Annotated in this window: 52 protein-coding genes and 1 pseudogene (1 of these 53 cut by a window edge); 20 read left to right on the plus strand and 33 right to left on the minus strand. The window is 72.1% G+C overall.

What is annotated here, in order from left to right; genetic code table 11:
• Positions 1 to 388 precede the first annotated feature (388 nt).
• The gene (locus ABT296_RS21555) at positions 389 to 1342 is read right to left on the minus strand and encodes a LysR family transcriptional regulator (RefSeq protein ID WP_351929680.1); all 954 of its coding nucleotides are present in this window, start codon (positions 1340 to 1342) and stop codon (positions 389 to 391) included.
• 63 nt (positions 1343 to 1405) lie between these two features.
• On the opposite strand from ABT296_RS21555, the gene ABT296_RS21560 reads away from it, so the two are divergent.
• Complete coding sequence (locus tag ABT296_RS21560; protein WP_351929682.1) at positions 1406 to 2680, plus strand: MFS transporter; 1275 nt, start codon at positions 1406 to 1408, stop codon at positions 2678 to 2680.
• 151 nt (positions 2681 to 2831) lie between these two features.
• On the plus strand, positions 2832 to 3836 hold the full coding sequence (locus ABT296_RS21565) for a sigma-70 family RNA polymerase sigma factor (RefSeq protein ID WP_351929684.1): 1005 nt from the start codon (positions 2832 to 2834) through the stop codon (positions 3834 to 3836).
• Here the strand turns inward: ABT296_RS21565 and ABT296_RS21570 are convergent.
• Positions 3729 to 4115, minus strand: a complete 387-nt coding sequence (locus tag ABT296_RS21570; protein WP_351929686.1) for an STAS domain-containing protein — start codon at positions 4113 to 4115, stop codon at positions 3729 to 3731. The two genes, ABT296_RS21565 and ABT296_RS21570, sit on opposite strands and share 108 nt — an antisense overlap.
• Before the next feature lie 112 nt (positions 4116 to 4227).
• On the opposite strand from ABT296_RS21570, the gene ABT296_RS21575 reads away from it, so the two are divergent.
• The gene (locus ABT296_RS21575; RefSeq protein WP_351929688.1) at positions 4228 to 5148 is read left to right on the plus strand and encodes an AEC family transporter; all 921 of its coding nucleotides are present in this window, start codon (positions 4228 to 4230) and stop codon (positions 5146 to 5148) included.
• Positions 5149 to 5153: 5 nt separating this feature from the next.
• Here the strand turns inward: ABT296_RS21575 and ABT296_RS21580 are convergent, their stop codons facing one another.
• From ABT296_RS21580 to ABT296_RS21630, 11 genes and pseudogenes are all read right to left on the minus strand, one after another.
• A complete protein-coding gene (locus ABT296_RS21580; RefSeq protein WP_351929690.1) occupies positions 5154 to 5747 on the minus strand; it encodes a Uma2 family endonuclease in 594 nt (197 codons plus the stop codon).
• Between the two features lie 95 nt (positions 5748 to 5842).
• Entirely contained in the window at positions 5843 to 7120 is a 1278-nt protein-coding gene (locus ABT296_RS21585) for a thymidine phosphorylase (RefSeq protein ID WP_351929692.1), read from the minus strand.
• 74 nt (positions 7121 to 7194) lie between these two features.
• Entirely contained in the window at positions 7195 to 7590 is a 396-nt protein-coding gene (locus ABT296_RS21590) for a cytidine deaminase (protein WP_351929694.1), read from the minus strand.
• Positions 7587 to 8864, minus strand: coding sequence for an ABC transporter permease (locus tag ABT296_RS21595; RefSeq protein ID WP_351929696.1), 1278 nt, complete (start codon positions 8862 to 8864; stop codon positions 7587 to 7589). The genes ABT296_RS21590 and ABT296_RS21595 overlap by 4 nt, the downstream gene beginning before the upstream one ends.
• Positions 8861 to 9982, minus strand: coding sequence for an ABC transporter permease (locus tag ABT296_RS21600; RefSeq protein ID WP_351929698.1), 1122 nt, complete (start codon positions 9980 to 9982; stop codon positions 8861 to 8863). Before ABT296_RS21600 ends, ABT296_RS21595 begins: the two co-directional genes overlap by 4 nt.
• Positions 9982 to 11529, minus strand: coding sequence for an ABC transporter ATP-binding protein (locus tag ABT296_RS21605; RefSeq protein ID WP_351929700.1), 1548 nt, complete (start codon positions 11527 to 11529; stop codon positions 9982 to 9984). The genes ABT296_RS21600 and ABT296_RS21605 overlap by 1 nt, the downstream gene beginning before the upstream one ends.
• 209 nt (positions 11530 to 11738) lie before the next feature.
• A complete protein-coding gene (locus ABT296_RS21610; RefSeq protein WP_351929702.1) occupies positions 11739 to 12788 on the minus strand; it encodes a BMP family lipoprotein in 1050 nt (349 codons plus the stop codon).
• Positions 12789 to 13169: 381 nt separating this feature from the next.
• Entirely contained in the window at positions 13170 to 14219 is a 1050-nt protein-coding gene (locus ABT296_RS21615; RefSeq protein WP_351929704.1) for a BMP family lipoprotein, read from the minus strand.
• A 438-nt stretch (positions 14220 to 14657) separates the two neighbouring features.
• A complete protein-coding gene (locus ABT296_RS21620; protein WP_351929706.1) occupies positions 14658 to 15872 on the minus strand; it encodes a M20 family metallopeptidase in 1215 nt (404 codons plus the stop codon).
• 219 nt (positions 15873 to 16091) lie between these two features.
• Positions 16092 to 17096, minus strand: coding sequence for a hypothetical protein (locus ABT296_RS21625; protein ID WP_351929869.1), 1005 nt, complete (start codon positions 17094 to 17096; stop codon positions 16092 to 16094).
• Between the two features lie 232 nt (positions 17097 to 17328).
• A pseudogene (locus tag ABT296_RS21630) lies at positions 17329 to 17553 on the minus strand (PH domain-containing protein); the annotation flags it as partial.
• A 26-nt stretch (positions 17554 to 17579) separates the two neighbouring features.
• Here ABT296_RS21630 and ABT296_RS21635 point away from each other — a divergent pair.
• Positions 17580 to 18245 (plus strand): class I SAM-dependent methyltransferase, encoded by a 666-nt coding sequence (locus tag ABT296_RS21635; RefSeq protein WP_351929708.1) that lies wholly within the window; start codon positions 17580 to 17582, stop codon positions 18243 to 18245.
• Positions 18246 to 18252: 7 nt separating this feature from the next.
• Here the strand turns inward: ABT296_RS21635 and ABT296_RS21640 are convergent, their stop codons facing one another.
• The 4 genes from ABT296_RS21640 to ABT296_RS21655 are packed head-to-tail and all read right to left on the minus strand — an operon-like array spanning position 18253 to position 22953.
• Positions 18253 to 19323, minus strand: a complete 1071-nt coding sequence (locus ABT296_RS21640) for a hypothetical protein (protein ID WP_351929710.1) — start codon at positions 19321 to 19323, stop codon at positions 18253 to 18255.
• A 47-nt stretch (positions 19324 to 19370) separates the two neighbouring features.
• Positions 19371 to 20312, minus strand: coding sequence for an N-acetylneuraminate synthase family protein (locus tag ABT296_RS21645; RefSeq protein ID WP_351929712.1), 942 nt, complete (start codon positions 20310 to 20312; stop codon positions 19371 to 19373).
• A 14-nt stretch (positions 20313 to 20326) separates the two neighbouring features.
• Positions 20327 to 21556: a cytidylyltransferase domain-containing protein gene (locus ABT296_RS21650; RefSeq protein ID WP_351929714.1), complete on the minus strand. Its 1230-nt coding sequence runs from the start codon at positions 21554 to 21556 to the stop codon at positions 20327 to 20329.
• A 50-nt stretch (positions 21557 to 21606) separates the two neighbouring features.
• Complete coding sequence (locus ABT296_RS21655; RefSeq protein ID WP_351929716.1) at positions 21607 to 22953, minus strand: DUF6716 putative glycosyltransferase; 1347 nt, start codon at positions 22951 to 22953, stop codon at positions 21607 to 21609.
• A gap of 198 nt (positions 22954 to 23151) precedes the next feature.
• Here ABT296_RS21655 and ABT296_RS21660 point away from each other — a divergent pair, with 198 nt between their 5' ends.
• The 3 genes from ABT296_RS21660 (at position 23152) to ABT296_RS21670 (ending at position 26610) form a co-directional block, all read left to right on the plus strand.
• Positions 23152 to 24138, plus strand: a complete 987-nt coding sequence (locus ABT296_RS21660) for a glycosyltransferase family 2 protein (protein ID WP_351929718.1) — start codon at positions 23152 to 23154, stop codon at positions 24136 to 24138.
• Positions 24138 to 25472 carry an alpha-2,8-polysialyltransferase family protein gene (locus ABT296_RS21665; RefSeq protein ID WP_351929720.1) on the plus strand — a complete coding sequence of 445 codons (1335 nt, stop codon included), beginning with the start codon at positions 24138 to 24140 and terminating at the stop codon, positions 25470 to 25472. The genes ABT296_RS21660 and ABT296_RS21665 overlap by 1 nt, the downstream gene beginning before the upstream one ends.
• A 154-nt stretch (positions 25473 to 25626) precedes the next feature.
• Positions 25627 to 26610 carry an O-methyltransferase gene (locus tag ABT296_RS21670; protein WP_351929722.1) on the plus strand — a complete coding sequence of 328 codons (984 nt, stop codon included), beginning with the start codon at positions 25627 to 25629 and terminating at the stop codon, positions 26608 to 26610.
• A 38-nt stretch (positions 26611 to 26648) separates the two neighbouring features.
• Here ABT296_RS21670 and ABT296_RS21675 read toward each other — a convergent pair whose 3' ends face one another.
• Both ABT296_RS21675 and ABT296_RS21680 read right to left on the minus strand, forming a co-directional pair.
• A complete protein-coding gene (locus tag ABT296_RS21675; RefSeq protein ID WP_351929724.1) occupies positions 26649 to 28967 on the minus strand; it encodes a glycosyltransferase in 2319 nt (772 codons plus the stop codon).
• The gene (locus tag ABT296_RS21680; protein ID WP_351929726.1) at positions 28964 to 30421 is read right to left on the minus strand and encodes a glycosyltransferase family 29 protein; all 1458 of its coding nucleotides are present in this window, start codon (positions 30419 to 30421) and stop codon (positions 28964 to 28966) included. The genes ABT296_RS21675 and ABT296_RS21680 overlap by 4 nt, the downstream gene beginning before the upstream one ends.
• Before the next feature lie 253 nt (positions 30422 to 30674).
• On the opposite strand from ABT296_RS21680, the gene ABT296_RS21685 reads away from it, so the two are divergent.
• Positions 30675 to 31784, plus strand: coding sequence for an acyltransferase family protein (locus ABT296_RS21685; protein WP_351929728.1), 1110 nt, complete (start codon positions 30675 to 30677; stop codon positions 31782 to 31784).
• Between the two features lie 91 nt (positions 31785 to 31875).
• The gene (locus ABT296_RS21690) at positions 31876 to 32778 is read left to right on the plus strand and encodes a class I SAM-dependent methyltransferase (protein ID WP_351929730.1); all 903 of its coding nucleotides are present in this window, start codon (positions 31876 to 31878) and stop codon (positions 32776 to 32778) included.
• Between the two features lie 235 nt (positions 32779 to 33013).
• On the opposite strand, the gene ABT296_RS21695 is transcribed toward ABT296_RS21690, so the two are convergent.
• Entirely contained in the window at positions 33014 to 33664 is a 651-nt protein-coding gene (locus ABT296_RS21695; protein ID WP_351929732.1) for a TetR/AcrR family transcriptional regulator C-terminal domain-containing protein, read from the minus strand.
• A gap of 72 nt (positions 33665 to 33736) precedes the next feature.
• On the opposite strand from ABT296_RS21695, the gene ABT296_RS21700 reads away from it, so the two are divergent.
• Positions 33737 to 35134, plus strand: a complete 1398-nt coding sequence (locus ABT296_RS21700) for an FAD-dependent oxidoreductase (RefSeq protein ID WP_351929734.1) — start codon at positions 33737 to 33739, stop codon at positions 35132 to 35134.
• A gap of 53 nt (positions 35135 to 35187) precedes the next feature.
• On the opposite strand, the gene leuE is transcribed toward ABT296_RS21700, so the two are convergent.
• Positions 35188 to 35838: a leucine efflux protein LeuE gene (gene leuE, locus ABT296_RS21705; protein WP_351929736.1), complete on the minus strand. Its 651-nt coding sequence runs from the start codon at positions 35836 to 35838 to the stop codon at positions 35188 to 35190.
• A gap of 68 nt (positions 35839 to 35906) precedes the next feature.
• Complete coding sequence (locus ABT296_RS21710; protein WP_351929738.1) at positions 35907 to 37487, minus strand: acyl-CoA mutase large subunit family protein; 1581 nt, start codon at positions 37485 to 37487, stop codon at positions 35907 to 35909.
• 227 nt (positions 37488 to 37714) lie between these two features.
• On the opposite strand from ABT296_RS21710, the gene ABT296_RS21715 reads away from it, so the two are divergent.
• A complete protein-coding gene (locus ABT296_RS21715) occupies positions 37715 to 38566 on the plus strand; it encodes a L,D-transpeptidase family protein (RefSeq protein ID WP_351929740.1) in 852 nt (283 codons plus the stop codon).
• 224 nt (positions 38567 to 38790) lie between these two features.
• Here the strand turns inward: ABT296_RS21715 and ABT296_RS21720 are convergent, their stop codons facing one another.
• The 5 genes from ABT296_RS21720 to ABT296_RS21740 all read right to left on the minus strand — a co-directional run bounded on the left by ABT296_RS21720 (position 38791) and on the right by ABT296_RS21740 (position 43283).
• Positions 38791 to 40002: a hypothetical protein gene (locus tag ABT296_RS21720; protein ID WP_351929742.1), complete on the minus strand. Its 1212-nt coding sequence runs from the start codon at positions 40000 to 40002 to the stop codon at positions 38791 to 38793.
• Entirely contained in the window at positions 40002 to 40676 is a 675-nt protein-coding gene (locus ABT296_RS21725) for an RNA polymerase sigma factor (protein WP_351929744.1), read from the minus strand. The genes ABT296_RS21720 and ABT296_RS21725 overlap by 1 nt, the downstream gene beginning before the upstream one ends.
• A 422-nt stretch (positions 40677 to 41098) precedes the next feature.
• On the minus strand, positions 41099 to 41917 hold the full coding sequence (locus tag ABT296_RS21730) for a hypothetical protein (RefSeq protein WP_351929746.1): 819 nt from the start codon (positions 41915 to 41917) through the stop codon (positions 41099 to 41101).
• A 185-nt stretch (positions 41918 to 42102) separates the two neighbouring features.
• Positions 42103 to 42720 (minus strand): RNA polymerase sigma factor, encoded by a 618-nt coding sequence (locus ABT296_RS21735; protein ID WP_351929748.1) that lies wholly within the window; start codon positions 42718 to 42720, stop codon positions 42103 to 42105.
• 131 nt (positions 42721 to 42851) lie between these two features.
• The gene (locus tag ABT296_RS21740; RefSeq protein WP_351929750.1) at positions 42852 to 43283 is read right to left on the minus strand and encodes a hypothetical protein; all 432 of its coding nucleotides are present in this window, start codon (positions 43281 to 43283) and stop codon (positions 42852 to 42854) included.
• Between the two features lie 338 nt (positions 43284 to 43621).
• Between ABT296_RS21740 and ABT296_RS21745 the strand changes: the two genes are divergently transcribed.
• The gene (locus tag ABT296_RS21745) at positions 43622 to 46159 is read left to right on the plus strand and encodes an FG-GAP-like repeat-containing protein (protein WP_351929752.1); all 2538 of its coding nucleotides are present in this window, start codon (positions 43622 to 43624) and stop codon (positions 46157 to 46159) included.
• Between the two features lie 128 nt (positions 46160 to 46287).
• Here the strand turns inward: ABT296_RS21745 and ABT296_RS21750 are convergent, their stop codons facing one another.
• Positions 46288 to 46677, minus strand: coding sequence for a hypothetical protein (locus ABT296_RS21750; protein ID WP_351929754.1), 390 nt, complete (start codon positions 46675 to 46677; stop codon positions 46288 to 46290).
• Positions 46678 to 46797: 120 nt separating this feature from the next.
• Here ABT296_RS21750 and ABT296_RS21755 point away from each other — a divergent pair, with 120 nt between their 5' ends.
• Positions 46798 to 47328 carry a DUF1877 family protein gene (locus ABT296_RS21755; protein WP_351929756.1) on the plus strand — a complete coding sequence of 177 codons (531 nt, stop codon included), beginning with the start codon at positions 46798 to 46800 and terminating at the stop codon, positions 47326 to 47328.
• Between the two features lie 48 nt (positions 47329 to 47376).
• Here the strand turns inward: ABT296_RS21755 and ABT296_RS21760 are convergent, their stop codons facing one another.
• From ABT296_RS21760 to ABT296_RS21770, 3 genes are all read right to left on the minus strand, one after another.
• Positions 47377 to 47943, minus strand: a complete 567-nt coding sequence (locus ABT296_RS21760; protein ID WP_351929757.1) for a hypothetical protein — start codon at positions 47941 to 47943, stop codon at positions 47377 to 47379.
• Between the two features lie 95 nt (positions 47944 to 48038).
• Complete coding sequence (locus tag ABT296_RS21765; protein ID WP_351929758.1) at positions 48039 to 48539, minus strand: hypothetical protein; 501 nt, start codon at positions 48537 to 48539, stop codon at positions 48039 to 48041.
• A gap of 119 nt (positions 48540 to 48658) precedes the next feature.
• On the minus strand, positions 48659 to 50290 hold the full coding sequence (locus tag ABT296_RS21770) for a beta-N-acetylhexosaminidase (RefSeq protein WP_351929760.1): 1632 nt from the start codon (positions 50288 to 50290) through the stop codon (positions 48659 to 48661).
• A gap of 153 nt (positions 50291 to 50443) precedes the next feature.
• Here ABT296_RS21770 and ABT296_RS21775 point away from each other — a divergent pair, with 153 nt between their 5' ends.
• The 5 genes from ABT296_RS21775 to ABT296_RS21795 all read left to right on the plus strand — a co-directional run bounded on the left by ABT296_RS21775 (position 50444) and on the right by ABT296_RS21795 (position 54645).
• Positions 50444 to 51052, plus strand: a complete 609-nt coding sequence (locus tag ABT296_RS21775) for a 2-oxo-4-hydroxy-4-carboxy-5-ureidoimidazoline decarboxylase (RefSeq protein WP_351929762.1) — start codon at positions 50444 to 50446, stop codon at positions 51050 to 51052.
• A gap of 189 nt (positions 51053 to 51241) precedes the next feature.
• A complete protein-coding gene (gene sdhC / locus ABT296_RS21780; protein WP_269661213.1) occupies positions 51242 to 51622 on the plus strand; it encodes a succinate dehydrogenase, cytochrome b556 subunit in 381 nt (126 codons plus the stop codon).
• A 5-nt stretch (positions 51623 to 51627) separates the two neighbouring features.
• Complete coding sequence (locus tag ABT296_RS21785; RefSeq protein WP_351929764.1) at positions 51628 to 52110, plus strand: succinate dehydrogenase hydrophobic membrane anchor subunit; 483 nt, start codon at positions 51628 to 51630, stop codon at positions 52108 to 52110.
• Between the two features lie 19 nt (positions 52111 to 52129).
• Positions 52130 to 53884, plus strand: a complete 1755-nt coding sequence (gene sdhA / locus ABT296_RS21790) for a succinate dehydrogenase flavoprotein subunit (RefSeq protein ID WP_351929766.1) — start codon at positions 52130 to 52132, stop codon at positions 53882 to 53884.
• Positions 53884 to 54645: a succinate dehydrogenase iron-sulfur subunit gene (locus ABT296_RS21795; RefSeq protein ID WP_351929768.1), complete on the plus strand. Its 762-nt coding sequence runs from the start codon at positions 53884 to 53886 to the stop codon at positions 54643 to 54645. Before sdhA ends, ABT296_RS21795 begins: the two co-directional genes overlap by 1 nt.
• Positions 54646 to 54744: 99 nt before the next feature.
• Here the strand turns inward: ABT296_RS21795 and ABT296_RS21800 are convergent, their stop codons facing one another.
• Positions 54745 to 55056: a hypothetical protein gene (locus tag ABT296_RS21800; RefSeq protein ID WP_351929770.1), complete on the minus strand. Its 312-nt coding sequence runs from the start codon at positions 55054 to 55056 to the stop codon at positions 54745 to 54747.
• Between the two features lie 68 nt (positions 55057 to 55124).
• Here ABT296_RS21800 and ABT296_RS21805 point away from each other — a divergent pair, with 68 nt between their 5' ends.
• A complete protein-coding gene (locus ABT296_RS21805) occupies positions 55125 to 55538 on the plus strand; it encodes a VOC family protein (RefSeq protein ID WP_351929772.1) in 414 nt (137 codons plus the stop codon).
• Positions 55539 to 55601: 63 nt separating this feature from the next.
• Positions 55602 to 56357 carry a TetR family transcriptional regulator gene (locus ABT296_RS21810; protein WP_351929774.1) on the plus strand — a complete coding sequence of 252 codons (756 nt, stop codon included), beginning with the start codon at positions 55602 to 55604 and terminating at the stop codon, positions 56355 to 56357.
• Positions 56358 to 56361: 4 nt separating this feature from the next.
• On the opposite strand, the gene ABT296_RS21815 is transcribed toward ABT296_RS21810, so the two are convergent.
• On the minus strand, positions 56362 to 56534 hold the final stretch of the coding sequence (locus ABT296_RS21815; RefSeq protein WP_351929861.1) for an MMPL family transporter. 2233 nt of this gene lie beyond the right edge of the window; the window shows 173 of its 2406 coding nt (coding positions 2234-2406); the start codon falls outside the window, past its right edge — the gene reads right to left on this strand; its stop codon occupies positions 56362 to 56364.

Genomic DNA, 56534 nt, shown 5'->3' on the forward strand with positions numbered 1-56534 from the left:
GGTGCGGCCCGGTGGGGGTTGATCGCGCAGTTCCTCGCGCCCCTGGGGGGCTGGGCGTGCGGGTTCTCGTGCCTGTGAGGTGGTGGCTGGGTGTGCGGGGCCTCGTGCCCTGGGGTGGGGGTGTTGTTCGGGTGTGGCGCCCGTGGCGTCTTGGGAGTGGGGGCCTGTTCATGGGGCGCGGGGAACTGCGCGAACAACCCCCACGGCGCCGCAGTCACAGGACAACCGCCACCACCCACCTCTCAGGGGCGCGGGGAACTGCGCGACCAGCCCCCGCCGGGTCGCGGACGGGCAACGCCCCAGGGGCGCGGGGAACTGCGCGAGCAGACCTCGTCGGGTCGCGGATGGGCAGCGGGCCAGGGTGCGATCGGGCGCCGCGGGTGTGGGTCTAGGCGGGTAGGAGGGTGCCTCTTTTGGAGAGGAGGAACTTTTTGAAGGCGGCGACCGGTGGCGTGTCCGGGTGGCCGTCCAACCAGGCCACCCCGATCTCCCGCACCGCCCGCGGCGCCGTGACCGTGAGTTCGACGACCCCCGGCCGAGCCACCGCCGGCGGCGGCAGCAACGCCACCCCCAGCCCCGCCGCGACCAGCCCCCGCAACGTCTCCGCCTCCTCCCCCTCGAACGCGATCCGCGGCTTGAACCCCGCCTCCCGGCAGAGGTCGTCGGTGATCCGCCGCAACCCGTACCCCGGCTCCAGCGTCACGAACGTTTCCTCCGCGGCCTCCGCCAGCCGGATCCGCCGCCGCCCCGACAGCCGGTGATCGGCCGGCACGACCAGCCGCAGCTTCTGCTCGTCGAGCCGCCGGCCGACCAGATCCGGCGCGTCCGGGACGGGCGAGGTCAGACACAGGTCCAGCTCCCCCGCCCGCAGCCGCTCGATCATCGCCTCGCCGTAGTTCTGGACGAGGCTGAACCGGATCCGCGGATGGTCCGCCCGGAACGCGCTGATGAGCCCGGGCACGGTCTCCCACCCCATGGTGTGCAGGAAGCCGAAGGCGACCTTCCCGGTGGCGGGGTCCGCGTCCGCGCGGACCTCGTCGGCGGCCCGCTCCACCTCCGCGAGGGCGCGTTCGACGGAGCCGAGGAAGGACCGCCCGGCCGGGGTGAGCGAGACGGTCCGCCCACGCCGGGCGAACAGTTCGACCCCCAGGTCCTGTTCGAGGCGGACCATGGCCCGCGACAGCGTCGACTGCGGGACCCCCATCTCCTGCGCGGCCCGCGTGACGTGCTCGGTGCGGGCGACCCCGGCGAAGTAGGCGAGCCGAGGGGCCAGCAACATCGCCATGTCTTCTGTGTCACTGGATGGTGACAGCCGCCCCACTGACCTCTGCTGATGCTCCATGGGAACGATTATGACGATTCCATGCATTGGACGGATCAGTGACGCCGTCCGTAACTTCGAAGCATGTCTCCCGCCAGTACCGGGGCGTCCACCACCGTGGGCGCCGCACCTTCCGTCCCTGCCCCCGACTCCCGTCTGACCCCCGGCGGCCCCGGCTACCGCCGGATGAGCTTCGCCCTCTTCCTCGCCGGTGTGGCGACCTTCGCCCTGCTCTACTCCACCCAGGCGCTGCTGCCGCTGATCTCCGGCGACTTCGGGGTGACGGCCGGCGAGGCGAGCTGGACCGTGGCGGCGGCGACCGGCGGTCTGGCCCTGTTCGTGCTGCCGATGAGCGCGCTGTCGGAGCGTTTCGGCCGCCGTACGGTGATGACCGGCTCGCTCGCGGTCGCGGTGACCGTCGGACTGCTGGTCCCCTTCGCGCCGAACCTGACGGCCCTGGTCGTGCTGCGGGCGGTGCAGGGCGCGGCGCTGGCCGGGCTGCCAGCCTCGGCGACGGCGTACCTGGCCGAGGAGGTCCGTCCGAAGGCGCTGATCACCGCGATCGGTCTGTTCGTGGCGGGCAACAGCGTGGGCGGGATGAGCGGCCGGGTCATCACCGGCTGGGTCGCGCAGGAGTGGGGCTGGCGGGTGGCCGTCGGTGTGATCGGCGTACTGGCGGTGGGCTGCGCGGTGGCGTTCCGGCTGCTGCTGCCGGCGCCCCGGCACTTCGAGGCCGGCTCGCTGCGGCCGCGGGTCCTCGTCCGGACCGTCCGCGACCACCTCGCGGACCCGCTGCTGCGGCGTCTGTACGCGATCGGCGCGCTGTTCATGACGGTGTTCGGCGGGGTGTACACGGCGATCGGCTACCGGCTGACGGAGGCGCCGTTCGGACTGGCGCAGGGCGTGATGGGCTCGATCTTCCTGGTGTACCTGGTGGGCACGGTGTCGGCGTCGACGGCGGGCCGTCTGGTGGGCCGCCTCGGCCGCCGGGGCGCCCTGTACGCGGCGGGCGGCACCACGGCGGCCGGTCTGCTGCTGTCGCTGGCCGACTCGCTGCCGCTGGTGCTGCTGGGGCTGGTGCTGATCACCGCCGGGTTCTTCGCGGGCCACGCGGTGGCCTCGTCGGCGGTGAGCAGGACGGCGACGCACGGCCGCGCCCAGGCGGCGGCGCTGTACCAGTCGGCGTACTACATCGGCTCCAGCGTGGGCAGCACGGTCGGGGCGCTGGCCTTCCACGCGAGCGGCTGGGCCGGCACGGTGGGCGTGGGCCTGCTGGCGGTGTCCGGGGTCGTCGCGATCACCGTGGCCGGCAGCCTGGCGGCGCGCGTGCGGCAGGAGCGGCTGGCCGCGGCGGCCTGAGCCGCCGGGCCCCCGCCCGCCGAAGCACCGCCTGTGACCTGCCTGTTCCTCGGCTCCGGGGGCCATTGTCAGTGGGCTGCGGTAGCTTCCGAAGTGCTGGACGCAATGAGGCGTACGACACAGGAACGGCCACAGGGGTGGGTGGACGACGATGAGCGACACGGCGACTACGACGGATCTGGACGCCACGCTGGAGCGGTACCGGGTGGAACTGACCGGGTACTGCTATCGCATGCTCGGCTCCTCCTTCGAGGCCGAGGACGCGGTGCAGGACACGCTGGTCCGGGCGTGGCGCAGCTACGACAAGTTCGAGGGCCGCTCCAGCGTCCGCTCCTGGCTGTACCGCATCGCGACCAACGTGTGCCTGGACATGCTCAACGCGGGCAACAAGCGCGCCCGGCCGATGGACCTGACCGAGTCCACGCCGCTGGCCCGCGCCGCGCTCTCCCCGCGCCCCGACCACACCTGGCTGGAGCCGATGCCGGACGCCAGAGTGCTGCCGACCGTGCAGGACCCGGCGGAGGCGGCCGTCGCCAAGGAGTCGGTGCGGCTGGCGTTCATGGCCGCGCTCCAGCAACTGCCGCCCAAGCAGCGGGCGGTGCTGATCCTGCGTGAGGTGCTGGCGTGGCGGGCCAGCGAGGTCGCCGAACTGCTCGGCACCTCGGTCGCCTCGGTCAACAGCGCCCTCCAGCGGGCCCGCGCCACGCTCGCCGAGCGGGAGCAGCGGGGCGCCGACGCCGCCGTGTCGGATCCGCTGGACGAGGAGCAGCAGAAGCTCCTGGAGCGGTATGTCGCCGCGTTCGAGGGGTACGACATGACCGCGCTGACGGCGCTGCTGCACGAGGACGCCATCATGACGATGCCGCCGTTCGACCTGTGGCTGACGGGACCTTCGGACATCACCGGCTTCATGACGACCCTGGGCGCGGCCTGCGCCAACTCCCGGCTGCTGCCGGTCCGGGCCAACGGTCTGCCTGGCTTCGCCCAGTACAAGCCGGACGAGGAGAACGGCGGCTACACCGCGTGGGCGGTGCAGGTGCTGGAGATCTCAGACGACCGGATCACCGGGTTCCACTGCTTCCTGGACACCCAGCGCTGGTTCCCGCTGTTCGGGCTGCCCCTCCACCTCGAAGCGGAGGCCGACCAGGTCCAGTAGGCCGGGCAGGGCCGGGTCGGGATCGCGCAGGCGTATCCGGCCGCCCGAGCGCCGGGCGGCCAGCTGGAGCCGGGCCAGCAGGTCGACGCCGGCGAGCCCCGGCGGGCCCAGCCCCGCGACGTCGCACACCACGACGCCGGCGCCGGTCGCCTCCAGCAGCGCGCGCACGGCGTCGCACCACCCCGTCAGCTCATCTCTGGTGAAGGGGCCGGTCAGCACGAGTACCGCGGGTGTCATGGCGTCCACGAGCGGTAGACCGGGCGGGCGGGCGGAACTCATCGCAGCCCCGCCGAAGATCACATTGACCTGCCTCCCCCCTTCACCGGAGGGTTGGGTGTATGCCCCATGAATCAGCGCCCGCGCCGTCGCAGTCCGCCGCCGAGGGGGTGCCGTGCAGGGGGTGCTGACGGGCTTCGCCGTCATCGCGGTGGTGATCCTCGTGGGGTACGGCATCGGCCGGCGCGGTCATCTCGGCGAACACGGCCGCGAGGTCCTCACCAAGCTGGCCTTCCACGTCGCCTCCCCCGCCCTGCTCTTCACCACCCTCGCCGGCACCGACCTCTCGGTGATCTTCTCCAGCCGCCTGCTGGTCACGGCCCTGAGCACGGCGGCCGCGGCCGGCGTCTTCGTCGCGGTGGGCGCCGCACGCGGCTGGGGCGTCGGCCGCACCACGATCGGCGCGCTGTGCTCCAGCTACGTCAACTCCGGCAACCTGGGCATCCCGATCGCGGTGTACGTCCTCGGCGACGCCTCGCTCGTGGCGCCGGTGCTGTTGTTCCAGCTGGTGGGGGTCACCCCGGTCGCGCTGACCATCCTCGATCTGTCGGGCGGGGGCGCCAAGGGCCCGTTGTGGCGCCGCCTGATCACCCCGCTGCGCAATCCGATCGCGGCGGGGTCACTGGCCGGGGTGCTGGTCTCGGCGACCGGGGTGCGGGTCCCCGCGCCGGTCCTGGACCCGCTGACGCTGATCGGCGGCATGTCGGTCCCGGCGGTGCTGCTGGCCTTCGGCATCTCCCTGTGCGGCAGCACGCTGCCCGGCCGGGGCCCGGACCGCGGCCCGGTCCTGCTCTCGGTCGCCCTGAAGTCCCTGGGCCAGCCCGCGGCGGCCTGGGCCCTGGCGGCAGGCGTCTTCGGTCTGCGCGGCGCCCCACTCCTGGACGTGGTGGTGACCTCGGCCCTCCCCGCCGCCCAGAACCTCTACACGTACGCGTCGCGCTACGGCGTGGGTGAACGGCTGGCCCGCGACTCGATCCTGCTGTCGACGGTGGTCTCGGTGCCGGTCCTGGTGGCCGTGGCGGCGGTGCTGGGGTGAGCGCCTCAGCTCAGCGGGAAGATGCCGGTGTCGAGGACCAGCTTGAACGGTGCCGGTAGCGTCAGTCCCTCTCCGTACTCCACGGACGCGAGGACTCGGTAGGTGCCGCTCCGGGGTTCTCCGTAGAGCGTCGCAGTCGGGCGCCCCGACTGCCAGGCGTCGAGGAGAAGGTAGAGCGGCACGCCTGCCACGGCGTAACCGTGAGCCTTCTTGATGCGATCGTGGTTCGCATTGCTCCGGGACGTGACCTCGACGACCAGCTCCGCCTCGCCCGCATGCACGCGCGTACCGCGGCGCAACGCAGGCCTCGGCACGACGCAGAGGTCGGGAACGAACAGGCCGCCGGTCTCGGGACATGTGAGCCCAAGGGTCTGGTAGATGCCCCAGTCGCTGCCAGGTGGCCGTGCACCGTACAGGAGTTCGTGAAGCAGCTCGGCAGTGTCGTTGTGTTCCTCTGACGGCGGCGGCGGCACGGTGACGATCCCTTCGATGATCTCCACCTTGCTCCCCTGAGGGGCGTCCGTCTCCTCCCAGACACGGACGATCTCGTCCCAGTCGGCGCCCCCGGAGGCACCGGACTCGGAGGCGAGTGCGCTCATGGCGGTCTCCTATCGGTACGTCACCGATCCCAGCATGCCGAACGGGACCGGCGCAGGTCCACCGATCCCGTTCACCCGAAGGGGGAAACCGCAGGTCAGGCGATTCGTTCCAGCACCACCGGCGAGGCGGTGAAGGCCGTGCCCGGGGCGGCGATGTCGTAGGAACCCTCGACCGACTTCAGGGCGTACTCGAAGCGCTCGGGGGTGTCCGTGTGGAGGGTGAGCAGGGGCTGGCCCTCCGTCACCGTGTCGCCGGGCTTGGCGTGGAGTTCGATGCCGGCGCCCGCCTGGACCGGGTCCTCCTTGCGGGCGCGGCCGGCGCCGAGGCGCCAGGCGCCGACGCCGATGTCGTAGGCGTCGAGGCGGGTCAGGACGCCCGAGGAGGGCGCCTTGATCACATGCTGCTCGCGGGCGACGGGCAGCTCGGCGTCCGGGTCGCCGCCCTGGGCCGCGATCATGCGGCGCCAGACGTCCATCGCGGAGCCGTCGGCGAGGGCCTTCGCCGGGTCGGCGTCGTGGATGCCGGCCGCCGCCAGCATCTCGCGGGCCAGGGCGACCGTCAGCTCCACGACGTCCGCCGGGCCGCCGCCCGCCAGGACCTCCACCGACTCGCGGACCTCCAGCGCGTTGCCCGCGGTGAGGCCGAGGGGGGTGGACATGTCGGTGAGCAGGGCCACCGTCTTCACGCCGTGGTCGGTGCCGAGGCCCACCATCGTCGACGCCAGCTCGCGCGCGTCCTCGATCGTCTTCATGAAGGCGCCGGTGCCGACCTTGACGTCCAGGACCAGGGAACCGGTGCCCTCGGCGATCTTCTTGGACATGATCGAGGAGGCGATCAGCGGGATCGCCTCGACCGTGCCGGTGACGTCCCGCAGGGCGTAGAGCTTCTTGTCGGCGGGGGCGAGGCCGTCGCCGGCCGCGCAGATGACCGCGCCGGTGGTGTCCAGGACGTCCAGCATCTCCTCGTTGGAGAGCAGGGCGCGCCAGCCGGGGATCGACTCCAGCTTGTCCAGGGTGCCGCCGGTGTGGCCGAGGCCGCGGCCGGAGAGCTGCGGGACGGCCGCGCCGCAGGCGGCGACCAGGGGCGCCAGCGGGAGGGTGATCTTGTCGCCGACGCCGCCGGTGGAGTGCTTGTCGGCGGTCGGGCGGGACAGCGAGGAGAAGTCCATGCGCTCGCCGGAGGCGATCATCGCGGCCGTCCAGCGGGCGATCTCGCCCCGGTTCATGCCGTTGAGCAGGATCGCCATGTTGAGGGCGGCCATCTGGTAGTCGGCGACCTCCCCGCGGGTGTACGCGTCGATCACCCAGTCGATCTGCTCGTCGCTGAGCTCACCGCGGTCCCGCTTGGTGCGGATGACGGAGATGGCATCCATGGCGATGGTGTCCTTCCAGAGGTACAGGGAAGTGCACGGCCCCTCCGAACCGACTCGGAGGGGCCGTACGGGAGTTACTGAGAGAGGTGGTCCGGGCCGAAGGCCTGCGGCAGCATCCGCGACAGCGGCACGATCCCCGCCGGGGTCTCCAGCAGGAGTTCCGGGCCGCCGAACTCGTACAGCAGCTGCCGGCAGCGGCCGCACGGGACGAGGATCTCGCCCCGGCCGTCCACGCAGGTGAAGTGCGTCAGACGCCCGCCCCCGGTGCGCTGGAGCTCCGAGACCAGACCGCACTCGGCACACAGGCCGAGCCCGTAGGAGGCGTTCTCCACGTTGCAGCCGGAGACCGTGCGGCCGTCGTCGACCAGGGCGGCGGCGCCGACCGGGAAGCCGGAGTAGGGGGCGTAGGCACGGCCCATCGCCTCCCGCGCCAGCTCCCGCAGCGCGTGCCAGTCGGGCTCGCCCGTCACTTGCCCTGGCCCTTGCGGTAGGGCAGTCCGTCCGCCTTGGGCATCCGCAGCCGCTGCGCGGACAGGGCGAGGACGATCAGCGTGATGACGTACGGCGTGGCCGAGACGACCTGGTTGGGGACCTCGTTGGTGCCGGCGTACCAGGCGTACACCAGGGCGCCGATCACCGCGGTGATCATCGACGAGGCGTACTTCTTCCTGACCACCAGCCAGATCGCGCCGATGATCAGCAGCATCGCGCCGAGCAGCAGCAGCGCGTGGACGTTCTCGGAGCCGCCGCGCAGGTTGAGGCTGTCGGTGTAGCCGAACAGGCCCGCGCCGAGGGCGAGTCCGCCCGGCATCCAGTTGCCGAAGATCATCGCCGCGAGACCGATGTAACCGCGGCCGCTGACCTGGCCCTCCAGGTAGAACGGGTTGGCCACGATGGAGAGGAAGACGCCGCCGAGGCCGGCCAGGCCGCCGGAGATGATCACGGCGATGTACTTGTACTTGTAGACGTTCACGCCGAGGGACTCGGCCGCGACCGGGTTCTCGCCGCAGGAGCGCAGCCGCAGACCGAACGCGGTGCGCCACAGGATCCACCAGGTGGCCGGGATCAGCGCGATGGCGATCAGGGTCAGCCAGGAGACGTTGGTGACCAGGCCGCCGAGCAGGCCGGCGACGTCGGAGACGAAGAACCAGCCCTGGTCGTTGAGGTCGCGCAGCCCGTCGGACAGGCCCGGCACGGTGAAGTGGCCGAGGGATTCGACCGCCGGGGACTGCTTGGCGGAGCCGCCCGCGTGGCCCTCGAAGGCGAGGGGCGCGAGGTAGCGGGTGATGCCGAGGGCGAGGATGTTGATCGCCACACCGGAGACGATGTGGTTGACCCGGAAGGTGACGGTGGCGATGGCGTGCAGGACGCCGCCGACGCAGCCGCCGATGATGCCGACGGCGACACCGGTCCACGGGCCCCACTGGAAGCCGGCCCAGGCGCCGAACCAGGTGCCGAAGATCATCATGCCTTCGAGGCCGATGTTGACGACGCCGGCCCGTTCGGCCCACAGACCGCCGAGACCGGCGAGGCCGATCGGCACGGCGAGCTGGAGCGCGGTGGACATCTGGCTGACGTTGGTGATGCCGTCGGCGCCGGTGATGATGCGGACGACGGAGACCAGCGCCAGGGCTCCGGCGATGATCAGCAGCAGGACGGGCCACGACAGGCGGCGGCCGGTGGGCGCCGTGGGCTGCAGCGTGGGCTGGTTGACGTCGACCGCCGAGGTCTGCGGGCTGGTCATCGGCCGGCCACCTCCTTCGTGTTGTTGTCGGCGCCGAGGACGTGACCGGCGGCCAGTTCGGCGCCGACCCGGCGCTGCTGGCGGCGCAGGCCCCATTCGCGGACGGCCTCGTAGGAGACGACGACCGAGAGGACGATCAGGCCCTGCATGATGACCGCGATCTCCTTGTCGTAGTCGTGGAAGTCCAGCTCGGGCGATGCCTTGTCGAGCCAGGCCCACAGGAGGGCGGCGAACGCGATGCCGACCGGGCTGTTGCGGCCGAGCAGGGCGATGCCGATGCCCAGGAAGCCGATGCCGGTGGGGAAGTTCAGGCTGTACGTGTGGGTGTCGCCCATCAGGATGGGCAGGCCGGCCAGACCGGCGATGGCACCCGAGATCAGCATGGCGGTGAGCACCATGCGCTTGGGGTCGACACCGCTGGCCGCCGCGGCGGACTCCGAGGCGCCGGAGGCGCGCAGGTCGAAGCCGAAGCGGGTGCGGTTGAGGGTGACCCAGTAGCCGATGCCGAGCAGGACGGCGAGCAGGACCAGGCCGTAGATCTCGCCGGCGTCGCCCATGTCGAAGCCGGGGATCCAGCCGGACTCGTGCATCTCGCCGGTGGTGTTGTTGTTGCCGACCTTCACACCGAAGACGTCGGGCAGCCACAGGTAGGCGATGACGGAGGTCGCGATCGCGTTGAGCATGATCGTCGCGACGACCTCGCTGACCCCCCGGGTGACCTTCAGGACGCCGGCGATGCCGGACCAGAAGGCGCCGGTGCACAGCGCGGTCAGGATCAGCAGCGGCACCTGGAGCGCGGCGGGGAGGTCGGCGTGCGCGCCCACGATGGCGGTCATCATGGCGGCGAGCTGGTACTGGCCGTCGACACCGATGTTGAACAGGTTCATCCGGAAGCCGATGGCCACCGCGAGGGCCGCGATGTAGTACATCGAGGCCTGGTTGACGATCAGCACCTGGATGTCGGAGTAGGTGGCCTGCTCGAACATCAGGGTGTACGGCTCGACCGGGTTCTTGCCCGAGGCGATGAGCACGATCGAGCTCAGCGCGAAGGCCACGGCGAGCGCGATGACCGGGCCGGCCACCGCGAGGAGCAGGCGCTCCTTGTCGAACTTCTTCATCAGCGGGCCTCGTCTTCGCCGGGCTCAGGGGTTTCTTCGTGCTCCAGGTGGCCGGTCGCGGCGCCGGTCATCGCCGAACCCAGCTCCTCCGGGGTGACGGTGGCCGGGTCGGCGTCCGCGACCAGCTTGCCGTTGTAGATCACCCGGAGCGTGTCGGACAGGCCGATGAGCTCGTCGAGGTCGGCGGAGATCAGCAGCACGGCCAGGCCCTCGCGGCGGGCCTCGCGGATGTGGTCCCAGATCGCGGCCTGCGCGCCGACGTCGACACCGCGGGTGGGGTGTGCGGCGATCAGGAAGCGCGGCTTGTGGCTCATCTCGCGGCCGACGATCAGCTTCTGCTGGTTGCCGCCGGACAGCGAGGCCGCGGTGACGTCGATGCCCGGGGTGCGGACGTCGTACGTCTCGACGATGCGGCGGGTGTCGGCCTGTGCGGCCTTCGGGTCCAGCCAGACGCCCTTGGCGTTGGGCTTCTCGGTGACGTGACCGAGGATGCGGTTCTCCCAGAGGGGTGCCTCCAGGAGCAGGCCGTGGCGGTGGCGGTCCTCGGGGATGTAGCCGATGCCCTGCTCGCGGCGCTTGCGGGTGGCCCAGGAGGTGATCTCCTCCTCGGCCAGCGTGATGGTGCCGGAGTCGGCGCCCTTGAGGCCGATGAGGGCGTCCACCAGCTCGGTCTGGCCGTTGCCCTCGACGCCGGCGATGCCCAGGATCTCGCCCGCGTGGATGGTGAAGGTGATGTCGTCCAGCAGGGCCTTGCCGCCGGGCGCCGCCAGGCGCAGCTTGTCGACGGTGAGGACCGGGCGGTCGGTGACCGTGGACTCGGCGGTCTGAGGGGTGGGCAGCTCGCTGCCGACCATCATCTCGGCGAGCTGACGGGGCGTCGTCTCGGCCGGGACGGCCGTGCCGACGGTGGTGCCGCGGCGGATGACGGTGATCTCGTCGGCGACGGAGAGCACCTCGCCGAGCTTGTGGGAGATGAAGATGACCGACAGGCCCTCGGACTTCAGCTCGCGCAGGTTGTCGAAGAGCGCGTCGACCTCCTGCGGCACGAGCACGGCCGTGGGCTCGTCGAGGATCAGCGTGGTGGCGCCGCGGTAGAGGACCTTGAGGATCTCCACGCGCTGGCGGGCGGCGACGCCGAGCTCCTCGACCAGGACGTCGGGGCGCACCCCGAGGCCGTAGCGGTCGGAGAGCTCCTTGATCTTGCGGCGGGCCTTGGCGCCGATGCCGTAGAGCTGCTCGCTGCCGAGCGCCACGTTCTCCAGGACCGTGAGGTTGTCGGCGAGCATGAAGTGCTGGTGGACCATGCCGATGCCACGGACGATGGCGTCGGCCGGGGACGAGAAGGTGACCTGCTCGCCGTCGACCGCGATGGTCCCCTCGTCCGGCTTCTGCATGCCGTAGAGGATCTTCATCAGGGTCGACTTGCCGGCGCCGTTCTCGCCGACGAGGGCGTGCACGGTGCCCTTGCGGACGGTGAGGTGGATGTCGTGGTTGGCCACGACGCCCGGGAATCGCTTCGTGATCCCGGCGAGCTCGACGGCGGTCACCTGACCGTTGACCGCCGCGCCGGCCGGAGGGCTGCTGGACGCGTTGATGGCGCACTCTCCTGGGGACGGGGGTCGTCTACGCGCGTAGCGCCCCTACGGCATACAAAGGGGTGACGCATCGCTGACAACGGGGTACGGGGAGACAGCCTCCCCGTACCCCGTTGAGCGGACGTAACCCCGCGGTTACACGCTGCTCAGGGTGTTGCTGTTCAGCTGCTCTTGACCTTGATCTCGCCGTTGATGATCTTCTCCTTGGCCGTGTCGATGGCTTCCTGGAGCTTGGCGTCGTCGGCGAACTTCGGGTTGGAGTTCGCCAGGCTCACCTCGCCGGACTTCAGATCGCCACGAACGATACCGGTCTCGGGCTTTCCGTTCTCGACCGACTTCGCCAGGTTGTAGACCGCCTTGGCGACATCCTTCATCGCCGAGGTCAGGATCGAGTCCTTGTACTTGGCGAGGGCTTCCTGGCTGTACTGGTCGGAGTCGACGCCGATGGCCCACACCTGGTTGGCGGCGGCGGCCTCGATGACACCCTGGCCGGAGAGACCGGCGGCCGCGTAGACGACGTCCGCCTTCTTCTCGATCTGGCCCTCGGCGGCCGTCTTGCCCTTGTCGGGGCTGGAGAAGCCACCCTCCTCCGCGGTCTGCGTGAGGTACTGGGAGAGGACCGTCGCCTTGGGGTTGGTGTCCTTGACGCCCTGCTCGAAGCCCGCCTGGAACTTGTGGATCAGCGGGATGTCCACGCCGCCCACGAAGCCGACCGTGTTGGTCTTGGTGCTCTTGGCGGCGGCGACACCGGCCAGGTAGGACGCCTCCTCCTCGGAGAAGACCAGGTCGGCGACGTTCTCCGCCTCGACCGTGGAGTCGTCCACGATGCCGAAGGTGGTGTCCGGGAACTTCTCCGCGGCGCCCTTCACGGCGGCGGCGTAGGCGTAGCCGACACCCACGACCGGGTTGTAGCCCTGCTTGGCGAGGGACTCCAGGCGCTGCTGCTTGTCCGCGTCGGTCTCGCCCTCGGTGGGCTCGACGTCCTGCGTCTCGTAGCCGAACTCCTTCTTCGCCTGCTCCAGGCCCGCGAACGCCGCGTCGTTGAAGGACTGGTCGCCCTTGCCGCCGACGTCGTACGCGATGGCCAGGCCCTTGTCGCCCTTGGACTCGGACGAGCCGCTCTCGGACGAGGTGCCGCCGCAGGCGGAGAGAGCGAGGGCCAGAGAGGCGGTCGCTGCGCCTGCGACCGTGATCCGGGAAATCCGGCGCATGTGAAGTGCTCCTAGTCGTGCTGACGTGGCCGGAGAAATGCGCGTGGGGGTCTCCCGCACTTCTCCGGGTTCGCCCAGCGCCGGACGGTTCACAGCTTCGACGCTGGCTTCGCCGCAGATTAACGCGCGTAGACCTGCCTGAAAACCCCTTCTGTCCACCTTGTTATGCGGCCGTGCCCAACGCCACTGCCCGGCGGGCCGGGGGCTCGCCGACCGCTAACGGAAGGTGGCGGTGGGTGATCTTCGAGGGCCGTGGGGATCGATCGGCCGGGGGCGCGGCGGGTGTCCCGCGCGGAACGCCGAAGCGGGCGGGTGTCCAGGACACCCGCCCGCCTCATGCGACTTCGGTACTCCGACCGCATTGCGCCGTCGGAGTGGCACTCACTCCGTGTTGACCTTGATGGTCCCCGCGATGATGTCCTCCTTGGCCTTGGCCACGGCGTCGGTCAGACCCGGGATCTCGGCCATCTTCGGGTTGCTCTCGGCCAGGCCCACGCCGTCGACCTTGAGGTCGAAGGTCTGCACACCGGTCAGCGGCTTGTCGTCCTGCACGGACTCGGCGAGGGTGAACACCGCACCGCCGACGTCCTTGAGCGCGGAGGTGAGGATGTAGTCCTTGTACGCCGACAGGGCTTCCTGCTGGTACTGGTCGGAGTCGACACCGATCGCCCAGACCTTCGCCTTGGCGGCGGCCTCGATGACGCCCTGGCCGGACAGACCGGCCGCCTGGTAGACGACGTCGGCGTTCTTCTCGATCTGGCCCTCGGCGGCGGCCTTGCCCTTGTCGGGGCTGGAGAAGCCACCCTCCTCGGCGGTCTGCGTCAGGTACTGCGAGACGACCTTGACCTTCGGGTTGGTGTCCTCGACGCCCTGCTTGTAGCCGGCCTCGAACTTGTGGATCAGCGGGATGTCCACACCGCCCACGAAGCCGACCGTGTTGGTCTTGGTGGCCTTGGCGGCGGCGACACCGGCGAGGTAGGAGGCCTCCTGCTCGGCGAAGACCAGGGAGGCGACGTTGTCGCCCTCGACGACGGAGTCGACGATGCCGAAGGTGGTCTTCGGGTACTTCGCGGCGACGGCCTCCATCGCGGGACCGTAGGCGAAGCCGACGCCGATGACCGGGTTGTAGCCCTGCTTGGCGAGGGAGGACAGACGCTGTTCCTTGTCGGCGTCCGTCTCGCCCTCGGTGGGCTCGATGTCGGCGGTCTTGTAGCCGAACTCCTTCTGGGCCTTCTCCAGACCGGCGTACGCGGCGTCGTTGAAGGACTGGTCGCCCTTGCCGCCGATGTCGTACGCGATCGCCAGGCCCAGCTCCTCCTTGGTGGAGCTGCTGCTGTCGCTGTCGCTGCTGGTGCCACCGCACGCCGTGGCGGCGAGCGCGATCGACGCGACCCCCACCGCGACACGGGCCAGTTTGGATGTCCGACGCATCGTGAAGTTCCCCATTCTCCAAAAGCCCCGCAGTGGGTGCCTCAGTTCGGCGCACATTAACGCGCGTAGACACCCTTGGGAACGGGGTACCGCTTGGCCGTTATCCATTCGTGCCGATGGCCGGTTACGTCCCCGTGAACCACCGTCCCGAAAGGTGTGAATCGGGACGTTGGGGCGTGGGTGTGGGCGCCGCCATGGGGCCAGACTCCACCCGGGGGCGGGGTGGCGCAACCGGAGGGGGTGCGGTGCGTTGCCGGTGCCGGCCGGTGGGGTTGATCGCGCAGTTCCCCGCGCCCCTATCGGGTTGTCGGGGCTGTGCGGGTTCGTCTGGGCTGGTCGCGCAGTTCCTCGCGCCCCTAAGAGGTTGGTGGGGCTGTGCGGGTTTGTTGGGGCTGGGCGCGCAGTTCCCCGCGCCCCTTGCGGGGCGCGGGTCGGCGGTTACAGGTCGATCAGGGCTGCTGCCGTGAAGAGTTCCACGCCGACCGTGATGGCGTGTTCGTCCACGTCGAAGTCGCCCTGGTGGAGGTCGCGGACCGTGCGCTCGCCGGGGGTGCGGACGCCCAGGCGGGCCATGGCGCCGGGGACGCGCTCCAGGTACCAGGAGAAGTCCTCGCCGCCCAGGCTCTGCTCGGTGCCCTCCACGGCGTCGGCGCCGCGGCGGGCGATCATCGCGTCGCGCAGCAGTTCGGTGACGCCGGGGTCGTTGACCACGGGCGGCACCCCGCGGACGTAGTTGATCTCGGACTTGGCCCGGTGCAGGTTGGCGACCTCGTCGATCGCGCCGACCACGATGTCGGGCGCCTGCCGCCAGGCGTCGAGGTCGAGGCAGCGCACGGTGCCGGAGAGCTCGGCGTGCTGCGGGATGACGTTCGGGGCGTGCCCGGACTCGATGCGGCCCCAGGTCACGGCGAGTCCGCTGCGGGTGTCCACCCGGCGGGCGACCAGCGCGGGCACGTCGGTGACCACCCGGGCGACGGCGGTGACCAGGTCGGTGGTCAGGTGGGGGCGCGCGGTGTGGCCGCCGGGGCCGTCCAGCGCGATCTCCAGCCGGTCGCAGGCGGAGGTGATGGCGCCCTCGCGGATGCCGATCCTCCCGGCGTCCACCCGGGGGTCGCAGTGCACGGCGACGATCCGGCCGACGCCCTCCAGCGCCCCGCACCCGATGGCGTCCGCGGCACCGCCGGGCAGCACCTCCTCGGCGGGCTGGAAGATCAGCCGCACCGGGCGCGGCAGCCGGCCCTGCCGGTGCAGTTCGGCGAGGACCAGTCCGGCGCCGAGCACCACGGTGGTGTGGACGTCGTGGCCGCAGGCGTGGGCGCGGTCCGGCACGGTCGAGCGGTAGGCGCAGTCCGTCTTGGCGTCCGGGATGGGCAGCGCGTCGATGTCGGCCCGCAGGGCGAGCGCGGGCAGCCCGTCCTCCCAGTTGCCGATGTCACAGAGGAGGCCGGTGCCGACGGCGAGCACCCGCGGACGGAGCCCCGCCCGCTCCAGGCGCTCCTTGATCGCGGCGGTCGTGCGGAACTCCTGGTTGCCGAGCTCGGGGTGCATGTGCAAGTCGCGACGGAACGCGACGAGTTCGGCGCGCAGCGACTCGGGCAGCGCGCCGGGAAGCAACGCTTCCCCCGGAAGGTCGGCCTCGGACTCTACGGACATCAATTGCTTCACCCTCTGAAGGGTAGGACGCCCGGGTGGCCAACTGACCCACGATCAACAAAAGTTCAGCCCGTTAGGGGAAGAAAATCTGGCCGCCAGACGCATAGGCGTGGTCTGAGACGGGTAAACTCACTCACTTTTCGAGCGAGTCGATCATGACTACCCGTCCGTTCTCCTCCTCAACCCTTACCACGCCCCGCACGGCGGCGTCGGTTCTGTTCACCTTTCGGAACGCGGAGTCGAGGCTTCCTCCAGTGTCCCTTCAGCCCCGAGGGCCCGCAGGATGCGGGGCAGGTCGGCCGGAGCGGCAGCCGGCCGGACCGGGGTGCCGGCGTCGTCGAGGTCGGCGACGTGCCGGCTCCGGGGCACGGTGTCGCCGTCGGAGCCGCGGGCCCGGCGGACCTCGCGCACGGTGAGCCGGCGCGCCGGGACCGTCCGGGCGGCGTACCGGCCGGGGCCGGGGGTGACCGCGGGCGGTTCGCCGCCGCCGATGGCGATGTGGGTGCCGAAGTGGTGGGGGTTGCAGTCGGTGGCGTCCAGGAAGCGGGCGGGGAGGAAGGCCTCGATGTCCTCCGCGGCGGGGGCGCCGGTCGCGGCGGGGCGGCGGACCCGGGTCGCGCGTACGGCCCAGGCGGTCATGGCGAGGGTGGCGGTGGCGCCCGCGAGCCACCAGGGGGCCGCCTCGGCCGAGGCGAGGGTGGTGGGGTGCCGGTGGCAGAGGGGGAGGAGCCAGGCCCCGGTGCCGACGAGGACGGCCGCCCAGGGCAGGGCGGACGGCAGGACCTCCTCGGCGGCGAGCCGTCGGCGGCCGGTCGCGCGGATCAGCATGCGGGCGGCCGGGTATCCGGCGGCGAGCGTCGGCCCGGCCGAGACGACGGCCGGGTCGCCCGGCGGGGCGACGTGCTCCCGCCATACGAAGCGGCTGCCGGAGACCTTCATGACGGCGCCGCGCCACACGGTCAGCTCGCCCCGGTCACCGGGGCGGAACTCCAGCGCTGCCTCGCGCGGGACCAGGGCCCGGTCCACCGGCCGGCCGCCGGTGAAGTGCAGCAGGCCGCGCTGTTTGCGCCGCTGCTCCGTCCGTTCGACCACGGCGGGCAGGACGTCCAGGCACGCCCACCGGTCCGCGGCCGGGCAGGGGACGGCGGCCCGCCAGTCCCGGTAGTGGCCGTCGGCCCGCGGCACCATCCAGGCGGCGAGCCCGGCGCCCAGCAGGAACAGCACGCACAGCACCGGCGGCCAGGCCGAGCCCCGGCCGTCCGCGGTCCCGCTCGGTGAGCACGACGAGGCGGTCGGAGTCGGGGCTGCCGTGGCGGCGGTGCAGGGCGCGCAGGCCCTCCACGGCGGCGTCGAACCCGGGGTCCGGGGCCGCGGGCAGCGGCAGCGTCCAGGGGCGCCCCTCGCGCGGTACGAGGACCAGGCGCCGGGACTGCCCGCCGCGGGGCAGCGCCGTGACCCGCGGGCGCAGGTCGGCGATGTCGGCCCAGGGCACGCTGCGGCGCCGCAGCGGCGTACGGACGTGCAGCCCGGCGGCGTCGGCGCGCACCTCGGACCGGCGCAGGGGCGCCCTGAGTTCGATGTCCGCGGCTCCGCTCACGCCCGCCGTCCTGGCGTGCGCGCCGGGCGCGGTCCCGTCCGGTGTCCGGCAGCTTTCGGGTCGGTGAACCTGCCGACCCGGCACCCGGGCCGTCGGTAGGCTGCGCCCGCGTGACGGAACCGAGCGCAGACACGGACTTCATACGGGCCGCGAGCACGTCGTACGACGCGATCGCTCCCGCCTACTCCGCCCGCCATCCCGACAGCCTGGCCGGGCAGCCGCTGGAGCTGGCCCTCCTCGCGGCCTTCGCCGAGCAGGTCCGCGCCAACAGCGCGGCTCCCGTGGGCGACCTGGGCAGCGGCCCGGGGCACGTGACGGCCCGCCTGCACGAGCTGGGCGTCCCGGTCTTCGGGGTCGACGTCTCCCCGCGCATGGTCGCGCTGGCCCGTGAGGCCCATCCGGGGCTGCGCTTCCACGTCGGCACGATGACGGACCTGGACCTGCCGGACGAGACGCTGGGCGGGGTCGCCGCCCTCTACTCGGTCATCCACGTGCCGACGGAGCATCTGACGGCGGTGTTCGCCGAGTTCCGCCGGGTGCTGGTGCCCGGCGGACAGGTGCTGCTGTCCTTCCAGACCACGGAGACCGAGGAGCTGATGCACCTGACGGAACGGTTCGGCGAGGAGGTCAGCCTGCACTACTGGTTCCGCACGCCGGAGGCGGTCGCGGACCATCTGCGGGAGGCCGGCTTCCGGATCCAGGCCCGGCTGGTGCGCGAACCCGCGGGGGACGAGAAGTACCGCCGCGGGTTCGTCCTGGCCCACCGGCCGGGCTGAGCGGCCGCTACGCCGTCGTCACCGCCGCCAGCCGGTGGACGTCCCGGGCCGAGCCGGTCACGCCGGAGAGGAAGCCCTGGGCGCGGGGGGAGGCGTGGTCGGTCAGCCAGGCCGGGTCGATGTCGCAGACCGCGACCCGGACGTCCGTGCCGGCCAGCGCGAGCGGCAGGGTGTGGACGACCGTGGAGGGGAAGCTGAGGATGGTGCGCCCTATGGGGCCCCGGCGGGCGATGAGTTCCAGGGGGAGGTCCGGGCGGACTATCTCCAGCCCGGTCTCGACCGCGAGGCGGTGGAGTTTCTCGGTGCTCTCGCGGCGGTGCGCGAAGTAGCGGGTCGCGCCGTGGGTCTTGGCCAGGGAGCGGACCGCTTCCAGATAGTGGTCGGCGTCGACCACCCCGGTCTCCACCAGGGAGGTGCCGACCATGTCCGCGCCCTTGCCGATGCGGGGCGGGCCGAAGCGGGCGCGGGTCCAGGAGAAGTCGTTGGCGGTGACCACCACGCCGGGGGGTGTCCGCTCCATCGGCATGGAGGAGAAGATCTCGACGCCGCGGCCGGCGCCCGGGGTCAGCCGGCGGCGGGCCGAGGAGGCCACCGGGGCGAAGACCAGGTCCCGGGGGCCGGGGCGGCCGCCCTTGCGGTGCCAGCGCACCAGGCGCTCGCCGTCGGCCAGCTGGGCGACGAACTCCATGGTGGCGGTGCCGTCGTCGACGACCACCAGGTCCCGGGCCCGGGTGATGGTCAGCAGGAGCTGGACGTAGCGGGAGAAGGGGTCGCCGAGGACGACCCGGGGGGCCCGGCGGAGCATGCCCGCGAGGCCCCCGATCGTGTGGAACGGCGCCGTGGCGCCTCCCCGCGCCTCCTCCCAGCGGACCTCGTGGCCCTCCTCGCGGGCCAGCTCGGCCATGCGGCGCAGCTGGCCCCGGGTCATCGGGTCGATCGGGGACAGGACCACGAGGGTGAGCCCCGCGCCGAGCGCCTGCTCCTGGGCATGCGCCCACTCCAGCACGTTCAGCAGCTGTACCGGACTCTCGACGAACGCGAGAGTGCGGGGGCCGGCGTTCCCGGCGCGGGGGCTCATCTGCGTACGACCGTCCCGTCGTGAGGAGGACCGGGGTGGGGGTGGGGTCAGACCGTGAGGGGCTCGCCCGCGGCGGCGGCGATCTCCGCCTCGGCGACGATGCCGGAGACGCGGCGCAGCTTCTTCATCGGGCCGAGCTCGGAGTCGTAGACCTTCTTGACGCCGTCGCCGAGGGAGGCCTCGATGGTGCGGATGTCGCGGACGAGGCGGGTCAGGCCCTGCGGCTCGACGGAGGCCGCCTGGTCCGAGCCCCACATGGCGCGGTCGAGGGTGATGTGGCGCTCGACGAAGGTGGCGCCGAGGGCGACCGCGGCGAGGGTGGTCTGCAGGCCCGTCTCGTGGCCGGAGTAGCCGATCGGGACGTTCGGGTACTCGGCCTGGAGGGTGTTGATCACCCGGAGGTTGAGCTCCTCCGCCTTCGCCGGATAGGTGGAGGTGGCGTGGCAGAGCAGGATGTTGTCCGAGCCGAGGACCTCCACCGCGTGGCGGATCTGGCGCGGGGTGGACATGCCGGTGGAGAGGATGACGGTGCGGCCGGTGGCGCGCAGCGAGCGGAGCAGCTCGTCGTCGGTGAGCGAGGCGGAGGCGACCTTGTGGGCGGGGACGTCGAACTTCTCCAGGAAGGCGACGGCCTCGGTGTCCCACGGAGAGGCGAACCAGTCGATCTCGCGGGACTTGCAGTACTCGTCGATCTGGCGGTACTCGTCCTCGCCGAACTCCACGCGGTGGCGGTAGTCGATGTAGGTCATCCGGCCCCAGGGGGTGTCGCGCTCGATGTCCCACTGGTCGCGCGGGGTGCAGATCTCGGGGGTGCGCTTCTGGAACTTCACCGCGTCACAACCGGCCTCGGCGGCCACGTCGATCAGCTTGAAGGCGTTCTCCAGCTCGCCGTTGTGGTTGATGCCGATCTCGCCGCAGATGTAGACGGGGCGGCCGGGGCCGGCCTCGCGGGAGGAACCGAACGTACGGAGACGGGAGTTGGTGCTCATGGCAGGAACTGTCCTTACTTGGTGAGGGAGTCGAGAGAGGGGCCGAGGATCCAGCTGGCGATCTCTCGGATCGCGCCGTCGCCACCGGGGACGGTGGTGACCGCGCGTGCGGCGCCGCGCACGACGTCGTGGGCGCTCGCGACCGCCACGGGCCAGCCCACGAGGGCGAAGCACGGGAGGTCGTTGACGTCGTTGCCGACGTAGAGCACGCGCTCGGGCGCGATGCCCTGCTCCTCGCACCACTGCTTCAGTGCGAGGTCCTTGCGGTCGATGCCGTGCAGGACCGGAAGGCGCAGCTTCCGGGCCCGGGCGGCGACCACGGGGTTCTGTTCCGTGGAGAGGATCAGCATCTTCAGGCCGCTGTCGCGCAGGGCGGCGATGCCGAGGCCGTCCCCGCGGTGCACGGAGACGGACTCCTTTCCGTCGGCGTCGATCAGCACCCGGTCGTCGGTCTGGGTGCCGTCGAAGTCCAGGACGACCGCGTCGACGTCCTCGGCGGCGGGCAGCGCGCCGGGGCGGTCCGCGTCGAAGAGGGGCGCCAGGGCGCGGGCGCGGGCGAGGTCGTGCGGGTCGTCGATCTCCAGGACGCGCGCCGGGTCGGTGCGGACCAGTTCGGTGCGGCCGAAGAAGCGGTGGTGGTGCTCGCGGAAGCCGGCGGCGTCCATCGCGTAGGCTGCGCCGGTCTCCAGGTAGTCCTGGGGGCGGTCCTGGCGGCGGGGGCGGTAGGCCTTGTCGTGGTTGACGCCGGCGCCACCGTCGGTGGGCTCCTCGGCGTCGCGCCAGACGAACCCGTGGAAGGGGGCCACGGTGACCGCGGTGTCGGCGCCGTGCTCGACGACCGCGGCGGCGACCGAGTCGATGTCCTCGCGGATCACGAAGGGGCTGGTGCACTGCACGAGCAGCACCGCGTCGACGGACGCGCCGTGCAGGGTCTCGTGGGCGTCCATGGCGTGCCGTACGGCGGCCTCGGAGGTGGCGGTGTCGCCGGCGATCGCGGCGGGCCGCAGGACGACCTCGGCGCCGGCCGAGCGGGCGGCCTCGGCGATGGCGTGGTCGTCGGTGGAGACCACGACGTCGGTGACGAGCCGGGTGGCCAGGCACTCGCGGACGGCGCGGGCGACCAGCGGGACCCCGCCGACGGGCGCGAGGTTCTTGGCGGGCACGCCCTTGGAGCCGCCGCGGGCGGGGATGACGGCGAGCACGCGGCGCACCGGAGCGCCCGTGCCTGCCGGGGAGTCGGACATGGGTTGCACTCCTTGCGCAGGGTTCACGGTGGGAGGGGCGGCGGGGCCGGTCACAGCTCCCCCATCCGGCGGATCACCGGGGCGACGCGCTGCACCCCGTGCCGGTAGGCGCCGCGGGCGGCGCGGCGCACGATCTGCCGTACCGGGCCCGGCTCCTTGTCGGCGGTGGGCGCGCCCGGCAGTACGGAGCCGTCGGGGCCGAGGTGGTGGCGGGCGAGGATGCCGGGCAGGTAGCCGGGCGCCGTCTCGGGTGTGTAGTACGGGGCGAGCGGGGCGAGTCCGCCGGGCCGGCCGAGCAGCTCGGTGATCCGCTCGCGGGCGGCGTCGAAGGCGTTGTCGTAGCCGCCGTCGGCGGCGACGCCCTGGCGGGCCACCCACTCCCGGTCGGGGGTGGGGCGGTGTCCCGCGTCGAGCTGGTCCCAGGAGGCGAGGCAGCCGGAGCCGACGAAGTGGTGGTTGCCGAGCGTCTCGCGCACGCCGAGGTCGGTGAGGACGACGGTGGGGATCCGGCGGTGCAGGGACTCCAGCGCCGCCGTCGAGCTGATCGTCACCAACAGGTCGGTGCGGTCGAGGACTTCACCCATGTGGCCGTAGACCAGGCGGAAGTTGGGCGGCAGGTCCAGCTTCTGCGCCAGCTTCTGGTAGGGCAGTTCCTCGATGTGGGTGGTGTGTTCGCCGGGCTTGGAGCGGAGTTTGAGCAGGACCTCGCGCTCCGGGTGCAGCCGGGCGTGCCGGACCAGCCGGTCGAGCAGGTAGGTGCGGTCCTTGCGGTTCTCGGGCACCGAGGGCTGGGCGGCGAAGACGACGGTGTACGGGTCGTGTCCGCCGGTGTGGGGCGCGCCGCCGAGGAACGGCAGCGCCACCTCGGTCACGGCCGAGGCGTCGGCGCCGACGCCCTCGTAGACCGCGCGGAACCGCTCGGCGTCCTGACGGGAGTTGGCGAGGACGAGGTCGGCTCCGTGGCGGAGCAGGAGGCCGTCGGCGAGCTTCTCGTAGACGACGCCGACATAGCCGGTGACGACCACGGGACGCCGTTCGCGGCCCTGCCAGACGCGGCCGAGTCCGTGCAGCACGGCCTGTACTCCGCCGCCGACGAGGGCCAGTACGACGATGTCGTACTCCTCCTCGGCCATGGCGCGCAGGAACTCCACCGCGGTCACCTCGCGCAGGGAGTCGGCGCGGACGCCGACCTCCTCCAGCTGGCGGGCGGTGGGCGTGGCCCGGCCTCGCAGCAGGAATCCGCCGAGGACGGGGGCGACTTGCGCGCTCCCTTCGGCTGCGGCTTCCATGGACGGTCCCGGGGCGATACGGGCCGCCGTCAGGGCGCCCCATTTCCATCGGGTGTCGGAGTCCGCGAGAACCGCTATGCGGGTCGGCTTCGTTGTACTTGCTGGCACGGAGACGACGCTAGGAAGCAATTCCAAGGTATGGCCCAACCTCGAATCAACGAAAAGTTAACAACACACCACAGCGAACCGAACTGGCCCGTCAAAGCCCGGGAAGCACATGGGATGCACCATTCCGACACATGGAGTTCACCCGTAGTACCGACACCGGCTAGTTTCACCGCCGGGCATCCTTCTAAGATTTCGCGGGTGCCCAAGCTTTCCGTGATCGTGCCGTTCTACAACGTGCAGCAATACGCCCAGGACACGCTTCGAAGTCTTCGCGCGAACGCGCGGAGCGACTTCGAATTCATCCTGGTGGACGACCAATCAAAGGATGAAACGCCCGCCATTCTCGAGCGGGCGGCCGACGAGCTTTCGGATGTCGCACAGGTGCGCTACATCCGTCACGAGGTGAACGGAGGGCTGGCCACCGCCCGCAACACCGGCCTGGACGCGGCGACCGGGGAGTACATCACCTTCCTCGACGGCGACGACTGGTTCGCGCCCGGCCACTGCGCCGAACTGGTCGCCGCCGCCGAGGGGCTGGGCTGCGACTTCGTCCGTACCGACCACGTCCAGACCAACGCCCGCGCCCGGTCCGTGCACCGGGTGCCGGTCGGCCGCCGCGACGAGGTCCTCGACCCGCGCGCGGCGATCCTGCCCGCCGACCGCACGACCTCCGTCGACTACGCCTACGCCTGGGCCGGCGTCTACCACCGCCGGCTGCTGGACAAGGGGCTGCTGCACTTCACCGACGGGCTGCGCACGGCCGAGGACCGGCCCTGGATCTGGCGACTGCACCGCGAGGCGGAGTCGTTCGCCGTGGTGGGCCTGCTCGGCGTCTTCTACCGCCGCGGGGTGGCCGGTTCGCTGACCCAGATCGGTGATGTCCGCCAACTCGACTTCATCCGCGCCTTCGACCAGGTCGTCGAGGAGACGGCCGCCGACCGGGACGCGGAGCGGCTGCTGCCCAAGGCGGTGCGCACCTACTGCGCGATCATCGCCCACCACCTGTCGGACGAGTCCAAGTGGGAACCGGCCGTCGCCAAGCAGCTGCGCGCGAGGAGCGCGGCGGCCATACAGCGGATGCCCCAGGACGCGCTCGGCGACGTCCTCGACACCATGGACCTGCGCCGCGCCGGCAAGCTCCGGCGGCTGCGGCGCCGGGTCACCACTGCGAAGGCGGCCGCGTGATGCCCCTTAGGACCACCCAGATCTTCTGCGTCTCCACGCTCTACGGCGCCGCCACCCTGGCCGCCGCGCTGGACTCGGAGTGCTTCGCCGGGGCGGACCGCCGGCTGCTGCTGGTGTTCAACAACTCCACCACCCCCGAGACCACCCCGGCCGTCGACGAGATGCCGGGGTTCGCGCCCCTGCGCGACCACTTCGACGGGGTGGTCTCCTTCAACGAGGCCATCCGCCCCTTCCACCCCGGCGCCTGGGCGCCGCGCCCGGACGACCTGCCGCTCTTCGAGCGCTATCTGCGGCTGCTGTGGGGGCTCGGCGACGACCGGGTGGAGCTGGTCCTGGAGTCCATCCAGGTCAACCCGGCGCTCGGGCTGGCGCAGATCTTCACCGGCGCCCCCGTCCACGTCTACGCCGACGGCCTGATGAGCTACGGCCCCACCCGCAACAAGCTCGACCCGCTGGTCGGCACCCGGGTGCGGCGCCTGCTCCACCTGGATCTGGTGCCGGGGCTGAGGCCGACGCTGCTCACCGAGTTCGACGTGCCCGCCGAGGTCGTGCCGGTCGAGGCGTTCCTGAAGGTCATGGGCGAACTCGCGGGCGCGGTCGAGGAGTTGCCGCGGCTGCCGGACGACTCGGCGCTGCTGCTCGGCCAGTACCTGTCGGCGCTGAACATCCTCACCCCGCAGGCCGAGGAGGAGCTGCACGTCCGGATGATGCGCGGGGCGGTGGAGCGCGGGCACCGCTCGATCGTGTTCAAGCCGCACCCGACGGCACCGGCCCGCTACAGCCGCGCCCTGGAGACCGAGGCCGACAGGCTCGGTGTGGACCTGACCGTGCTGGACTCGCCCGTGCTGGCCGAGGTGCTGTTCGAGAAGTCGCGGCCCGCGCTGGTCGTCGGCTGCTTCTCGACCGCCCTGTTCACGGCGTCCGCCTTCTACGACCTCCCGGTCGCCCGGATCGGCACCGAGCCGCTGCTGGAGCGGCTGACGCCGTACCAGAACAGCAACCGGCTGCCCGCGGTGCTGGCCGACGCGGTGCTGCCGGACCTGGAGAACCGCGTCGGCGAGGAGCCGGTGCCCGCAGGGACCCTGGGCGCGCTGGTCGCGGCCATAGGGTTCACCATGCAGCCGCAGATCTATCCGGGGCTGCGCGCCGAGGCCGAGGGCTATCTCTCGGCGCACCTCGGGCCGCGCACCCAGCGCTACTTCAAGCGCAAGCGGCTGACCGCGCTGGGCCTGCCGGGCGGTATCCCGGAGCGGCTGTCGTTCCTGCCGCGCAACGCGACCGCCCGCCGGATGGTGCGCCGGGCGAAGGCGCTGCGGAAGTCGGTCCGCCGCTGAGTCGATGCCGCTGAGCCAATACCCGGTGAACCACCGGGAAAGGCCATGGAAACGGTGGGGCATCATCCGGTTAGACCGATGAATCGATGGTGGGGGTGGCGTTCGAATCCCTAGGATCACGGAACGCCGCCCCATCCCACCCCGTGAGGCCCTCATGACGAACCTCGGCCGGCTGTACTCCCTGCTCGACGGCGTCACCCTGCCGGACGACCTGCCCTACTCCCAGGTGAGCTCCTGGGAGCTGCGCTTCCTCTACCTCCTCGGCCGCCACCGCCTGACCGGCGAGGACCGGCTGGTCGAACTGGGCTCGGGCGGCGGCGGATCGACGTACGCGCTCGCCCTCGGGCTGCGGGACAGCCCGGTGTTCGACGAGAGGTCGGGGCGGCTGCACGCCTACGACTTCTTCCACGTCGGCAAGGGCACCTTCGCCACCGAGAAGTTCTTCACCGCCGGGACCAGGCCGAGCGACGGCGACTCCTCGTTCCTGGACGACTTCCGCGACCGGCTCGGTCCGTTCCTGCCGTTCCTGGAGATCCACGCCGGTGACATCTGGCAGACCTCCGACCCGGCGGACACCAGCCCGATCGAGTTCCTGCACATCGACATCGCCAAGACCGCCCGGGTCTTCCGCTGTGTCTCGGAGCGCTTCCTGACCCGGCTGCGGCCCGGATCGGTGGTGCTGCACCAGGACTTCGCCGGCCCCCGGCTGCCGTGGCTGCACTACAGCACGGGCGCGCTGCTGCCGTACATCGAGATCGCGGGGCCGCCGATCCGCTCCACGCTCGCCTTCGAGGTCGTCCGGCCGATCCCCGGGGACGTGCTGAAGACGGTCTCCGAGGACGCCTTCACCCTCGACGAGAAGCTGAGACTGATCTCGGCCGTGCAGGAGCGCGTCGACCGCGACCACACCGGCGGCATCCCCTTCGGGTCGGTGCTGGAGCTGGCGAAGGCGTACGCCGCGCACTACGAGGGCCGGCACCGGCGGGCCTGGTCCATCGCCAGGAAACTGACCGGCGACGAGTACCTCGCCCGGACCCGGGCCGACCACTTCAAGCAGCTCAGGACGGCCTACGAGAAGGACGGCGGCGGCTCGGGCTCGCTGATCACCAGGCTGGCCAGGAAGGCCGCCCGGCGCTGAGGTGAGGCCGGGCCCCGCACCGGGGCCCGGCCTTGCGGTCAACCGCCCAGGAGGACCCGCAGGTCGGCGGCGTTCGCCTCGGTGACCTTCCACAGTTCCTGCTGGCGGCCGTGGACGTCGGCGACGGTCGCCGCGTGGTCGCGCAGCAGGTCCGCCGAGCGCTCCACCAGGCGGTCGGCGAGGTGGCGGTCGTGGACGGAGACGCCCCACTCGGGGCGCTCGATGTCCCGCAGGAAGTACGCCATCTTCGGGTGCGAGATCAGGCTGATGATCGGTGTGCCGCAGCCGAACGGGATCATTCCCGCGTGGCCGCGCATGCCGATGACCAGCTTGGTGCGCGCGTACAGGTCGCGGATCTCGTCGTTCTCGAAGTCGTACATCGGGATGACGGGCAGCGAGATGCCGTGCTCGCGCCGCAGATCGAAGACGATCTTCTCGTCGTCCAGCGAGTGCGCCACGCACCGCACCTCGGCGAGCTTGCCGAGGTCCCGGACCGCCTGTGCCATCTGGGCCAGGAAGTGGCCGTAGTCGTGGCCGAAGCGCAGGCCCGCGCGGTCGTAGGCCGCGTTGACGAGGATGGTGTCCTCACGGTGGGCCGGGTCCTGCCAGCCGGGGACCAACTGGCGGGTGACGGTCGTCGGGCAGGGCTGGAAGCGGACCCTGTCGTGCAGGTGCGCCGGGATCATCGCGCGCACCTTCTCGATGGAGCCGTGGTTGCGCAGCCCGAAGAAGGCGGACTTCTCCACCAGCAGCCGCAGCGACTCCCGGAACCGGCCCGCCCGGTAGGACTGGCCGTCGAAGGCGTTGAAGCCGACGGCGTAGACCGCGATCGGCACGTCGATCCGGCGCATCAGCTCGTCCGGGACGTTCCACTGCCAGGCGCTGTTGCCGTTGGGCATGGTGTCCGGGATGAACAGGCCGCCGCCGCCGATGACCAGTCCGCGGCGGGCGTTGACCCGCTCCAGGGCCGCCTCGTCGAACAGCCGGTGGGCGTGCACGGAGTGCCAGCGGCGGGAGGTGGTGTCGGGGCCGAAGGCGCTGCGCACGCTCTCCGGGAGCAGCTTGTCGCCCGCGTTGCCCTGGCGGTCCATGTAGAAGGCGACGTGCGCCAGCTGGTCCTCGGGGGCGCCGAGTTCCTGGGCCGGGACGGCGGCGGCACGCTGGGCCCACAGCCGGCTGGAGCGGTGGGTGATGTCCACGGACATCCCGGCGTTCGCGTACTTCAGGGCGGCGGCGTTGTCGCCGTGCACCCAGGACATCTGGGCGAGGCGGGCGTAGGCGGTGGCGGCTCGGTTGGGGGCGGCCGTGGCCAGCAGCAGCTGGGCCCTGGCCTCGTCGTAGCGGGAGACGCTCATCAGGGCGTGGCCGAGGACCTCGTGCGGCCACGCCTCGTCGAGCGGGATGCGGACGCTGTGGAGGATGTCCACGGCGTCCTGGTAGTCGCCGTTCGCGATGTGCGCGGCGGCCACCTTGCGGGCGGTCTCCACGTCGCCGGTGCGGGCGACGTGCGGGGTGCCGTAGTGCACGATCAGGTCGTGGTGCAGACCGCCGGGCCGGGCGAGGTACTCGGCGTGGAAGTCGGCGTCGGACAGCTCGTACTCGCGCCACTTGTCCTCGGCGAGGCCGTAGCCGCTCTCGCCGCCCTGCCACGGCTTGTGACGGCCGGTGAAGTGCAGGATCGCGGTGTCCTCGGGGACCGGGAGGTCGCCGGACAGGCGCCGCTTGACGAAGTTGTAGCGGGGGTCGAGGCGCACGAAGTCGCCTTCCAGGACGGCGTTGAGGATGCCCTGGTCGTGCTTGTCGAGTTCGTAGTCGCCGCTGCGGCCGGTGGCGTCGAGCCGGGCGCAGAACTCGTCGCTCAGGTACTCGCGCTGGATGACCAGCAGACCGGAGTTGAGCTTGTGCTGCCCGTAGAAGAACTGCGGGACGGCGGCGAGTCCCTCGCGCAGCTGGAGGAGTTCACCGAGGTCGCCGAGGACGACCATGTCGGTGTCGAGGGTGATGACGGTGTCGTACTCGCGCAGCCGGAAGACGTCGAGGATGAAGTACGCCTTGCGGACCAGGTAGTTGTCCTGGTCGCCCTTCTTGTACGCGTCGTAGTGCGTGTCGTCGACGCGGCGCAGCACGATGCGCGGGTGCAGGGCGCGGATGCGGGCGATCGAGGCGGGGCGCAGGTCGTCGTAGAGGACGACGAAGTCCTCGCAGACGGCCGGGTTGGACAGGGCGAGGCTGCGCAGCAGGGCGAGGAAGCCGGGGAGGTAGTTCTCGTCGACATAGGAGGCGAAGGCCGTGCGCCGCTTGCCGGTGAGCGCGGCGGCGTCGGTGACGGGGGCCGCGGGCAGGGTGGTCGTGGTCATCGCAGGGATATCCTCATGTCGGTCACGCTCCGGGCCCGGTCCATGACCCATGCCTTCTCGCTGGTGTACTCGTGCACGGAGGTGATGGCGAGCTTCATGGCCTCCTGCACGCGGTAGGCGCCGCTCTCGTAGAAGTCGAAGCCGATGAGGTCGAGCTTCGGGCTGACGTCGAGGAAGTCCAGCAGGTAGAGCATGTTGAAGCCGGTGGTCGGGATGCCCGACCAGACGTCGGTGGAGAGCCTGCCGATGTTGCGGACGGGCCAGCGCAGCGATTCGTCGCCCAGGTGGGTCTGGGCGCCGGGCACCAGGCGGTTGCGCAGCGACCACTTCCAGTCGCCGGAGACACCGCCGAAGACGAGCCGGGTGTCGACCTGCTTCTCCCAGTTGAAGCCGTGTTTGTGGATGGTGGCGTGGATGTCGGTCCGGCCGCCGGTGTGCTTCGGGTCGATCTTGAAGGAGTTGAAGCGCACCACGAGGTCGTAGGCGTCGATCTCGGCGCCCATCGAACTGGCGCCCACCCGGCCGGAGTTGGCGATCAGGCAGATCGACTTGCCGGCGATCCGGTTGCGGAACTCGCCGAGGCTGATCCACCGCACCCCGCCGACGGTGGGGTCGTCGACCGGCCCGCGCATCCGGTTGCGGCGCTGCTCGGCGTAGAGCGCGAGCACCTCGGTGAGTCCTTCGGTGACCTCGGTGCCGGCGGCGAGCCGCAGGTCGAGGTACTGGCCGAGGAGTTCCTGGCGGTCCTGGACGGGGGCGTCGTCGAGCGTCAGCAGGGCGCCGACCAGGCGGGGTTCGGCCGCCTCCCAGTCGCTGGCGGCGTGCGCGGCGAGGCCCTCGGCCCAGACCGCGGTGGCGTCGCCGCGGGTGAACTCCTCGGCCCGCGGGCACTGGCGGCGCAGCAGGGCGAGCAGTTCGCGCTCGCCGTCGCCCGCGGCGCGCAGTCCGGCGATCCGGGCGCGCACGCCGAAGCCGTCGTCGTCGGTGAGCCCGAGGTACTTCTCGTACGCCTCCAGCGCCTCGGCCTCCTCGCCGAGCGCCTCCAGCAGCCGGGCGCGCAGCCGCCAGCCGGCCCGGGAGTTCTTGCGCTGGGCGAGCACGGTGTCGCTGATCACCAGGGCGAGGTTCAGCTCGTCGTCGTAGCCGCACTTGAGCGCCTGGTTGGCGACGGCGAGCAGGGCGTCGAGCAGTTCGTTGCCGATCCCCGTGGCGGGGGCCGCGGCGCCCTTCACGGCGCGCTTGAGCAGCGCGGTCGCGCCGGTCGCCGGGGCGGGCGCGGGGGCGGCGGCGGTGGTTCCCCATACGACGAGCAGCTTTCTGAGCTGTTCGGCGAGTTCGACGCGCCTGCGGTCGACGCTGCCGACCACTTTGCCGCTGTGCACCGCGCAGGCACGCAGACAGTCGTCCAGCTCCCCTCCGCGCGCACGTGCCCGTCTGTTCTGGACCCTCGTCATGGCACTCCTGGTTCTGCCAAGCCAATGCTGTGTTTCGCCGCGGTTTTCCGGCGGTGGGGGATCTTGAAACCGTTTTCGCATATCCGTGGGGGGACGCTGAGAAAAGTTAGGAAGGCAAGACGACTTTCAGGTGAACTCATAGGTACTACGGGACCAATCGTTGGCCCGGCGCCCGGAACAAGCCTGCGATTCGGACTAACGTGCCTACCTCCACCCCGATGAAAACCCGGCAAGGGGAATTTCTGTGACCAGCATGACCGTCCGACCGGTGATCGAGCCGCCCCGGCGGGCGGAGCGGACGGCGCCGAGGGAGACCCGGCTGCGGGCCCTGGACGGACTGCGGCTGGTGGCGGCGCTGATGGTGGCCGCGTACCACTACGGCGGCCGGGGCGGCGAGGTCACCGCCGCCTGGGGCAGCTCGCCGGCGGTCCAGTTCCCCACGCTGCACGAGTACTTCGCCTACGGCTGTCTCGGCGTCCAGGTCTTCTTCGTCATCAGCGGGTTCGTGATCTGCATGAGCGGCTGGGGGCGGCCGCTGAAGTCGTTCTTCGCCTCCCGCGCCTCCCGGCTGCTGCCCGCCTACTGGGTGGCGGTGCTGCTGGTCACCGCGGTGTTCGCGCTGCCGGTGGTGGCGTACCGGGCGGTGTCGCCGAGCGACGCCCTGCTCAACCTGACGATGCTTCAGCAGCCGCTGGGCGCCGACCGGGTGCTCGGGGTGTGCTGGACGCTGTGGGCCGAGGTCCGCTTCTACGCGCTGTTCGCGCTCTGCGTCGTCCTGCCCGGCGCGAACCGGCAGCGGGTCATCATGTTCTGCGGCCTGTGGACGCTGGCCGCGGTGATCGCCGAGGCCGCGAACGAGCCGCTGCTCGACCTGGTGCTGATGCCCGAGTACGCGCCCTTCTTCATCGGCGGCGTCGGCCTGTACCTCGTCCACCGCAACCGCCGGGACGCCTACGCCTGGGGCATCGTCGGGGTCAGCTGGCTGATCGGGCAGCACTACGCGGTGCGGAACCTGTGGCGCCCGGCGAGCGAGGACGCCTTCGCCAACCGGACCTCGTACGGGATCGTCCTGGTGGTCACCCTGGGCTTCCTGGCCGTCGCGGCCATCGCGCTGGGCCTGCTGAAGCGGGTGAACTGGCGGTGGCTGACCGTGGCCGGGGCGCTGACGTACCCCTTCTACCTGGTCCACGAGCATCTGGGCTGGGTCGTCATCGAGACCCTCCACCAGGACCTCGGCCTGTCCTCGTGGGCCACCTTCGCCCTGACGATCGCCTCGATGCTGCTCCTGGCCTGGCTGCTGAACCGTTACGTCGAGAAGCCGCTGACCCCGCGCCTCCGAACGGCCCTCACCAGGGTGCGCTGACCCGGGGGCCGGGCGAGGCTGCTGAACAGCCGCTGTTCACCGGAGGTGCCCGGTGACGGATCGCCCGGACGCAAGTGAGCAGGCTCTCCGCATGGTCGACGCACAGCAGACCCCCGTCCTCCCCGCCGAGCTCGGCGATGTGCCGGGCTGGTTCCCCGCACTCGACCAGACGCTGTTCACCTGGTTCCTCGACCGCCGGCGCGCCCTCGGACTCCCCGGCGACCTGCTGGAGCTGGGGGCCTATCTGGGCAAGAGCGCCATCCTGCTGGGCCGGCATCTGCGGCCCGGCGAGACCCTCACCGTCTGCGACCTGTTCGAGAGCGACGCCCCGGACGGCGCGAACCGGGCCGAGACGTCGAAGTCGTACGCCTCGCTGACCCGGCAGGCGTTCGAGCGGAACTACCTCGCCTTCCACGACGCCCTCCCCCGGGTGATCCAGGCGCCCAGCTCGGTCGTGGCGCACGAGGTGAGGCCCGGCAGCTGCCGCTTCGTCCACATCGACGCCTCGCATCTGTACGAGCACGTGCGCGACGACATCGGCGCGGCCCGCGAGCTGCTGGTGCCCGACGGGATCGTGGTGCTCGACGACTTCCGCTCCGAGCACACCCCGGGCGTCTCGGTCGCCACCTGGGAGGCGGTGCTCAACCGGGGCCTGCGGCCGGTGTGCCTGAGCACCCAGAAGCTGTACGGAACCTGGGGCGACCCCGAGCCGGTCCAGGAGGAGCTGCTGGCGATGCTGCGGGCCCGCGAGGACTGCGGGCTGAGCGTGCAGCGGGCGGCGGGACACCGGCTGGTCCGGGTACGGGCCCGCGGCATGCAGCCGCCGCCGTTCCCGCCGTCCCGGCACCGGGTGGAGCCCGCGCCGGCCCCGGAGCCCATGGCCTCCGCCCCGGCCGGACGGCCCCGGCGGTCGAGGTCGCGGCGGATCGCGGCGGACCTGCTGCCGCCGGTCGTCACCAGGGCGGTGCGCCGGCGCATGACGAGCCGGGCCTGAGACCCGAGCGGTCACCCCGAGCCGGCCGGGCGGCGAGGCGGCCGGGCGGCGAGGCGGCTGGCCGGCCGAGCCGGGTAGTCGGGCTGGGCGATCCAGGTAGTCGGGGCGGGCAATCGAGCCAGGCGGTTGGGCCGGGCCGGTCGGTCGGTCGGTCGAACCTGGCCGGTCGAGCCGGGCGGCCCAGGGAGGTAGTCGGGCCGGGCTGGCCGGGTGGTTCGGGGGGCGATCCCGCCGGTCAGGCGGTTCCGTAGCGGGCCTCGACTCCCGCGATCACCAGGGCGAGGCCCTCCTCGTAGTGCCGGTCGTGGTCCTCGAAGATCTCCGCGCCGGCCGCCGCCGACAGCGGGAAGTCGGCCAGCGCGCGGGCGCGTTCCGCCATGTCGTAGCCCTCCCTGCGCTCGTCCGGCAGCGGTTTGACGCCCTGCTCCTCGATGACGAAGCCGAGGGTGTACGTGTACGTCGTCGTCGTCGCGCGGACCGCCTGGGACAGCTCCAGTCCGGCGGCCGTGAGCAGGGTCAGCATCGCCTCCATCTGCTCGGCGTGCTCGATGCCGGTGAAGCGTGAGCCGCTGAAGACCCGGGCGCCGTCCCGGTAGCCGAGCAGGGCCGTGCGCAGTCCCCGGTTGGCCTTGAGCAGGCGCTCCTGCCAGGTGTCGGCCGGGTCGGGTTCGGCCCCCGCGACCATCCGCCGGTACATCTCGGTCGCCATCTCGTCCAGCAGCGCCTGTTTGTCCTTGAAGTGCCAGTACAGGGCCGGTGCCTTGACGTCCAGCTCCTTGGCGATGGCGCGCAGGGTCAGGCCGTCGAGACCGGTCTCGTTCAGCAGCTCCAGGGCGGTGGCGGCGACCCGGCGGCGGTCGAGGGGGGCTCGGCGTTCCGTGTTCACGGTTGACAGCTTAACGGCGTTAAGGCCATCCTCGGAAGCGACGGGCACTTAACAGCGTTAAGGAGATATGTCATGGATTCAGACGTTCTGATCGTGGGCGCCGGGCCGACCGGGCTCGCCCTCGGCGTCGACCTCGCCCGGCGCGGGGTCTCCGCGCTGGTCGTGGAGCGGGCCGACGCGCTGTTCCCCGGCTCGCGCGGCAAGGGCATCCAGCCGCGCACCATGGAGGTCTTCGACGACCTGGGCGTACGGGAGGCGATCCGGGCGGCGGGCGGCACCTATCCGGTCGGGATGATCTGGCAGGACGGCCGCCGGGCCGGCGAGCACCACATGTTCGATCCGGCCGAGCCGAGCGAGGACTCGCCCTACAACGAGCCGTGGATGGTCCCGCAGTGGCGGACCCAGGAGATCCTCCTGGCCCGGCTGGAGGAGCTGGGCGGGAAGGTCTCCTTCGGGCGCGAGGTGGTCTCGCTGGACCAGGACGCGGACGGGGTCACGGCCCTGCTCGGGACCGGTGAGCGGGTCCGCGCCCGGTACGCGGTCGCCGCCGACGGAGGCCGCTCGACGGTACGGCGGTCGCTGGGGATCGAGATGACCGGGGAGACCGTGGACCCGCATCCGATGCTGGTGGCCGACGTACGGATCCGCGGACTCGACCGCGACAACTGGCACGTGTTCCCGCCCGCCGGGGAGGGCGAGGACTTCCTGGCCGTCTGCCCGCTCGCGGGCACCGAGGACTTCCAGGTGGTGGCCCGGTTCCCGGCGGACACCGCCGTGGACCTCTCCCCCGGGGGCATCCGCGAGACCGTCGCCGCCCGCTCCCATCTGGCCCCCGAGGACATCACCGAGGTCCGCTGGGCCTCCGACTTCCGCCCCCGGGCGGCACTCGCCGACGCCTTCCGCGCCGGACGGGTCTTCCTCGCCGGGGACGCGGCGCACATCCACTCCCCGGCGGGCGGCCAGGGTCTCAACACCAGCGTGCAGGACGCGTACAACCTGGGCTGGAAGCTGGGGGCGGTGCTGCGCGGCGGGGCGGACGCGGCCCTGCTGGACACCTACGAGGAGGAGCGCAGGCCGGTCGCCGCGCAGATGCTGGGGCTGTCCACGGGCGTCCACCGCGGGGAGATCCGCCGCGGCGACGCCACCCGCCAGCTGGGGCTCGGCTACCGCGACTCGTCCCTCACCCGGGAGACGCGCACCGCGCCGGGCGCGCTGCGGGCGGGCGACCGGGCGCCGGACGGACGCCTGGGCGGAGTACGGCTGTTCGACGCGTTCCGGGGTCCGCACTGGACGCTGGTGGCGGTGGGCACCGAGGCCCCGGAGCTCCCCGGCGCGGTGCGCCTGGCCCGCGGCACGGAGCAGGCCTCGTACGGCACGGGGCTGTTCCTGGTGCGGCCGGACGGCTACGTGGGCTGGGCCGGCGACAGCGCCGAGGGCCTGCGCGCGTACCTCACCCCGCTCGGGGTGTAGGCACGCGCGGGCCTGCGGCCGCGGTCGGGCGGCGCTGGGCCTCCGGCCGGGGGTCAGGCGGCGCTGGCGAGGGACAGCTTCGCCGCGAAGCCGAGGAAGAGCGCGCCGGCCGCGGACGTGGCACCCGCCGACAGCCGCTTGCGGCGCCGGAAGGCGGCCGCGAGCCGGGTGCCGCCGAATATCAGCGCGCTGAGGTAGAGGAAGCTCGCGAGCTGCGCGAAGGTGCCGAGGACGACGAAGGACAGCGCCGGGTAGGCGTAGCCGGGGTCCACGAACTGAACGAAGAAGGCGACGAAGAACAGGATCGCCTTGGGGTTCAGCAGGCTGATCACGAACGCCCTGCGGTAGGGCCGCTCGTCGGCGGCGGCCTCGGGGGCGTCCTCGACCGTCAGCTCCCGGCGCGAGCGCCACATCCCGAGGGCCGCCCGCAGCATCCCGACCGCCAGCCAGGTGAGGTAGCCGGCGCCGGCGTACTTCACGATCCCGAACAGCAGGGCGTTGGTCTGGAGCAGCGAGGCGACTCCGGCCGCGGACAGGGTCATCAGCACGGTGTCCCCGCACCAGACCCCGGCCGCCGCGGTGTACCCGGCCCGTACGCCCCGGCGGGCGGCCACGGACAGCACGTAGAGCGAGTTGGGGCCGGGCAGCAGGACGATCAGGATCAGGCCCGCGAGATAGGTGGGGAGGTCGATGACACCGAACATGGAAAGGAGTGTCGCACGCGGGTACGACACTCCGATTCCGGGTCCCGCAGGGCGGGACGGTCAGACCGTCAGAAGGCGTCCGATGGCACGTAAGTGCCCCAGATCTCCCGCAGCGCGTTGCAGACCTCGCCGACCGTGGCGCGGGCGCGCAGGGCGTCCTTCATCGGGTACAGGACGTTGTCCTCGCCCTCGGCCGCCTTCTTCAGGGCCGCCAGGGCCGCGTCCACCGCGTCCTGGTCGCGCTCGGCGCGCAGCTTCGCCAGCCGCTCCGCCTGCTGGGCCTCGATCGCCGGGTCCACCCGCAGGGGCTCGTAGGGCTCCTCCGCGTCCAGCTGGAAGCGGTTGACGCCGACGACGACCCGCTCGCCGGAGTCGGTCTCCTGGGCGATCCGGTAGGCGCTGCGCTCGATCTCGTTCTTCTGGAAGCCGTGCTCGATGGCGGTGACCGCGCCGCCGAGGTCCTCCACCTTGCGCATCAGCTCCAGCGCCGCGGTCTCCACCTCGTCCGTCATTTTCTCGATGACGTAGGAGCCGGCGAAGGGGTCGACGGTGGCGGTCACGTCCGTCTCGTAGGCCAGCACCTGCTGGGTGCGCAGGGCGAGCCGGGCCGACTTGTCGGTGGGCAGCGCGATGGCCTCGTCGAAGGAGTTGGTGTGCAGGGACTGGGTGCCGCCGAGCACCGCGGCCAGGCCCTGGACGGCCACCCGGACCAGGTTCACCTCGGGCTGCTGGGCGGTGAGCTGGACGCCCGCCGTCTGCGTGTGGAAGCGCAGCATCAGCGACTTGGGGTTCTTGGCGCCGAACTCCTCGCGCATCACCCGGGCCCAGATCCGGCGGGCCGCGCGGAACTTGGCGACCTCCTCCAGGATCGTGGTGCGGGCCACGAAGAAGAACGACAGGCGGGGGGCGAAGTCGTCGACGTCCATGCCCGCGGCGACCGCGGTCCGGACGTATTCGATGCCGTCGGCGAGGGTGAAGGCGATCTCCTGCGCCGGGGACGCGCCCGCCTCCGCCATGTGGTAGCCGGAGATCGAGATGGTGTTCCACTTCGGGATCTCGGCCTTGCAGTACTTGAAGATGTCGGCGATCAGGCGCAGGGAGGGCTTCGGCGGGAAGATGTACGTCCCGCGTGCGATGTACTCCTTCAGCACGTCGTTCTGGATCGTGCCGGTGAGCTGCGCGGCGGGCACGCCCTGCTCCTCGCCGACCAGCTGGTACATGAGCAGCAGCAGGGCGGCGGGGGCGTTGATCGTCATCGACGTGGAGACCTTGTCCAGCGGGATGCCGCCGAACAGCACCCGCATGTCCTCGACCGAGTCGATGGCGACGCCGACCTTGCCGACCTCGCCGTGCGCGATCGACGCGTCGGAGTCGTGGCCCATCTGGGTGGGCAGGTCGAAGGCGACCGACAGACCCATCGTGCCGTTGGCGATCAGCTGCTTGTAGCGGGCGTTGGACTCGGTGGCGGTGCCGAAGCCGGCGTACTGGCGCATGGTCCAGGGGCGGCCGGTGTACATCGAGGGGTACACACCGCGGGTGAAGGGGTACGACCCCGGCTCGCCGAGCTTCTCGGCCGCGTCCCAGCCGGCGAGGTCATCCGGTCCGTAGACCGGTTCGATGGGCAGTCCGGACTCCGACTCGCGCGCCATGGTGTGTTGCCTCCCGCCGAGCGATTCGCTCGCTGCTGCCGACTCACTGGTACAGACCGACCCTTCGACGGACTGTAGCGGCGTGGTGCGCGCCCGGAGGAGTGCAGCACGCTGGGACCTTCCTCACAGCCGCGATGCGGTCCCGGTCACAACCATGCCCCGCCGTTCGCAACCAGTCATCCGCGGGGAGCATCTCAGTGGACGTGAGGGGCATCGTGAGGGGCCGGATGAGAAGCACGAGGAGAACGACCGGGGCGCTGGCGGCGGCCGCGGCGCTCGCCGTGGTGTGCGCGGGCTGCACCGTACAGCCCTCGGACGGCGAGGGGGGCTCCCCGGTCCGGGTCGGGCAGCCCGGCGACAAGCCGTCCGGGACGGCCTCGGCGAAGCCGGAGCCGACGGCGACGACCGGACCGCCGGGCGACGACGCCAAGCCGGCGCCCAAGAAGGCCGAGGTGCTCTGGTCGCGCGGTGACACCGGCCGGGACGTGCGGGAGATCCAGGCCCGGCTGCGGCAGGTCGCCTGGCTCTTCGACGGGCCGACCGGGACGTACGACGACCTGACCGAGCGGGCCGTCGAGGGGTTCCAGGGCAAGCGCGGACTGCCGAAGACGGGCCGCATGGACTCCGTCACCTGGCAGCGGCTGCTGAAAATGACCCGGGAGCCGGGGAAGTGGGATCTGTACCTGATGGGCGGGCAGCCGGCCGCCGAGCCCGATCCGCGCTGTCTGACCGGGCGGGTGCTGTGCGTCGACAAGACCAGCCGCACCCTGCGCTGGATGGTCGGCGGCCGCACCCTGACCACGGTGTCGGTGCGGTTCGGCTCGCAGTACACGCCGACCCGGGAGGGCGTCTTCCAGGTGTACTGGAAGTCCCGCGACCACCACTCCACGCTCTACGACTCGCCGATGCCGTACGCGATGTTCTTCAGCGGGGGCCAGGCCGTGCACTACTCGTCGGACTTCGCGGCCCGCGGCTACGGCGGCGCCTCGCACGGCTGCGTCAACGTCCGGGACGAGCGGGCGATCGCGGACCTGTTCGACCAGGTGCGCAACGGCGACAAGGTCGTCGTGTCCTGGTAGTTGCTGTGGGGCGCGGGCGGGACCGGGGGAACGTGTCCCGCCCGCGCCAGGTGCACGAGCCGTGGGTACGGGGGGAACCCCGGCTCTGTGCAACGGCCGATGACCAGTCGGCTCACTGAATACTGCGCCGGGATCGCCGAAAACGTCACACCCCGTACGGAAAAAAGGTTCGGCGACTTGCGTTCCAGCAGGTCAGATGGCGTGTCGGTGGGGTCGGCGGGGGATCACGCAGCGGAGTCGGACGGGACGCCGACGGCGCCCGGGACGGCGGGTGCGGACGGGGCCGACGGGGCGGCCGGGGTCACGACGTCGCCGGTGCCGGGGGGCGGTGCGGGGGGTGCGGGTGTGCCGGTGCCGGTGACCTCGGTGCGGTGGCCGTCGTCGTGGCCGTGGCCGTCGTCGTGGCCGTGGCCGTCGCCCCCGGTGCCCCAGCCGCCGTGGCGGTCGTCGCGGCCGTCCTCCCGGCCGTCGTTCCCGCGGTCGCCGTCGGCGTCGCCGCCCCGGCCGTCCTCGTCCTGGCCGAAGCCGTGGCCGTCGCCGCCGTCTTCGTCCCGGCCCATGCCCGTCCCGTCGCCCGGGTCGCGCAGCAGGCTCGTGCAGTACGCCGACACGCGGGCCCAGCCGCCTGCCGCGCCCTCCAGGGCACGTCTGCGGTCGCCGCCGAGGTGGACCCCGTCGCGCAGGTCGCGGCAGGCGGACACGGCGGCCTCGCGCCACTTGTCGCCGGGGCGCTCCACGCGCTCACCGTCCACCGCTCCGGGGTCGGCGCCGCCCCCGGCGATCTCCCGGGAGGGGCCGGGGTCCGGCTCGGGCGCACCGGAACCGGCGCCGGGCGCGGACTCGCTCTCGGGGGTCTTCCCGGCGGGCGGGGACACCAGCGGCCGCTCGGGCGGCACGGCGGCCGATGCCGAGGCGGCGGGCGCGGGGTCCTCACCGTCGAAGGGCGTGGGCAGCGCTCCGGTTCCGGCCGCGAGGGCGACCCCGCCGACCATGCCGACGGCGAGCACGGCGGCCAGTGCGAAGCGCGCCGGGCGGGCCCGGCGAGGGCGGCGGGCGGCGTGCGCGGGAGCGCCGATCCGGATGAGGCCGACGTCGGAGGGTGCGGTGCCGGAGTGGCCGGGGGCGGCACGGTGGCCGGGGGCGGCCGGGGTTCCGGCGGGTTCGGTGCGGGCGGCGCGCTCGGCGGGTTCGGCGGGTTCGGTGCCCGCGGCGCGTTCCGCGCGTTCGGTGCGGGCGGCGCGGAACGCGGCCAACGCGGCTGCCTCGCCGGGGAGTTCGGCTTCGGTGGGGGGAGGGTCGGCGGTCAGTGCCTCAAGCGTCTTGGCGAGGCGTTCCGCCTGGTCCCGGTGGGCCGTGCCGACAGCTTCCAGTGGTTCCCCGTTCAACAGACGTTCCGCCGTGTCCGGGTCCAGCCACCTGTACTGCTCGTCGGCCATCACACATCCTTCTGCGTCCGCGCCCGCGTATGCGTCACACCGGCGGACGTCACCGCGCGGCCGCGCGGTTCTCGCTGGGGCGGCAGTGCGTCGAGGACGCCGGCCGATTCCGGATCGCTCCCCGGCTGGTCTCCGAGGAGTTCGGCGAGGCGCTTGAGTCCCCGGTGCGCCGCGGTGCGTACCGCGCCCGGGCGCTTGCCCAGGGTCTCCGCCGCGCTCTTCGCGTCCAGGCCCACGACCACCCTCAGCACGACGGCCTCCGCCTGGTCCTGCGGCAGACGGGAGATCAGGGAGAGGGTGCCGTCGGTGGCCAGTGCCTCGATGGCCTCGCCCGCGGTGTCGGACTCCGCCGGCCGGCCGGTCAGTTCCGTCTCGTCGCCGCCTATCGCGGGGCGGCGGCCGCGCATGCGTATGTGGTCCAGCGCACGGTTGCGGGCTATCCGGGCGGCCCAGCCGCGGAAACGGTCCGCGTCCCCGCTGAAGCGGTCCAGGTCACGCGCTATCTGAAGCCAGGACTCGGACGCCACGTCCTCGGCGTCCGGGTCGCCGACCAGTGTCCGTACGTATCCGAGCAGCCGCGGATGCACCGAGCGGTACACAGTCCGGAACGCGGTCTCGTCCCCGTCCTGCGCCGCAAGCACCGCGGCCGTCAGCTCCGCGTCGTCCCCCAGCACTCGGTACCTCGGTAGATGGTCGGTGGATGGCCCCGGCTCGGCGGCCGGCCGGCGGTTTCGTTGATCGGTCGGCGATCACCCGTGATCAGCCTTCGGTCAGTGGGTGATCATTCAACTTCCCCGTCCGGCGCGAAAGGCACGTTACGACCTGAAACCGCTGCTCGTCCATGTCCGTACAAGGTGCGATGCCATTGGATCGCGCGGAGGTGTGGCGGAGGTGTGACAGAAAACGCACTCATGGCGCTGTAGGAAGTACGGGCCGCCGCGCGGCCCGTACCGCGCGACGGCCGGGGCCTCTCCTGTGGGGGGTGGCGGCCCCGGCCGTTGCCTCGGCGGGTGTCCGACGCCCGGCAAGGGCTTTCCCAGCCGGCGGGGCCACGCCGTACGGCCCCCGCGACGCGCGGTCCCCCGACCGCACGGACTCAGTCCGACTTGCCGGTCTTCTCCTGGCCCTTGCCCGTGTTCCCGTTGCCCGCCGCGCCGCCGGTGTTGCCGTTCCCGGTGTTCCCGGTGTCGCCGCCGCCGGTCGAGCCGTTGCCGGTGGTCCCGTTGCCGGTCGTGGCGCCGGCCGTCGGGGCGTTGCCCTTCCCCCGGCCGGCCGGCGCACCGGCGTCCGGGCCGCCCCGGGCCGCCTCGGCGAGCCGCTCCGCGCAGTACGCGGCGACCCGGTCGGCGCCGCCCGCGGCCTCCACCAGCCGCTGCCAGGCCGTCGCCTCCAGCGCGTTGCCCCGGCCCGCCTTGTGCTCGTAGGCGCGGCACTTGGCCTCGGTGTCCTTCGCGGTGTCGGGACGGTCGTCCGGGCCGTGTCCGGCGGTGCCGGAGGCGGACGCGGCGCCCGGGTGGGAGGCGGCGGCGGACGGCGCGGCGGTGCGGCCGCCGGCGGAGTCCGGGGCGGAACCCGTGGAGCCGATCGCGGCGAAGGCGACCCCGCCGAGGGCGAGGCTCCCGGCGACCAGGGAGAGCGTGGCCCGCAGCGAGCGGCCGGTACGGCGGCGCGCCCGGGGCCGCCAGTCGTCCCGGCGCCGGGTGCGGGCCTTGAGGGCGCCCGCGTTCCGGGCGTCGCGGAAGGCGGCGACGGCGCGTCGCTCGCCCTCGGCGTCGACCTCGGCGGGGCGCATCGCGGCGGCCAGCAGCGCCTCCAGGCCGGGCACGGGGTCCGGCCCGTGCGGGTCGGACGGGGTGGCGCCAGGGTGCGCCCGCCGACGGTCGGCCGTGCCGCCGTCGCTCAGCTGTTCACCCATGTCCGTTTCCGTTCCTGTCCGGCCTGTCCGACCCGGGACTCATGGTCCCCAGGGGTCCTGTGCGGCCCGCGGGGGGCCTGTGCGGGCCGTGTGCGCCCGGGGGGCGACACGGCTTGCGCGACCTGAGCGGTGTCCGCCGGCGGCCCGGTCCTCGTCCCGAGCTACGCCCGCGGGGCCCGCAGCGTTCACTTCGACTCCCCCAGCGTCCGGGGGCCGTCATCCGTCACACCTGCCACGCCCAGCTGGTCCGCCAGGTGTTTCAGACCCCGGTACGCGGCGGTGCGCACCGCGCCGGGGCGCTTGCCGAGGACCCGGGCCGCCGAGGGGCCGTCGAGGCCCACGACCACCCGCAGCAGCACGGCCTCGGCCTGGTCGCGCGGCAGCCCGCGGACCAGGTCCAGGGCGAACCCGGTGGAGATCGACTCCAGCGCCTGGTCGTGGGTGCTGCTCGGGCCCGGCAGGTCGAGCACGTCCTGCTCGGTGGCGGTCGCCCGGGGCCGTACCCGCTGCCGGCGCAGGTGGTCCAGCGCCCGGTGCCGGGCTATGGTCGCGCTCCAGCCGCGGAAGCCCGCCCCGTCGCCCCGGAACCGCCCGAGGTCGCGGGCGATCTCCAGCCAGGCGTCGGAGGCCACGTCCTCGGCGTCGTCGCCGACGATGCCGCGCAGATAGCCGAGCAGCCCGGGCTGCACGATGCGGTAGGCGACCGCGAAAGCCGCCTCGTCGCCTCCCTGCGCCCGCTCGACGGCCGCGCCCAGCTCCCCGTCGTACGCGCGCACCCGGCGGGGTTCCGCTCCCTGGCCCAAGAACTGTCCTCGTCCGTACCGAGTTCGCGGGCCCGTGCCGCACGGCACGACCCCGCCTTGCCACGCCCCCCACGGTCATCAGCGCCGGATTTCACCGAAGTGTCACAGGGGCCACGCTCCTCCCGCCCGGCTCAGGCCACCGCCCCGCGCGTCCGGCCGTGCAGGGTCAGGTAGAAGGTCCGCAGCGAATCCTCGGGGCCGCCGGCCGCGAAGCGGTTGCGGACCTTGCCGAGCGGGTTCCAGACCCGGCCGTCCGGCATCCGTACGCCGACCGGCTGGCCGAAGAGGGCCCGCTGGGTCCCGTCGAGGTCCACCCAGACCGCGCCGGCCCGGCGCACCAGGACCTCCCCGACGTACGCGCCGAGTCCGAGGAGCGTGCCCCGGGCCGCCTCCGGGTCGGCGCCGCCCTTGCGCAGGCCGTCGGCGAGGAAGTCGACGACGCGCAGGCTGGCCACGGAGTAGTCCAGCGGCAGCCTGCTCCGGGCCGTGACCCGGGTGACGAAGTCCGCCGCGTGCCCGCGCATCTCCCCCGCGTGCGGCTCGCACGCGTCGGCCCGCTCCATCGGCCCGCTCCTTCGGTAGGTCCTCGGGGACGCGTTCGACTCCCCCACACCACCCAGCGGATCCGGCCACACAACCATCACAGTTCACCGCTGTGGTCATGCACACAGCGAAAGTGCCCGGCGGTGTACAACCTTTCGCGCGGGTGATGTTTCGACGCGGTCCGACGCTTGGGGGAGAGCACGCCTGTTGCAGGTGTGGCGTTCGTGTCCAACCAATAGGGGTGGGGTAGTTGAGTCCTCGTCGGACCCATGCGTACAAACCGCTCAGTCTCAGGCGCAGAGCCTGGCTGACGGTCGGGGCGGTCGTCCTGAGCGGGGCGGGGGTCGTCACTTATGCAATGGCGGACCAGCCCGCGCCGTCGGACGGCAAGGCGGAGGCGCGCGAGCCGTCGGTGCGCACGCTGCGGCTCCAGAGCGAGGGCGGCGGCCGCAAGGGGCTCGACCGGCGGAGCACCGAGCCGTTCAGCGCCGTGGTGGTGACCTGGGACGATCCCGAGGCGAGGACCAAGGGCACGCCGCAGGTGCGCACCCGGGACGTGGACAGCGGCGACTGGTCGGCGTGGCGGGACCTGGTCCTGGAGCCGGGCCAGGCCGAGGGCGCGGAGGCGGAACGGGCCGCGCTGCGCGGCGGTACGGAGTCGGTGTGGACCGGTGAGTCCGACGGCGTCGAGGTGCGGGTGGTGAACGCCGACGGCACCGAGGCGGGGGGCCAGCCGGCCGGTCTGGACGTCAAGCTGCTCGACCCGGGCACCGACCCTCGGGGCGGGCCGGAGCCAGCCGCGTTCACGGCGGAGACGGACCCGCCGGCCGAGAGCCCCTCCCCCGAGGAGAGCACCGGCGAGCCGGTCTCCCCGGCGCCCGGGACCACGACGGCGTCCCCGGCGGAGTCCGTGACGGAGCCCCCGACCGAGTCCCCGACCCCCACCCCCACGGTCCCCGAGCCCCGCCCCTCCACCGTCGCCAAGCCGCCGATCATCACGCAGGCGGAGTGGGGCGCGTCGACGGAGTACAACGGCACGCCGAGCTACGGCACCGAGATCAAGGCCGCCGTCGTCCACCACACCGGCGTCGACAGCGACAACACGCTGTCCTGCGCGGAGTCCGCGGCCCGGATGCGGACCATCCAGCAGGCGCACTTCGCCCAGGACTACTTCGACGTCGGCTACAACTTCGTCGTCGACCGGTGCGGCCAGATCTTCGAGGGCCGCAGCGGCGGCATGGACCTGCCGGTGATCGGCGCGCACGACGTCGGTTTCAACACCGACACCCTCGGCATCTCCTACATCGGCAACTTCGAGTCGGCGAAGCCCTCCAAGGCCGCCCTCGACGCCATCGCCCGGGTCGTCGCGTGGAAGTTCGGCATGTACGGCGTCGACGCGACGAGCAAGGTCACGCTGGTCTCGCGCGCCCCGCTGAACCAGAGCGGCAACAAGGTGGCGGAGGGGCAGCAGATCGTGCTGCCGCGGGTCTTCGGGCACAAGGACACCAACGCCACGGCCTGCCCGGGCGCCAACCTCTACCCGAAGCTCGGCGGTATCGCGACGCTCGCCAAAACCCCGGGCATCTCGCACGCCCTGGCCACCGCCGACCTCCACCGGGACGGGGTGAGCGACCTGGTCGCCGGCACCCCGAAGGCGAACCGCGTCACGGTGGTCCCGGGCTCGGTCGACGGGCCCGTCACGGCGCTGCGGGCCGGCCTCACCCAGAACAGCCCCGGCGTGCCCGGCACCTCCGAGTCCGGTGACTCCTTCGGCGCCTCGACCGCGCTGGGCGACGTCAACGGCGACGGCCACGCCGACCTCGCGATCGGCTCGCCCGGCGAGGACGACACCAGCGGCAACGCCGACCGCGGCCAGGTCACGGTGATGTACGGCCCCGCCCTGACCACCGGCTTCTCCTACACCACGACCGGGATCACCGCGGCCGGCGCCAGGCTCGGCTCGGCCGTCACCGTCGGCGACTTCAACGGCGACGGCAGGGCGGACGTCTTCTCGGCCGGCGCCGGCAAGGGCGGCAGCTTCCACGTCCGGCTGACCGGCGGCACGACGACGTACGGCTCGCTCACCGCCGCCACCGGCGCGGTCGCGTACCTCGACGCGGCGACCGGTGACTTCGACCGGGACGGCTACGCCGACGTGGCCCTGAACTACCGCGACACCGGCGGCATCGGCCGCGTGGTCCGGTTCGCGGGCTCGGCGACCGGCCTGACCAAGGCCGGGGTGCTGTCGGTCAGGGGCGGCCGGTCCGTGGCCGTCGGCGACTTCAACGGCAACGGCTACGACGACCTCGTCATCGGCCAGCCGGTCGCCTCGGAGTCGGGCGCGATATCCGGCGGGCAGCTCACCATGCTCTTCGGCACCGCGACCGGCTTCACCACCACCGGCATGAAGGTGATCCACCAGGACACCGCCGGCGTCCCGGGCGGCAACGAGTCCGGCGACGCCCTCGGCATCTCCGTCTCGGCCGGCGACTTCGACGCGGACGGCTACGCCGACGTCCTGGCCGGCGCCCGCAACGAGGACCTCACCCGCGGCGGCGTCAACCAGGTCAACGCAGGCACCGTGGTCCTCGTCGGGGGCGGCTCGACGGGGCTGACCGGCTCCGGCGCGCTGGCCCTCTCGCAGGAGACCGCGGGCGTCCCGGGCAGCGCGGAGACGGGGGACCTGTTCGGCACGTCGGTGTCGCTCACCGACCTGTCCGGCCACGGCCGGGCCGACGTGACCGTGGGCGCCGACGGCGAGGACGGCACGGACGGCATCCTGCTGCACGTCCCGGCGGGCTCGGCGGGCCTCACCTACGCCGACTCGGTGATCTACAGCAGGACGACGCTCGGCACGCCGACCGACGGCGGCCTCGGGCAGGTGCTGGCGCCGTAACGTCCCACCGGCCCGGCCGGGGTCCCCTCACGCGCAGGGGCCCCGGCCGTGCCGGGTCCGGCCGGTGTCAGGTCCGGCCGTACTGCGCCCGGGCGGTGCCGGGTCCGGGCGGGTCAGGTGCGGGCGGGTCAGGTGCGGCCGCTGGTCGCGTCCCGGCACAGCAGGCGGAGCGAGCCCTCCCCGGCGAAGCAGCGGCGGGCCTCCTCGATCGGGTCCCACAGCTTTCCGTCGGGGGTGCGTATCCAGTGGTCGCCGCCGGACGCCCACCACTGGGCGCCGGTCTGGCGGGCGATCACCTCACCGGCGTACGCGCCGAGCCCGCGCAGCACGCCGTCCACGGCCTCGGCGGGCGTGCCCTCCCGGCGCAGGTCGTCGATCATCCGGTCCACCCGCCACAGGCTCTGTGCCGAGTAGTCGAGGCGTACTCGCGCGCCCTCACGCATCGTCGAGACCGCGTCCGCCGCCCACCGCACCGGCTTCGCCGCGGCCGAGGCCCTGGTCTGCTGCTCAGTCGTCACACCGGGAAGAGCGCGGCAGGACCGCGATTCGTCACCCGCGACCGGGCCTCCGACCAGGACCGGCGCCAAATCGCCGCACCTTCCCCGCGGGACGCTCACACAAGCCCCCGGAATCGGGGTGTGACGTCTGGTGGCCGCTGTGCGCTCCAGTCGGTGATGAGCCTGTACTTCCATCTGCGCGCGGTGCCGCCCCCGGCCCTGCGCAACAGCGCGTCCTGGTTCCGCGGACTGTTCGACGACGACTGGGACGCCGTACGACGGCGGATCGGCCGGCACCGTGAAGAGGTGCTCGACCGGCGGTACCTGCACCACGAGTTGCTGTACGCCGGAGCCGCCCTGCACCGGGCGCCGGACGGCCCGCGCACCCATGTGGTGCTCGGGGGCCGCCCGGTCGCCCACCCCGACCCGTCGCTGGCGCCGTTCCTGGTGCTCACCGCGGCGCAGGCGCACCGCGTGGCCGGCTACCTGGCCGGGGCCGACTTCGACGCGCTGTGGCGGCAGGCCCGCACGGAGGTGATGCGCCCGTACGGCGTGCCGGAGGCGGAGCCGGAGGTGCGCGGCTCCTTCGCCGCCGCGCACCGGGACCTGACCGCCTTCTACACGCGCACCGCCGCCTCCGGCGAGGCGGTGGTCAAGTGGCTGATGGAGTGATCCGCGCCCCCTCGGCGCCCGCCCGGCCCCGGCGGCTCTCCCAGGCCCTCAGACCCGCCCCCGAGCCCGGCGGGACACCACCGCGCGCAGGATCCGCCGGCCCTCGGTGCACACCTCCAGGGCGGAACGCACCCCGGCCGGGCCGTGCCCGGCGAGCAGTTCCAGGACGGTGATCTGGCGCCTGAGCTCGGCGGCGACCAGCGGCGACATGCCCTCCGTACGGCCCTCGCGGCGGGCGTCGACGGAGGACGCCTCGTCGTCGACCAGGTCGAGCATCCGGTGGATCTGCAGCGAGGCGACCGAGCAGGCGTCGGCCCACACCCGCATGCCGCCGGCCGAGCAGTCGGCCGGGGTCGCCGCCAGCATCCGCCGGGTGAGCAGGACGGCCTCGTCGTCGGCGAGTTCAGCGGCGCCGGAGTCGTCGACCTTGTCGCGCACCTGTTCAAGTCGGTCGGCCCAGTCGTCGGTGCCGGACGGATCGGCGAGGCTCGCCCACAGGGGCCGCAGCAGCTCGTCGTCACCGCCCAACAGGGGTACGCACCGATCCAAACAAGCCAACCCGCTGGCGGCCAGTCCGCGCTCGTCGGCCTGAGCGATCAGCTCAACCAGACTCATCCACGCCTCCTTCTGCGGGCCTCTGTGGGGCTCCACCGGGCACCTTCCTTACGGAGCCCGCATTTCCCCTTACTGCGTGCGACGGCCCGGGAGTGTCACAGGGGCACCACTCCGAGGCGGTCGAGCAGCAGGAAGAAGAGGTTTTCGGCCAGTGGGTCGGGCTCCGCCGTGAGCACGTCGAGGAGCGGCTCGGCCGGCACCGTGTGCCCCGCCTCGGCGGCCCAGGCGACGGCCCGTTCGGCGGCGTCGCGCGGCTGGAGGAAGTAGTCCTCCAGGGTGGGCCCGTCGCCCGCGCCGAGCCGGGCGGCCATCGCCTCCCGGGCCAGGCAGGTGCTCCACGCCCCGCTCAGCGGGCCGGCCGCCTCCACCACCGCGCAGTCGCTGTCCATGACGTACCCGAAGAGCGCCGGCGCCCCGGTCTGCGCGGCGAGTTCGTGCATGTTGCCGACGTCGCCCTCGCCGCTGGCGTACTCCCACACCTGCCAGCCGTCCGGCGCCTCCCGGCGCAGTGTGATGCCCGGCGCGCCCGCCAGTGCCGCCAGCTCCCCCAGCGGCCGCTCCTCGCGCCCGACGACGAAGTACCCCCAGTAGCCCATGTCCCGTTCCCCCAGGCCGTTCGGTCCGACTCGGGCCGAATACACCACAGCCGCACGCCCGTTCGCAGCCGTATCGGACAATTGGGCGCATCGGGCGGCCCTGCGTGGGGGCGTCCGGGTCAGCCGAGGCGGCCGGCCAGGGCCTGGAACTCCGCCCAGGAGGCGTCCGGCGTGCCCGGGTTCCAGAGCTTCTCGACGGTCGCGCGCAGCGGCATCCGGATGCCGGCCGCGACCTGGTCCTGGGTCTGGGAGCCGGAGAGGTCGCACCAGACGGCGAAGGAGCCGCCGCGTATCTGGGCGTCGTACTTCGCCGGGACCGCCTCGGTGCCGCGCAGCACCCTCGGCGTCCACTGCTCGTAGATGCGCTGTCCCGTCGGGTAGACGAAGGTCTGCGGCTCGCCGAGGACGTAGTAGAGGAACTCGTCGTTGTAGTTGACGACCTGCCGGCCGGCGCTCAGGTACTCCACCGGGAGCCGGGCGCCGATCTCCTTGCCGGTCCAGTAGGCGACCTGGATGTCCTTGTCGGCCTGGACGGATGTGTCGCGGAAGAAGCCGTCGTTCCAGGCGCGCGGGGTCCGGTCGTGGACGCGGACGGTCGCGGCGCGGTCGTTGACCCAGCCGGTGGCGAGGTCGGCGACGCCGGCCCCGGCGCCGTACTCCTCGCGGGCCGCGGCCGTCAGCTGCGGGAAGGACGCCTCGGGGTCGGAGACGGTCAGCGCCTGGTACTCGTCGCCGCCGAGGTGCCACTCGCCGCCGGGGAACAGGCCGGCGTACTCGTCGAGCAGGTCGTCGACGATCTCGGCGGACTCGTCCTGGGAGATGTCGATGGCGCCGCGGGTCGCCACGCCCCGCGTGTCGCGCAGTTGCAGACCGGGGTGGGCCGCGATGACCGCGCCGAGGTGGCCGGGCGAGTCGATCTCGGGGACGACGGTGATGTGCCGGTCGGCGGCGAGGTCGACGATCCTGCGGACCTGCGCCTTGGTCAGGTGCGGGTCGGAGACGATCTCGGGATGCGAGTCGGACTCGATCCGGAACGCCTGGTCGTCGGAGAAGTGCAGCCCGAGCTGGTTGTACTTCAGGTCGCCCAGCTCCCGGACCCGGTCCTCGATCCAGTCGGCGGTGAAATGCTTGCGCGCGATGTCCAGCATGAACCCGCGCACCGGCTTGGCCGGCTCGTCCCGTACGACGCCCTCGGGGGCCGTGCCGCCGTCGTGCACGGCCTGCTTCAGGGTGCGGGTGCCGTAGAACACGCCCGCGTCGGCGGCCCCGCTGATGTTCACCCGCCCGCCGCGCACGGTCAGCGTGTACGACTCCGGGTTCGCGCCCTCGTCGTCGTTGAGCGACAGCCGTACGTCCCCGGCCCGTACGTCGTCCTTCTCGCCGGCGTAGGCCAGCCCCAGCTCCTTGGCTATCAGCCGGCCCTCGTCGGCCAGGTCCGCGTCCCCGATCACCACCCGCTCCCCGCTCTGCGCCCGCCAGCCGGGCCCGCGGGCGGGGGTGTGCGAGCGCACCTCGGGGATGGTCCGCGGGGCGCTGGAGAGCGGGTAGCTCCGGGTGGGGCTCGGCGTCGGGTCGACGGCCGGCCGGGAGGACCGCTCACTGCGGGAGGCGGAGTCGCCGGCGGGCGCGCCGCCGTCACCCGCCGAGGCCCACAGTCCGATGCCCACTCCGGCGGCGGCGACCACGGCCCCGACCACGAGGGCCCGTCGCCCGGTCTTCTTCTCCGGCGCCCGGCGCCTGTGCTGACTCACAGAGCCAACGTACGACCGACACGCCGGACGTGCGTCCACGAGAGGTTCCGAAACTCTCCCGTTCGGCTGAAATTCGGGCATGCTTCGGACGTCTCCGGGTCATGGTCGATAACGTGGCGCCACATCTCTCACAGCTCCCCAGCCGAAACGCACGTGACGCCCACACACCTCCCCGGCCGAGTGGCCCTCCCCCACCAGCAGCACGGCACCCTCCCGGAGCCCGGCACCGCAGGGGAACCCGGCACCACCCCGGAGCCCGGCACCGCTCTGGAGCGCTTCAACACCGCGCCCGCCGACGAGGTCCGGCGCACCCTGCTGACCTGCCTGTTCAGCAGGCGCTGGGCCCACCGCCTGGCCGCGCACCGCCCGTACCCCACCGTGGACGCCCTGCTGGCGGCGTCCGACGAGGCCGCCTACGACCTGACCCCGGCGGAACTGACCGAGGCCCTGTCCGGCGAGGCGCTGCCGACCCTCCCGGAGGACTCGTACTCGGCGGCCCACCTGGCGCTGGGCGCGGCCCATGCGGCCTACGCGGACAAATTCGGCCATGTGTTCACCATCTACCTCGGGGACGTCCCGCCGGGCGAATCCGCCGCCCATGTCCTCTGCGCCATCCGGTCACGATTGACAAACGATCCGGAGGACGAGCGGACGGTGACGGCCGAGGAGCTGCGCCGCCTGGCGAGGGGACGGCTGGGCGGCCTGCTCAGGGGCCCGGCACACCGTGCCACGAGGCAGGACGGGCCGGTACCCGGCGCATAACGGCACACCCCGCCCACAAGCCCCGGCACTCACCCATTCGCGTGCCACTTTGATCACACAGATAGGCCCGGCGTAAGCCAAACCCAGCCACATCGCTAACATGCTGGGGGCCGGTGGACCGTACCCGGCCGGGCCCGACCGACAGCACAAGCCGGCGCGGCCCCAATCCCCGCTCCCGGAGGGACTTCCGTGCCGGCTGGAACGCTGTACCGCGGCCGGGAAGGAATGTGGTCCTGGGTGGCTCACCGAGTCACCGGCGTCCTCATCTTCTTCTTCCTGTTCGTTCACGTGCTGGACACCGCTCTCGTGCGTGTCTCCCCCGAGGCCTACGACGAGGTCGTCGCGACGTACAAGACGCCGATCGTCGCGCTGATGGAGTACGGCCTGTCCGCCGCCGTCCTCTTCCACGCGCTCAACGGCCTGCGCATCATCGCCGTCGACTTCTGGTCCAAGGGCCCGCGCTACCAGAAGCAGATGCTCTGGTCCGCCGTCGGTCTGTGGCTGGTGCTGATGCTGGGGGCGATCTACCCCCTCCTCGGCCACGCCGCTCGTGAACTCTTCGGGAGCTGACGCCCATGTCCACGACTGAGAAGACCGCGTCCGGGATCGGCCCCGTCGAGGGCGACGCCCAGTACAACGTCGACAACCCGGCCCCCTACATCGAGGCCCCGCGCAAGCGCACCAAGAAGACCCCGAAGTCCACCCGGGGCAACTTCGAGATGGCCGCCTGGCTGTTCATGCGCCTGTCCGGCGTCGTCCTGGTCGTCCTGGTCATCGGCCACCTGCTGATCCAGCTGGTGCTCGACGGCGGTGTGTCCAAGGTCGGTTTCGCCTTCGTGGCGGGCCGCTGGGCGTCCCCGTTCTGGCAGGTCTGGGACCTGCTGATGCTCTGGCTCGCGATGCTGCACGGCTCCAACGGCCTGCGCACGGTCATCAACGACTACGCGGAGCGCGCGAACACCCGGCTGTGGCTCAAGGGCCTGCTCTACACCGCCACGGTGTTCACCATCCTGCTGGGCACGCTGGTGATCTTCACCTTCGACCCGAACATCCGCTAGGCACGGGGCTGCGAGAATCATGAAGATCCACAAGTACGACACCGTCATCGTCGGCGCCGGCGGCGCGGGCATGCGCGCGGCCATCGAGTCCACCAAGCGCAGCCGTACCGCGGTGCTCACCAAGCTCTACCCCACCCGCTCCCACACGGGCGCCGCGCAGGGCGGCATGGCCGCCGCGCTGGCCAACGTGGAGGAGGACAACTGGGAGTGGCACACCTTCGACACGGTCAAGGGCGGTGACTACCTGGTCGACCAGGACGCCGCCGAGATCCTGGCGAAGGAGGCCATCGACGCCGTCCTCGACCTGGAGAAGATGGGCCTGCCGTTCAACCGGACCCCGAACGGCACCATCGACCAGCGCCGCTTCGGCGGCCACTCCCGCAACCACGGCGAGGCCCCGGTCCGCCGGTCCTGCTACGCCGCGGACCGCACCGGCCACATGATCCTCCAGACGCTGTACCAGAACTGCGTCAAGGAGGGCGTGGAGTTCTTCAACGAGTTCTACGTCCTGGACCAGCTGATCACCGAGGTCGACGGCGTCAAGCGGTCCGCCGGTGTGGTGGCGTACGAGCTGGCCACCGGTGAGATCCACGTCTTCCAGGCGAAGGCCGTCATCTACGCCTCCGGCGGCACCGGCAAGTTCTTCAAGGTGACCTCCAACGCGCACACCCTCACCGGTGACGGGCAGGCCGCCTGCTACCGCCGCGGTCTGCCGCTGGAGGACATGGAGTTCTTCCAGTTCCACCCGACCGGCATCTGGCGCATGGGCATCCTGCTGACGGAGGGCGCCCGCGGTGAGGGCGGCATCCTGCGCAACAAGGACGGCGAGCGCTTCATGGAGAAGTACGCGCCGGTCATGAAGGACCTCGCGTCCCGTGACGTCGTCTCGCGCTCCATCTACACGGAGATCCGTGAGGGCCGCGGCTGCGGTCCCGAGGGCGACCACGTCTACCTCGACCTCACGCACCTGCCGCCGGAGCAGCTGGACGCCAAGCTCCCGGACATCACCGAGTTCGCGCGCACCTACCTCGGCATCGAGCCCTACACGGACCCGATCCCGATCCAGCCCACCGCGCACTACGCGATGGGCGGCATCCCGACCAACGTCGAGGGTGAGGTGCTCTCCGACAACACGACCGTGGTCCCGGGTCTGTACGCCGCCGGCGAGGTCGCGTGCGTGTCCGTGCACGGCGCCAACCGGCTGGGCACCAACAGCCTCCTGGACATCAACGTGTTCGGCCGGCGCGCGGGCATCGCCGCCGCCGAGTACTCCCAGAAGGCCGACTTCGTCGAGCTGCCGGAGAACCCGGCGCAGTTCGTCGTCGACCAGGTGGAGAACCTGCGCACCTCCACGGGCACCGAGCGGGTGGCCGTGCTGCGCAAGGAGCTCCAGGAGACCATGGACGCCAACGTCATGGTGTTCCGCACCGAGCAGACCATCAAGACGGCGGTCGAGAAGATCGCCGAGCTGCGCGAGCGGTACCGGAACGTGTCGGTCCAGGACAAGGGCAAGAGGTTCAACACGGACCTCCTGGAGGCCATCGAGCTCGGCAACCTCCTCGACCTCGCCGAGGTCATGGCGGTCTCCGCGCTGGCCCGCAAGGAGTCCCGCGGCGGTCACTACCGCGAGGACTACCCGAACCGCGACGACGTCAACTTCATGCGCCACACCATGGCGTACCGCGAGGTGGGCGACGACGGCACCGAGACCGTGCGTCTCGACTACAAGCCGGTCGTCCAGACCCGCTACCAGCCGATGGAGCGTAAGTACTGATGGCAACCCCCGTTCTGGACAAGGTGGAGGCGGAGTCCGCGGCCTCGCCCTACATCACCGTCACCTTCCGGATCCGCCGGTTCAACCCGGAGGTCTCGGCGGAGGCGGTCTGGGAAGACTTCACGCTGGAGATCGACCCCAAGGAGCGCGTCCTCGACGGTCTCCACAAGATCAAGTGGGACCTGGACGGCACGCTGACCTTCCGCCGCTCCTGCGCCCACGGCATCTGCGGCTCGGACGCGATGCGGATCAACGGCAAGAACCGCCTGGCGTGCAAGACGCTGATCAAGGACATCAACCCCGAGAAGCCGATCACGGTCGAGCCCATCAAGGGCCTCACGGTCCTGAAGGACCTGGTCGTGGACATGGAGCCGTTCTTCCAGGCGTACCGGGACGTCATGCCGTTCCTGATCACCAAGGACACCAACGAGCCGACGCGCGAGCGTCTGCAGACGGCCGAGGACCGGGAGCGCTTCGACGACACGACGAAGTGCATCCTCTGCGCGGCCTGCACCTCCTCGTGCCCGGTCTTCTGGAACGACGGCCAGTACTTCGGTCCGGCGGCCATCGTCAACGCGCACCGCTTCATCTTCGACTCGCGTGACGAGGCCGGGGAGCAGCGGCTGGAGATCCTCAACGACAAGGACGGCGTGTGGCGCTGCCGCACGACCTTCAACTGCACGGACGCCTGCCCGCGTGGCATCGAGGTCACCAAGGCGATCGCCGAGGTGAAGAAGGCGCTGATCACGCGCCGCTTCTGAGCCACGGCACCGTCCCGGCCCGAGGGCCTCGCTCCCGTAAGCGCGGGAGGCGGGGCCCTCGGGCTTTTCCCGTACCGGGTCGGCCTGTTCCCTCGGCGGTCAGCCGCCGGCCAGGGGTATCAGGCGCAGGAAGGTGACCTCCGTGTCCGCGGACACCTCGACGGTGTCGTCCGGGTCGGTGAGCCGGCGGTCGCCGACGAGCAGCAGCAGTCCGTTCCCCGCGAAGGCCCGCAGGAGCGCCTCGGTCTGCCCCTCGGGGTCGGTACGGCGCCGGCGGCCCGCGGCGATCTCCTCGCGCACCCGGCGCCGGATCAGCTCCCGCGCCGTCAGGCGCTCCTCGGTGACGGCGAGCCGCGGGCCCGGCTCGCGGCGGCCGGAGGTCGTCTCGTCGACGAAGGTCACATGTCCCATACGCCCGACCGTACGCGGCGCCACCGACAATCCCGCGCTCCGGACGATCATCGGCCTACTCTGACACCGTGTCAGATGACGAGTCGTACGAACTGCTCGGGTTCGACAACGTGCTGCTGCCCGTCGGCGATCTCGGCGAGGCGGTCGGATTCTACGAACGCGCCGGGTTCACCGTGGGGTTCCGCTTCGACGAGGCCGGTATCGCCCTGTTGAAGGTGGGCGACGAGACGCCCGGGATCCTGCTGCGCCACGAGGAGGGGCTGGGGCACCGGCCACCGCCCTGGCCCACCTCCCGGGTGTGGCTGGAGGTGCCGGACGCCCGGGCGGCCGCCGACCGGCTGGCCGGGGCCGGGATCGTGCCGCTGGACCCGCCGTTCCCGGTGGCCACCGGCTGGACCGTCGAGGTCGCCGACCCCTGGGGGAACGTGGTCGGGCTCACCGACTACTCCCGGCGCCCCTCGCTCGGCCGGACCGCCGTGTGAGGCGCCCCGCGCTCGGCCGGACCGCCGTGTGATGCCCCCGTCCGCACTGGTTAGTCTCGCTGCGTGCCCTCGAAGAACGACAGCAGCCCCGAACCCAGCAAGTCCGAGCAGACCCGCGCGCTGATCCTGGAGACCGCGATGCGGCTGTTCCAGGAGCGCGGCTACGACAAAACCACGATGCGGGCCATCGCCCAGGAGGCGGGCGTCTCCGTCGGCAACGCCTACTACTACTTCGAGGGCAAGGAACACCTGATCCAGGGCTTCTACGACCGGATCGCCGCCGAGCACCAGGTGGCGGTGCGGGAGGTCCTGGCCCGCGAGAAGGATCTGGAGGCCCGGCTCGCCGGGGTGCTGCGGGCCTGGCTGGACATCGCCACGCCGTACCACGAGTTCGCGGTGCAGTTCTTCAAGAACGCCGCCGACCCGGACTCCCCGCTCAGCCCCTTCTCCCCGGAGTCGGAGCACGCGCGCGTGGCGGCCGTCCAGGTCCACCGCGAGGTCCTCGCGGGCGCCACGCGGACGAAGGTGCCCGAGGAACTGCGGGACGTGCTGCCGGAGTTGATGTGGCTGTCCCAGATGGGCCTGGTGCTGTACTGGATCTTCGACCGCACTCCGGACCGCGAGCGCAGCTACAAGCTCGCCGACCGGGGCGCGCGACTCACCGCGCGCGGAGTGGCCCTGGCCCGCTTCCGCGTGCTGCGGCCCCTGGTGCGCGAGGTGCACGAGCTGTTCACGGACTTCCTGCCGGGCATGACCAGGGTGCTGCCCGACCCGAACGGGAGGGAAGGGGCGCCCGACACGTCCGACGAGCGCCCCTGAGCGGTCAGTTGACCGCGTCCACCTCGTCCTCGGCGAGCTCCACGTCGTACACCAGCGGCTCCCCCGCCACGTCCAGGTGCCGTGCGCGTGAGCCGTGTCCGGTGGCCGTCGCCGCGAGCAGGTAGGTGCCCGGCGCCGGCACCGAGACGATGTACGAGCCGTCCGCGAGGGAGGTCA

It is taken from the genome of Streptomyces sp. NPDC000983 (assembly GCF_040299205.1).
Lineage (GTDB): Bacteria > Actinomycetota > Actinomycetes > Streptomycetales > Streptomycetaceae > Streptomyces.

Excerpts from the sequence above, each read along its gene's own strand:
- ABT296_RS21555 (WP_351929680.1), bottom strand. The coding sequence starts at position 1,342 with ATGGAGCATCAGCAGAGGTCAGTGGGGCGGCTGTCACCATCCAGTGAC.
- ABT296_RS21560 (WP_351929682.1), top strand. The coding sequence starts at position 1,406 with ATGTCTCCCGCCAGTACCGGGGCGTCCACCACCGTGGGCGCCGCACCT.
- ABT296_RS21565 (WP_351929684.1), top strand. The coding sequence starts at position 2,832 with ATGAGCGACACGGCGACTACGACGGATCTGGACGCCACGCTGGAGCGG.
- ABT296_RS21570 (WP_351929686.1), bottom strand. The coding sequence starts at position 4,115 with ATGAGTTCCGCCCGCCCGCCCGGTCTACCGCTCGTGGACGCCATGACA.
- ABT296_RS21580 (WP_351929690.1), bottom strand. The coding sequence starts at position 5,747 with ATGAGCGCACTCGCCTCCGAGTCCGGTGCCTCCGGGGGCGCCGACTGG.
- ABT296_RS21585 (WP_351929692.1), bottom strand. The coding sequence starts at position 7,120 with ATGGATGCCATCTCCGTCATCCGCACCAAGCGGGACCGCGGTGAGCTC.
- ABT296_RS21595 (WP_351929696.1), bottom strand. The coding sequence starts at position 8,864 with ATGACCAGCCCGCAGACCTCGGCGGTCGACGTCAACCAGCCCACGCTG.
- ABT296_RS21600 (WP_351929698.1), bottom strand. The coding sequence starts at position 9,982 with ATGAAGAAGTTCGACAAGGAGCGCCTGCTCCTCGCGGTGGCCGGCCCG.
- ABT296_RS21610 (WP_351929702.1), bottom strand. The coding sequence starts at position 12,788 with ATGCGCCGGATTTCCCGGATCACGGTCGCAGGCGCAGCGACCGCCTCT.
- ABT296_RS21615 (WP_351929704.1), bottom strand. The coding sequence starts at position 14,219 with ATGCGTCGGACATCCAAACTGGCCCGTGTCGCGGTGGGGGTCGCGTCG.
- ABT296_RS21620 (WP_351929706.1), bottom strand. The coding sequence starts at position 15,872 with ATGTCCGTAGAGTCCGAGGCCGACCTTCCGGGGGAAGCGTTGCTTCCC.
- ABT296_RS21640 (WP_351929710.1), bottom strand. The coding sequence starts at position 19,323 with ATGAGCCCCCGCGCCGGGAACGCCGGCCCCCGCACTCTCGCGTTCGTC.
- ABT296_RS21645 (WP_351929712.1), bottom strand. The coding sequence starts at position 20,312 with ATGAGCACCAACTCCCGTCTCCGTACGTTCGGTTCCTCCCGCGAGGCC.
- ABT296_RS21650 (WP_351929714.1), bottom strand. The coding sequence starts at position 21,556 with ATGTCCGACTCCCCGGCAGGCACGGGCGCTCCGGTGCGCCGCGTGCTC.
- ABT296_RS21665 (WP_351929720.1), top strand. The coding sequence starts at position 24,138 with ATGCCCCTTAGGACCACCCAGATCTTCTGCGTCTCCACGCTCTACGGC.
- ABT296_RS21670 (WP_351929722.1), top strand. The coding sequence starts at position 25,627 with ATGACGAACCTCGGCCGGCTGTACTCCCTGCTCGACGGCGTCACCCTG.
- ABT296_RS21675 (WP_351929724.1), bottom strand. The coding sequence starts at position 28,967 with ATGACCACGACCACCCTGCCCGCGGCCCCCGTCACCGACGCCGCCGCG.
- ABT296_RS21680 (WP_351929726.1), bottom strand. The coding sequence starts at position 30,421 with ATGACGAGGGTCCAGAACAGACGGGCACGTGCGCGCGGAGGGGAGCTG.
- ABT296_RS21685 (WP_351929728.1), top strand. The coding sequence starts at position 30,675 with ATGACCGTCCGACCGGTGATCGAGCCGCCCCGGCGGGCGGAGCGGACG.
- ABT296_RS21690 (WP_351929730.1), top strand. The coding sequence starts at position 31,876 with ATGGTCGACGCACAGCAGACCCCCGTCCTCCCCGCCGAGCTCGGCGAT.
- ABT296_RS21700 (WP_351929734.1), top strand. The coding sequence starts at position 33,737 with ATGGATTCAGACGTTCTGATCGTGGGCGCCGGGCCGACCGGGCTCGCC.
- leuE (WP_351929736.1), bottom strand. The coding sequence starts at position 35,838 with ATGTTCGGTGTCATCGACCTCCCCACCTATCTCGCGGGCCTGATCCTG.
- ABT296_RS21710 (WP_351929738.1), bottom strand. The coding sequence starts at position 37,487 with ATGGCGCGCGAGTCGGAGTCCGGACTGCCCATCGAACCGGTCTACGGA.
- ABT296_RS21715 (WP_351929740.1), top strand. The coding sequence starts at position 37,715 with ATGAGAAGCACGAGGAGAACGACCGGGGCGCTGGCGGCGGCCGCGGCG.
- ABT296_RS21720 (WP_351929742.1), bottom strand. The coding sequence starts at position 40,002 with ATGGCCGACGAGCAGTACAGGTGGCTGGACCCGGACACGGCGGAACGT.
- ABT296_RS21730 (WP_351929746.1), bottom strand. The coding sequence starts at position 41,917 with ATGGGTGAACAGCTGAGCGACGGCGGCACGGCCGACCGTCGGCGGGCG.
- ABT296_RS21740 (WP_351929750.1), bottom strand. The coding sequence starts at position 43,283 with ATGGAGCGGGCCGACGCGTGCGAGCCGCACGCGGGGGAGATGCGCGGG.
- ABT296_RS21745 (WP_351929752.1), top strand. The coding sequence starts at position 43,622 with ATGGCGGACCAGCCCGCGCCGTCGGACGGCAAGGCGGAGGCGCGCGAG.
- ABT296_RS21760 (WP_351929757.1), bottom strand. The coding sequence starts at position 47,943 with ATGAGTCTGGTTGAGCTGATCGCTCAGGCCGACGAGCGCGGACTGGCC.
- ABT296_RS21765 (WP_351929758.1), bottom strand. The coding sequence starts at position 48,539 with ATGGGCTACTGGGGGTACTTCGTCGTCGGGCGCGAGGAGCGGCCGCTG.
- ABT296_RS21785 (WP_351929764.1), top strand. The coding sequence starts at position 51,628 with ATGTCCACGACTGAGAAGACCGCGTCCGGGATCGGCCCCGTCGAGGGC.
- sdhA (WP_351929766.1), top strand. The coding sequence starts at position 52,130 with ATGAAGATCCACAAGTACGACACCGTCATCGTCGGCGCCGGCGGCGCG.
- ABT296_RS21795 (WP_351929768.1), top strand. The coding sequence starts at position 53,884 with ATGGCAACCCCCGTTCTGGACAAGGTGGAGGCGGAGTCCGCGGCCTCG.
- ABT296_RS21800 (WP_351929770.1), bottom strand. The coding sequence starts at position 55,056 with ATGGGACATGTGACCTTCGTCGACGAGACGACCTCCGGCCGCCGCGAG.